A 56,885-nucleotide genomic window follows, 5' to 3' on the forward strand; every position below is an offset into this window, starting at 1 on the left:
GCCAAGAACCTCATGCCCCGCAACACCTAGCGGCTCATGATGTGGAGGTCGTGGAGTTCCGCACCGAGGCCGACGCCGAAGAGTTCCACCTCTCCGAGGAAATCCGCACTTCTGAAGCTGCCGATTTCACTCCGGTGAGCGCCTAGTTGTACCCGGGAGACCGGCTAGGAACGCTTGGACGGCCCGGGCCCGCGGATTCCTCATGCTCTGGAGCTGATCGCAAACCCTTTGTACGTCCTCTGGGAGCAGCGGCCGGCCGGCTTTCTCGCCCTCGGCGATAGCGAGGACGACACCGGCCGTGTACCTCTCACAGAGCAATTCCTCGTGCTCCGCGCAGCAGTGCCATGCCGGGGACGCCGCAATTTCCGGGAGCGTCTCCGCCCCGTAGTTCGCCACGGGCAACAGGGTCACGGATTCGTTGCCGCAACCGGCCACTTCACACATCATTTCTTCGCTCATGCCTCCAGCGTGACTGTGCTGGGAGACCCGTGGGGGGATCAGAGCCCGTGTCGCCGGCTTCCCCGGCCCTGACCGCCGGGAGGCCCCGCCCGAGCTCTAGGGTTGGTTCACGTCGCCCCAAGAGAGGAACCCCCGATGGACTCCGCCGCTGATTTCCTAGGGAAGGGCCCGATCCCGCACACGTTGCGCGTGATCCAGACACGGCCGAACACTGACGGCCACGGCGGCTGGGAGGTTGTCCTGTCCCTGGACGGTTTCTACTGGCGCCGGGAGGACGCTGTCCGCGCGGCCGAGCAGTGGAACGCCTGGGCGCGGGAGGCCAGCCTGGACGTCGTGCGCGGCGAGGACGCCCCGGATTGCTGACCCTGGCCCCGGTCTACTAACCCTTAAAATGCGAAACATTTTATGGGGAATCTCCGGCTGTTAGATTCCGAATTCCTCTGCTCTGGCCGTCAATGCGGTTGCCCGTTAAAGATGCCGATACGTGTTCGCCTCGCCGATCAACTGTTGGTCCAACAATCCAGTAATCGACAATCACCTCCACGCCGAAGGCCTTCCCTGCCATCAATGAGCCGTAGACGGCTGGCCCCATCGGCTCCAGCGCCGATGAAAGAGTTGCCCATGCGCCGGTCCGAATGTCCCCCTGAGTGGCACGGGTGAGAGCAGTTTCGATACCAGGGCGGTACTTGATCACGCCGCCGAGGTCCGGGGGTACACCCATTGGATGTGTGATCAGGACGAGTGCGAAGACCGGGGCCGAGTGTCCATCGAGGAGTTTGAAGGCCTTCGCCATATCGGCTTCGACCATGCGGGTGTACTTGCGGACGTTGGCGCGGTCTGGGGTAACTACGTCGAATGAGTACAGGGCTTTGGCTTCCACCAATGCAATCGGTGTAGCCCCTCGGTTGAGGAGTGCCAGGTCGATGCGTTTCCCTTTACGATGCCATTCGCGAGCGATCACTAAGTCGGGCCTGCTCGTATACAGACTCCAGGCAAGGCGGTCGCGCAGCGGCAGTTCCACTTTCGACGTCAACGCCAAGTAGGCGAGTTCCCCAGGGGCGAACGATGATGCTGCGCCCTCCAAAGCTCGTGCTAGATCATCGGCGGTGATCTCAACCATGACCCTATGGTTACATTTCCGGTCGCTCGTCCGTAAGCCGGTGCTTTCTGGTGTGGCGAATTAGGACCCATGTCACGGTGGTAGCAGTAAAAATGGTCTCTGCCATAGCGGCGACTTCCCCTGATGTCTCCGTACCTCTACATAAGTTTATTCCGATTGATTCCACAGTCCTCGGTAGTCCACGGCGAAGTACCTCCCTGATCAGTAACGCATGCACTCCAAAGTTGGGTAGGGATCGGAAGGGTAACTAGTGAAATGCCTTGTAAGGCAAGGGTTATAGGACACAGCAGGTTGTGAGACAGGTGCGTGCTGTGATCGGAGGTCAATTTGTTGTGAATGTACGGGCTGTCAGGGCCACCCGTCAGCCCGCGAGATGACCGTACTGGTGGCGTGTTTAGCGGAGGAGCGGCATCGCCACATGCTTGCGCGACTACCGGAGGATGGGCCGGCGCTGTTCCTGCTCGCTAGCCCGCTGTCCCGAGTCCGATTTCGCTTGTTGCTATCGGTGGCAGTGTGGATGTGCCCGATTCTTCGGGGTTTGCCGCGGGTGGACGCGCTTGCAGATCACGGCCATCGACTCGGTCGGCTTGTGCGTCTCAGCGGCGCATCACATGAGAGGGCGGCGGGGACCCGAAGATTTCTCGGGGCCCCGCCGCCCTGCTGGTCAGGGGGTTGAGTTCAGCCGCGGGTGACGGGGATTTTTTTGGTCCCGGGCAGCTCGTAGGACTGCTTCACCGGGGCCCGTACCTCCAGCACCCCGTCCTTGTAAGTGGCGGTGATGTCCTCTTCCTTGGTCCCGGCCGGCAACGGCAAGGTGCGCATGAAGGACCCGTAGCGGAACTCCGAGCGGTAGGTGGCCTTGTCCTTGTGCTCGGACTTCTGGCGGCGTTCAGCCCGTAGGCGCAACGTGTCGTTGACCACGGTGAGCTCCACGTCCTGCTCCGGGTCGATGTCGGGCAGCTCCGCCCGGATCACCATGGCCTCCCCGTCCTGGAACTCCTCGACCTTGGGCCAGGACACTGGCAGGTCGGGCTGCAGGTCGCCTTCCAGGAGCCGTCGGAACGGCTCCAGCACGTCGAAGGTGTCCCTGCGCATCAATCCAGCCATCACTTGCCTCCTCTCCTGGGTACCGGCCCCGGCAACGTCGGGGCGGCCGTCAACCGGAGGCCGTGGACCCGTCGAGGGGGGCCGGAGGTGCTCTTGTTGGGACATCTCCAGGATAAGCACCGCAGACGGGCAACAAAAGGTCTGTTCTCAGGGTGGGTGCAACATCATCCAGGCCGATCGTGGATCCGCGCTCATTGAAATAGAAGCGGTCGCCGGGGGAATAGCCGGCCCTGGGCTCGCTCTGTCCTCGACCCATGGTCGAGGACAGAACAGCTGGCCGGGCCGGCCCGTAACCGCACCTTGTGCGGTAGCAGGGCCGTGCTGCCTGCCCAGGATTCGAACCTGGAACCCCCGGTACCAGAAACCGGTGCAACTACCAGTTGTGCTAGCAGGCACCGCCCACACGGTGGGCACTGGTCTTAACGCAAGCCTGCGGTCCCCCCATTCCCGGGCTCCGGCGCCCACGCTGGGCCGAGGCAGATTCGAGGCCCCGAACGTCGTGGCGGGGTTGCCGTGCCCTCAGAAATGATCCCGGAGCGTGGCTTGGTTCGACCCCGTGCTGGTGCCTGGCCATGGGCCGGGGCGGCGAGTGAGCAGCCCGGTGCCGGTGCGGTTCTTCCGCGCAAGAATCTTCAGCTGTTGGAAGGGGCGGCCGCCATGTCAGTGCCGGCGGTGAGGATGGCCAGCGAGGCGGCCACGGAGTGGTCGGGTTCTGCCGGCGGGGCAGTGTAGGCGCGCAGAATGAGCATGGACTTACCGACCACCTCCAAGGGCGTGTCGGCGGCCACGAGCCGGGTGCCCGCGCTCTTGCCGGCGGTGTCCAGGACCACTTCCCACTGCGGGGCGTATTCGACAGGTGGGAGCGTGAAGGTCACGGGGCCGTCGTGGGAGTTGAAGCACAGCAGGAAGTTCACGTCCGTGATGGTGCGTCCGCGCCAGTCCTTGCCGATGGCCGCCCCGTTGTAGAAGACGCCCAGGGCGCGGGCCAGCGGCTGCCCCCAGTCGGCGGGCACCATGGGTGATGCATCAGGGTTCAGCCACACGATGTCGGGCAAGGGCTGGCCCTTCTCGCGTTCCACGGGTCGGCCGCTGAAGAACCGGTTGCGCCGGAAGGTGGGGTGCTGGTGGCGCAGCCGGGACAGCGCGGCGACGAATTCGGTCAGCGGCTTGTCGGCCTGCTCCCAGTGCACCCAGGTCAGCTGGTTGTCTTGGCAGTAGGCGTTGTTGTTGCCGCCCTGGGTGCGGCCCAGCTCGTCCCCGTGGACCAGCATCGGCACCCCTTGGGAGAGCAGGAGGGTGGCCAGGAAGTTGCGCTGCTGGCGGGCGCGCAGGGCCAGGACCTGGGGGTCGTCGGTGGGGCCCTCCACCCCGCAGTTCCAGGAGCGGTTGTGGGATTCCCCGTCGTTGTTGTCCTCGCCGTTGGCCTGGTTGTGCTTGTCGTTGTAGGAGACCAGATCGCGCAGCGTGAAGCCGTCGTGGGCGGTGACGAAGTTGATGGAGGCGAAGGGGCGGCGCCCGGAGGACTCGTAGAGATCGGCCGAGCCGGCCAATCGGGAGGCGAACTGTCCCAGGGTGGCCGGTGCTCCGCGCCAGAAGTCGCGCACCGCGTCGCGGTACTTGCCGTTCCATTCGGTCCACTGCGGCGGGAAGTTGCCCACCTGGTAGCCGCCCGGACCCACGTCCCAGGGCTCGGCGATGAGCTTGACCTGGGAGACCACCGGGTCCTGCTGGACCAGGTCGAAGAAACTGGCCAGGCGGTCCACGTCGTAGAACTCCCGGGCCAGGGCGGAGGCGAGGTCGAAGCGGAAGCCGTCCACGTGCATCTCGGTCACCCAGTAGCGCAGAGAGTCCATGATCAGCTGCAGGGCGTGGGGGTGGCGGACGTTCACGGTGTTGCCGGTGCCGGTGTAGTCCATGTAGTACTGCGGATCGCCCTCCACCAGCCGGTAATAGGCGGCGTTGTCGATGCCCTTGAAGGCCAGGGTGGGGCCCAGGTGGTTGCCCTCGGCCGTGTGGTTGTAGACCACATCGAGGATCACCTCGATCCCGGCCTGGTGCAGGGACCGGACCATGGCCTTGAACTCCTGCACCTGCTGTCCCGGCTCAGCGGTGGAGCTGTAGCCGTTGTGCGGGGCGAAGAACCCGATGGTGTTGTAACCCCAGTAGTTGGACAGGCCCCTCTCCAGCAGCAATCCGTCGTGGACGAACTGGTGCACCGGCATCAGCTCGATCGCCGTGACCCCCAGTTTCTTGAGGTGGGCGATGACCGCCGGATGGGCCACCCCGGCAAAGGTTCCTCGTTCCTCAGCCGGGACCTCGGGGTGGCGCATGGTCAGGCCCTTCACGTGCGCCTCGTAGATCACCGAGTCGTGGTACGGGATCCGCGGGGGCCGGTCGCCCTGCCAGTCGAAGAACGGGCTGATCACCACCGACCGCATCGTGGAGGGCGCCGAGTCCTCGGCGTTGAACGAGCCCGGATCACCCGGGTGGTGGGAGAACACCGCCGGCCCCCAGCTGACCTCCCCGGCGATAGCCTTGGCATAGGGGTCCAGCAACAGCTTGGCCGGGTTGCACCGCGCCCCCCGGGACGGGTCATAGGGACCCTGCACCCGGTACCCGTACTTCTGGCCCGGGATCACGTGCGGCAGGTAGCAGTGCCACACGAAGGCGTCCACGGCCTCCAACTCGATCCGGTGCTCGGTGCCGTCCTCGTCGAACAAGCACAGCTGCACGGCGGTGGCCGCCTCGCTGAACAGGGCGAAGTTCGTGCCATTGCCGTCATAGGTCGCCCCCAACGGATAGGGACTGCCCGTCCAAACCTCCATCAATGCCCTTCCCTGCTCACTATCCCTGCCCACCACCACGGCCCGGATCCGCACCCCTTGGCGCCGCCGAACCCGGCCACATCGCACCACGGAAGCACAAGCCTGTCCTCCCTCGCTGACCTCACCATATTCTGGCCTCCGCTGTGGGAAGGCGAAGACCGCGGCGACGCACCGTTTCCGGGGTCTTGTGGCGGGGACGGCCTTTGGCCTCATCATGGCGTGACGGCCCTTATGGTCACCGGTCTGGCGGTAATTGGCGTCGCAGTGCTGCTGCCGATGGACCCTCTAAGCCACCGCTGGGTAGTCACGGCGATCAGCTGGGCCTCGCAAGCAGCGGTGCAAAGGTCCGACGAACCCAAGAGTTGCCTTGTCAGTACGTGTTCACCGTTCCTACTGTGGGGCTGCGGTCATGCATCGGTCACTGCCAGAGTGCGCACGAGGAGGGGCACTATGGAAGTACCACGGTGGGGCACCGGGGGCACGAGTCGGCGTCGTGAGCGGGTGTCACGGAGGGATCTGCGTCATGTCCGGGGGCGCATCTCCGGGTGGGAGGCGCAGCGGCCGGTCGTGGTGTTTTCGGGGCCACGGAGAGGGTGCGTTCTCATGGGCCAGAAATGGCATCTCCTCGCTCGTGCTGGTAGAGCCCTCTCGGGGACGACACCGATCAGCGCGAGCGTGCCGGCCTGCACCGTTTCAGAGGGCGGTGACCGCCGGCGCCAGGCTGCGTTCGTCTGGATACTATCTGTGCTGTTGCGTTCTCCTTTCCCCGGCACGGGCGCGGTGGAGCAGCGGCAGATCAACAGTCCTGTCTCTTCGGCACGACCGGCGGGCACCTGTCGTACGGTGGCTCGTGCCGTGGCCAGCGCGTTGGCAGACACCCCTGGGGTGGTGGGGTTGCAACATACTGCGGCTACTGCGTTGCTGACCCTGATCGGTGCGGTGATGGATGCGCCCAGCCGGGTTGGACGACCTTCCCGTGCCCGGGTCGCGGCGTGCTGCGGGGTGCGTGTGCGCGCCGTGGGCGACCGCGCGGACGTGGCCCTGGAGTTGCGCATCGACCCGTCCGTGGTGGCGTCCCTGGATCGTTTGCAGGCCGCATCAGCCATCGCCTCCGAGGTGGAGGACCGTGTTGCTTCGGTATTGAGGAGGGCGGGATGGCAGTGCGGGGACGTTGAGATCACTATTCACGCCCTCCGGGAGGCCGCCACCGGGCACAGGCGTGCACCTGCTTCGTCCGGGCCGGCAGTGAGCATAGCGAGCGGGCAGTGACTGGCCTCCACCGGAGGCAGATGGCTGGTACTGGACTCACGGTCTCCGACGGATCCAGTAGTATCTGGCCAGGTGGGACCGCATGTTGGCGGCCAGGAAGAGGCAGGGAGTCGGGGTGCCGACGGCGGCGATCCGGCGCGGCGCCAGGAGCTGGTAGCAGCTGAGCTCCGCCGCTGTGGGACCTCCAGGAGCTTGCGATCCCGCCGATCCTTACCGTTCTCAGCCATCGCGCCCGTGAGTGGCGACCATGCTGCTGCCGGAGTCCACCGAGGCCGGGGAGCCGGGGGCGGCGCCGAGGAGCTGCGGGGCGGCGGGCCGGCGTTCGATCCCGGCGACGGCGTAGACCTCGGTCTCCTCCAGGCTCTCGCGCTCCATGAGCGCGGCGACGATCGCCTCGAGCCGGTCGCGGTTGTCTGCCAGCAGGCGACGGGCCTCGGCGTAGCAGTCGGCGATGAGGGCGCGCACCTCCTCGTCGACCGCCTCCAGCAGCGCCTCCGATGCCCCGGTCTGGCGCGGGTCGCCCTCGAGCGGGTAGACCTGCACCGGGCCGACCCGGGGCGACATCCCCCACCGGCCGACCATCTGTCGGGCGAGGCCGGTGGCGGTCTGCAGGTCGGACTCCGCCCCGGTGGTGATGACGCCGAAGACGTGCTCCTCGGCCGCCATGCCGCCGAGTGCTCCGATGATCCGGCCCTTGAGGTAGTCCCTGTCGTAGCCGTACCGGTCCGTGTCCGGGGTGGAGAGGGTCACCCCGAGGGCGCGGCCGCGCGGGACGATGGAGATCTTGCGCACCGGATCCGCCCCGGGCTGAAGCATGCCCAGCAGGGCGTGACCGGCCTCGTGGTAGGCGGTGCGCAGCCGCTCCTCCCGGGGCAGGACCACGGACCGCTCGGCACCGAGCTGCACCTTCTCCAGGGCGTCGGTGAAGTCCCGGATCGTCAGCTGTTCGTGGCCGCGCCGGGCCGCCAGCAGCGCCGCCTCGTTGACGAGGTTGGCCAGGTCGGCGCCGGTCATGCCGGGCGTAGTGCGGGCCACGTGCGCGAGGTCGACGTCGGGGGCCAGGGGGACCTTGCGGGTGTGGACGGCCAGGATCTCCTGGCGCCCGTGCTGGTCGGGGACCCCGACGGTGATCTTGCGGTCGAAGCGCCCGGCCCGGGTCAGAGCCGGGTCCAGGATGTCGGCGCGATTGGTGGCGGCGAGCACGACGACGCCCTCGGTGCCGGTGAAGCCGTCCATCTCGGTGAGGATCTGGTTGAGGGTCTGCTCGCGTTCGTCGTGGCCGCCCACCGAACCGGTCGCGGAGCGGGTGCGGCCGATGGTGTCGATCTCGTCGATGAAGACGATGGCCGGCGCGGCCTTGCGGGCCTCGGCGAACAGCTCGCGCACGCGGGAGGCGCCCACGCCCACGATCATCTCGATGAACTCCGAGGCGCTGGCCGAGAAGAACGGCACCCCTGCTTCCCCGGCCGTGGCCCGGGCGATGAGGGTCTTGCCGGTGCCGGGCGGGCCCTCCAGCAGCACGCCCTTGGGCATCCGGGCGCCGAGGCGGCGGTACTTGTCGGGGTTCTTCAGGAAGTCGACGATCTCGACGACCTGATCCTCGACCTCGTCGATGCCGGCGACGTCGTCGAAGGTGACCCGGACCTCGGACGGGTCCACCCGGCGGGGCTTCTTGCTGCCGAGCATCCCGCCCATGGCGCCGGTCTGGCGGCGCAGTGCCCACAGCCAGAACCCGACCAGCACCGCGACCGGCAGCAGGGAGATGAGCAGGTTCGCGAAGAAGCCGCGCTCGGTGGTCACCGGCGTCGCGCTGACCTGGGTGCCGCCGCTCTGCAGGGCGGTGAGCAGGTCGTCCTCGGCGAAGACCGGCCGCTCGGTGGTGAACTCGGTGTACGCGCCCTCGCCCTCGGGGCGATCGGCCGCCTCCTTCAGTACCCCCTCAATGGTGTTGCCGCGGGCGAAGACCTCCTTGACGTTGCCGTCCTGCACCTGAGCAGTGAACTCGGTGTACGGCACGGACGCCACCCGGGCGCTGCCCACGTCCTGGACGGTGGTCAGCGCGAAGACGAACAGCCACCACGCCAGCAACCACCCCCAGGTCCGCCACCAGCTCCGCTTCTGCGGCGCGCCCCCGTCCTTCGGCAGGCCCTCGGTGCGCCAGGGACGCGGCGGCGAGGCCTCCCTGTGCCAGCGGGCCCAGCGCGCCCGGCGCCCGGACCCCTTGTTGTCTGTGCTCTCCGTCCGTTCGGCCATGACGTCTCCTCCGACGACAGTCACTGCAGGATCACTATCGCCTATCCGGGGCCCGTGCGCACGGGGAGCGGGGACGCCAGGACCCTGTGCCGGTACGGGCGCCCCCGCCCCGGAAGTACACGGGGGCGCCCCGAACCCCTGCTTGAAGGCCCGGGAAAGAGCCGGGATCGGGAAGCCCCCGGCCGCACCGACGCCAGACACCAGGAGTCAGCGGCGGGTGCCCACCGGCAGCGCGCGGTGGCACTGTTCCGGTCGTGCCCGGTGAGGGCCCTGCCGCACGCAGCCGGCAGGGAGGCACGACGGAGCGCACGTCACGCAAGGCAAGAGCAGGAAGACCGGCACCCCTTGCCCAACATCATCGAGTAGCTATACGGGCTGCCGTGCCGCATGAACGCGGCGCGGCGAGCAGGTGCGGTGCCTTAGGGTTGGCCTCCGGCGGCGGCGTGGTAGGCCTCCCGGACGGTGGCGGGGATGCGGCCGCGGGTCGAGACCTGGTGGCCGTGCTTTCTGGCCCAGGCCCGAATCGCCGCGGTCTTCGCCGCATCACCGCCGGAGGTGCGGGTGCTGCGGGCGCCAGCCGAGCGGCGGCCCTGGTCGGTGGCCTTGCGGGCGGCGGCCACGAAGGGGCGCAAGGCCTCGCGCAGCCGTTCGGCGTGGGCGGCCGAGAGGTCGATCTCGTAGTCGCGCCCGTCCAGGGCGAAGGTGACGGTCTCCTCGGCGGGACCGCCTTCGAGGTCGTCCTCGAGCAGGACCTGGACTCTTTGGACCATGGGGGTGTTCCTTTCGTGGTCGCCGTGAGGGGTGCCGCTCCCAGGGGTGGGGGGGGCGACGCGCAGGTGACGGTTGGGGTGGCCGGTTCGGTGGTCAGCCGGTCGTGGTGGTCTCGTCGTCGGGGGCCGGGGGCACCTCCGGGGCCTCTGTGACTTCCTCGGCCGTGGCGGGGGTGTCGGTGGTCTTGGTGCGGTTGCCGGTGATGACGGTGCCCTCCTCGGTGAGGTCCACGCAGAGCATGCCGTTCTCGACGAAGGGCTTCCACCGCCTCGTGGCGGTGGTGTCGATGCCGTAGTGGGCGGTGAAGGCGGTGGCGGAGACGATGGCCTGCCCGGGCCCGCGCGCGGAGCCGGACCGGACCGCGTAGGCGTGCGGGGAGGAGTCATCGGCGCCGCGCAGGGCCATGACCTTCCGGTCGCGGTCGTAGAGCAGTTCCACCGTCTCGGCGTTGCCGATGAGCTCGTGGGCGGCCTTGTTCAGCGAGATCACCCCGCGCTTCTGGATCGTCACACTGGGCGCCTTGGCCAGCGGGGTCATCCTCTTGTCGAACACCTCAAAACCCACCACGGCCTCCGATCTTTATCCTATGCCCAGCGTTGAGAACAAGCGTATCCATAGACGCCGACATTGGGGTGACCAATGGGCTTTTTTACCACCTGCAGATAGGTGAACAGCGACTATCCATGAACGCACTGTCCATTGTCTGCATTGTTTCTAGAGCAGACGAGGGTGATGCGGGGAGATCTATGGCGGCTGACGCCGCGCGAGAATGAGTCGAATTGTCTTTCAAAGCAAGGGATGCGAGACGTCTCATCCCAGAAATTTTCACCCGCATGTTTCCGCGGTTCGGGGTGTCTCGCATCCTTGTGCTTTTTCTGTGCCCCTAGAATCGGATACTCAACGTTAGTTGCGAGACAGATGGGGTGGACGTGGGGAAGCTGATCGGGTACGCGAGGGTGTCGACGCAGCAGCAGGATGCGGACCGCCAAGTGTCTGACCTCCTTGCCGCTGGCGTGCGGCGCGATGACGTGTATGTGGACAGTGGAGTGTCTGGAGGGCGTGCGTCCCGTCCCGCCTTCGACAAAGCGGTGGCCGCGCTCGAGTCAGGGGACACGTTGGTGATCACCACGCTGGACCGTCTGGGGCGGTCGACGCAAAACATGCTGACCTTGGCCGAAGCGCTGCGGCGGAGAGGTGCTGGTTTGCGGGTGCTGAACCTTGGTGGAGGAGACGTGGACACCGCCACCCCGATGGGATCGATGGTCTTCACCGTGATGGCCGCCCTCGCCCAGATGGAACTGGAGATCAAACGGGAGCGGATCACCGACTCGGTGGCCAAGCGCCGGGCCGCCGGCAAGGACCTCGGCGGCCGGCGCCAGACCTTCACGGACTCCCAGATCCGCAACGCCCTGCGGCTCATCGAGTCCGGGGAGCCGGCCACCCAGGTCGCCCGCGACCTCGGCATGTCCAGGGCGACCCTCTACCGGCGAATCCGGGAGCTGCCGCAAGCGACGAGTATCTGAGGCCGTCGTTGGCTGTGGACATCGCGATGCAGTTGACGCACCTGAGCGGGCTTTTCATCGAGCCGACTCACGCCCCGGATGAGGGGTCAGACAGGTGGTGTGCCCTCGTGCCAGGATGCCGATACCGCAGGCCATGGCTGGGGGAGGGGGACGATGCTGACCAGGGTCGACAAGGTGCTACTGATGCTGTGGCTGGTGCCTCTGGCCGTCGGTGCAGGCGCTGCTGTGAACACCGGCGGGGACGAGCGGATGGTCATCCTCTTCGTCACCGGGCTCATTGCTCTGATGTACGTGATCACGGTGATCAGCATGTTCCGCTACGCCCGCCGTCGGCGTGCCTGGGCCGAGCAGATGGCGCACGGGGAAGCTGACCCTGACCACGTGGAAGGGCGGATATTCTACCCCGGGCACGGCTACATCGATACCCCGCGCGCCCGTGGACGATCCATGATCACCAGCGACGCGATGAAACTGTTCATCGTCATCTCGGTCGCGGTCTTCTTCGGCGTCACCCAGGGGGAGTGGACCTTCGCTGTGCTCGCACTCGAGTTCATCACCATGCTCACCATGGGTGTCTACCTCCACGAGCGGGAAACGGAGCTCGACCCGGCCAAGTGACGGGAAGCACGAAGCGGCCGGGTCGAGAGCCCGGGCGGGTCAAGACTCTTCGTTGCAGTAGGGGTTCCTTGGCGGTCGCTGCTAGCTACTGCGTTCGCATCGGGACGTACCGGTCCGAGCCATCCTGACTGGCCTCCAAATGGAAGCCGCGCCGGCTGAGGACACGGGCCGAGGCGGCTTTGGCCCGGTCGACGCGGACGATGAGCCGGGCTCGGCCTTATCTCCGGGACCGTGGCCACAGCCAGGTCGACCATGGTCCGGCCACCTCTGGACCCCAGTGCTCGGGTACACCCAGTAATCGATCTCCACACCCTCGTCCCATCGGGTGGAGATGACCAGACCAACCTCATCGCCGAACTCCTCGGCGATGAGCCACCGGACAGCCCCTGGCCTTCGGGGGTTCGGTGCGGTAACTGCGGAGCGGGTCGATGCCGGAGGGCATCGACCCGCTCCTGAGGGCGTCGACAACAGATGGGGTTCTTGGTTGAGGCCGTTGCGGTTGTGGCGCTTCGCCTATGGCGTGCCTGACCTCGTGCTTACCGGCACTTTTTCGGGCGTCTGCTCCGTGTTGGCGGGTGCATCGGAACTGTTGGTCGGGCGTGGTTGCTCCGGCCCCTCGGCCGGGTTCGGCGCTATGGCGGTTGCCGGATCTTCCCCGTCAGCGTGGGCCTCGGTGGTGGCTGGGCGGGACTGCCGTGTCTTGAGACGGCCGCCGAACAGCTTGGCGAGGATCATCACTGCGATGGCGGCGAAGATGACGGCTGAGGCGGGATCGGTGACGAAGATCTCGAGGCTGCCGCCGGAGACGAGCATGGACTGGCGGAAGGATTTCTCAAGGATCGGGCCCAGGACGAAGGCCAGGACCAGGGGGCCGGGCTCAAAGCCGGTCTTCGACATGATCCAGCCGAGGATGCCGAAGCCCAGGACGACCCACATGTCGAATGCGCTGTTGTTGATCGAGTACACGCCGATCATCACGATGAGCAAGGAGAAGGCCACGAGGATGCCCTGGCGGACCTTGAGCATCTGGATGAAGACTCCGACCAGCGGGATGTTCAGGACCAGCAGCATGAGATTGCCGATGTACATCGAGGCGATGACGCCCCAGAACAGGTCGGAGTGTTCGGTCATCAGCTGCGGGCCCGGCGTGATGCCCTGCATGAGCAGGGCGCCGAAGATCATGGCCAGGACCACATTGGCCGGGATGCCCAGGACCAGCAGCGGGATGAAAGCGGAGGAGGAAGAGGCGTTGTTGGCGGTCTCGGGCCCGGCCACGCCTTCGATGGCGCCTTTGCCGAAGCGGCTGGGGTCCTTGGCGCGTCTTTTCTCCATGGCGTAGGAGGCCAGGGAGGAGATAACTCCGCCTCCTCCGGGGAGGATGCCGATGAAGAATCCGAGCACTGATCCCCGGCCCATGGCCCCGGCGGAGTCGCGCATGTCCTTGCGTGAGGGCCAGATGTTCTTGATCTTGGTCTTGACGATCTGGGCCTTCTCGGTCTGCTCCAATGAACGGAGCAGCTCGGCGACGCCGAACAGGCCCATGGCGACCGCGACGAAGTCGAATCCGCTGAGCAGAGGGGCCTGGCCGAAGGTGAAGCGGGCCGAGCCGTCGATCGGGTCCTGTCCGACGGTGGAGAGCAGAAGGCCCACACCGGCCATGCACAGGCTCTTGAAAGTCGATCCCGTTCCCAGAGAGGTGACGAGGAACAGTCCCAGGACCATGAGCGCAACATAGGCCGCCGGTCCCATGGCCAGGGCGAGCTGGGCGAGCATCGGGGCCAGGAAGGTCAGGCCGATGATGGCGACCGTTCCTCCGATAAAGGAGCCGATGGCCGAGATGCCCAGGGCTGTACCTGCCCGGCCCTGTTTGGTCATCTGGTAGCCGTCGAAGGTGGTGACCACGGAGGCTGCCTCGCCGGGCAGGCGCAGCAGGACCGAGGTGATGGTGCCGCCGTACATCGAGCCGTAGTAGATGCCGGCGAGCATGATGATGGAGCTGGTGGGGTCCATCGTGTAGGTGATGGGCAGCAGCAGAGCGATGGTGGCGGTCGGTCCCAGGCCGGGCAGTACGCCGATGGCGGTGCCTACGACGACACCGATGAAGACGAAGAGCAGGTTCATCGGGTCGAATGCCACGGAGAACCCCTGGCCGAGGTTGCTGATGGTATCCATGTCAGAGTCCGATCAGGAGAAGGCACGGAGCAGGACGTCGTCCGGCAGCGGGACGCCCAGCAGGTTGTTGAAGATCACGTACAGGACGGCGGGTCCGGCAATCGCAAGGACCAGCGTGGATCGCCAGGACTCGCCCCCGAACACGCGCAGCCACACTCCCAACGTCAGTGCTGCCGGGAGCAGGAACCCGACCGCGCCGAAGAGAAGGATGAAGGCGGCCAGGATGCCGATGCCGGCGCCGATGGACCAGCTCTTCCGGGTCCACTGCTCGACTGGATCGTCTCCGGGGCGGATCAGCAGGATCAGAGCGCTGAAGGCCACCAGCAAGGAGATGGCGAAGGGCCACAGCCCCGGTTCGGGGTGCTGCAGGGAGCCCAGCCGCAGCTGCCATGAGCCAATGCCGGCCCCCACGCCCAGTACGAGGAGCGCAGCCGGGGCGATGGACCGCTTCTTCCTGGCCGTGCCCGTGGGCACTGCAGGTGTGACCGGCGCGGATGCTGCCGTGTCGGTAGTTGCAGACGGCATGGGAGCGTCCACCTTTCCGTCGATGACCCCGGTCGACATAGTGCTCAAGCCTCGCTACTTTCCGAGCAGCGGCTCGTAGCGGGTGTGCATCTCCTGGAACACGGCGGCAGTTTCCTCCCCGGTGGAGAAGGTGTCCGGGACGAAGCGGTCGCCGATCTGCTCGATGACCTTCGGGTCCTGGTTGCAGGTCTCCAGGGCGCCCTCGAGCCCGGTGGCGATCTCGTCGGGCAGGTCCTTGGGCGCGAAGAGCCCGTAGACGGAGGTGGTGACGAGGTCGTAGCCGGCCTCCTGGGCGGTGGGGATCTCGGGGTACGCCTCGGAGCGCTCCTCCCCGGCGGCGGCCAGGGGGACGATCTTGCCGGCCTTCACCTGTGCTTCCACGTCGACGTGGTCGTTGACGAAGGCGGCATCGATGTGGCCGCCGAGAAGGTTGGTGATGATCTCCGCGCTGCCGGAGGTGGGGACCATGGAGAACTCGATGCCGGTCTCCTTCTGCAGCCGCTGCAGCTCGATGGCCAGGGAGCTGGTGGCCCCGGGCACCCCGATAGTGATCTCTCCCGGCTTGTCCTTGGCCGCTTCGAAGAGAGCTTCGGCGTCGGTGTAGGGCGAGCCGGCGGGGACCGCGATCATGGTCGGGATCTCGGCCATGGTCCCCAGGGCCCGGAAGTCGTCCTTGGAGTAGGCCAGCTCATTGGACATCGGGTTGAGCACGAGAGGCCCGTTGGTGCTCAGGCCCACGGTGTAGCCGTCGGGCTTGGCGCTGGCCAGATCCTGCATGGCCACCGCACCGGCACCGCTGTCCTTGTTCTCCACCACGAAGCTGCCGCCCAGGGACTCGCCCAAGCAGGCACCGTACGCGCGGGCCGTGGTGTCGGAGGGGCCCCCTGCGGCGTAGGGCATCAAGAAGGTGACCGGCTTGGTGGGGTAGTCCTCCCCGGAGGCAGAGGAAGATGCGCAACCGGTGGCGACCAGGGCCAGACCGGTGATGCCGAAGGTGGCAGTGAGAGCGCGCAGGTGATGCTTTTTCACGGGAACCTCATGACGTCGAAAATTTGTTGAGAGTTCACTCCGTCCGGAGTGTGGTCTCAGTTAACCGGGTTGTGATGGGTGACACAAGTGCATTTCGTGATCTGTCTCACGCCGATATCGGGGAGGTGGTCTGTTCCAGGGCCATGGTGGTGGCGGCGGCGTGGGCGCGCATCCGGCGGTCCCACAGGGGGCCGGTGGAGAGCCAGCGCAGGACGTCCATCGCGGCGAGGCTGCGGGGGATGAAGACCTTGCGGTGGCGTTGCTCGATGGCGTCCGTGAGGCGGTCGGCGCAGGCTTCGGCGGTGGAGACGACGTTGAAGGGCCACGGCAGGGTCTTGCTGTCGCCGGTGCGGGTGCCGGAGCCGGTGATCATGCCGGTGGCCACCCAGGCTGGGTGTGCGACTCCCACGGAGACGCCCTTGTGGGCGAGCTCCAGTCGCAGAGCGCCACCGAAGGCTTCGACGCCTGCTTTGGAGGCGGCGTAGGCGTTGGCGCGGGGCATGTGCTTCAGTGCGGCCGCGGAACTCATCAGCAGGTAGTGCCCGCGTTGTTTGGTGATCTCGGGCAGGGTCGCCTTGACGGTGCGGATGACGCCGTTGAGGTTGACGTCGATGATCCGCAGCAGGGCTTCCACCTCGGAGGCGGCGACCGTGGAGGCGCTGCCGATGCCGGCGCAGGCGAAGACGCTATCGATTCTGCCGAAGCGGTCGATGGTGCTTTGTACGGCGTGGTCCAGCGATGGGCTGTCGGTGACGTCGGCGATGACGCCGTGGTGCTCAGGGCCCAGGCCTAAGAGTGTTGAGCGGAGGGCTTCGGGGTCGCGGTCCACGAGCGAGACGAGTGCGCCGCGGGCGGCCAGGGTGGTCGCTGTGGCCGCGGCGATGCCCTGGCCGCCGCCGGTGATGAGCACCACCTTGCCGGGTATGTCTGAGCTGGTCATGGGGTGCCGGTCCTTTCGTGGGGGTCGTGCTTCGAGGAAGGTGATGGGTGGACAGGTGCTACCCCATGTAGGAGCCCCCGTTGACGTCGAGGGTCACGCCGGTGACGAAGCTGTTGTCGAGGCGGGCGAAGTAGTGGACTGCCTGTGCGACGTCGTCGGCGGAGCCGAGACGGCCGACCGGTATGCGGCTGAGGTAGTTTTGGTTCACCTCCTCCGGAACGGAGGAGGCCATGCCGGCGGCGATCCGCCCCGGGGCGATGGCGTTGACGGTGATGCCGAAGGGGGCCAGTTCCCGGGCGAAGCTGCGCGTGAGACCCAGGAGCCCTGTCTTGGTCGCCGCGTAGTGGACCCCGCCGAGACGGCCACCGTCACGGCCGGCGAGGGAGGACATGTTGATGATCCGTCCCACCCCGGTGCGTTTCATGTGCGGGACCAGGGCTTGGATGCCCAGGAAGGGACCGGTGAGGTTGATGTCCAGCACCTTCTGCCATTCCGCTGCGGGGATCTGGTCACCGGGAATTTTCTGACCATTGCGCTTGGGCGAGATGCCGGCGTTGTTGACCAGTACGGCAGCCGGGTGCGGGGAGTCGTGGACGGCCTCGGCGATGCGTTCCCAGTCGGAGGGGTCGGTGACGTCGCCGTGCAGGGTCTGCAGGTCTGCCGCCTTTCCCGCCGTGCTGCTGTGCAGTTCGCTCAGGGCGGCCTCGGAGGCGTCCACGGCGATGACACGGTCGCCGGTGGCCAGGAAGGTCTCGACGATGCCGCGTCCGATGCCGCCGGCGGCCCCGGTGACGACCACGGTCTTGTGGTGCTCGATGGTGTCCATAGGTCCTTCTCTCGGGTGGGGCATGCCTCTCAGGGGAGGCATGCCCCAGAGGTTCTTTTAGTCAGCGGGCTCCGGTCAGGGTCTTGCTTCCGACGGTGGAACCGGTTAGGTACGGTTCCGGGTCGAATGCGGCGTTGACCTGGCGGAAGGTGTAGGCCGGTTCGGGCCACAGCGTGGTCAAGCGCCCGTTGCGGTGGTCCACGTACCAGCTCTTGCACCCACCCTCCAACCACACCGTGCCCTGGGCCAGGTGATCCACCCGCTCCATGTAGGCGTCCTCGGCCTCCTGGGAGACCTCGAGCACCTCCAGGTCGGATTCCTCCTGGAAGCTCAGGGCGGCCAGGATGTAGTCAATCTGCGCCTCGGCGATGTACACCGCGGAATTGTGCCCCAGGCCGGTGTTGGGCCCGTTGATCACCCACAGGTTCGGGAAACCGTGCACCGAGGTCGTGGCGTAGGCCTGCATCCCGTTGGCCCACTGCTCGCTCAGGGCCATGCCGTCCCGGCCGAAGACCCGGTAGGCGATCGGCAGGTCCGTGGCCTCGAAGCCGGTGCAGGCGATGATCACGTCCAGCTCATGGACCGCGCCCTGCCCGGTGACCACGCGATTGCCCTCGACCCGGTCGGCGCCGCCGGTCTCCAGCTGGACATGGTCCAGGTTGAAGGTGGGGTAGTAGTCGTTGGACTTGAGCACGCGCTTGCACCCGAAGGTGTAGTCGGGGGTGAGCTTCTCCCGCAGAACAGGGTCCTGGACCTGGGCATGGAGATGGTCCAGGGCCACCTGGGCAGCGGCGCTGACCAGCGACGGCGTGCCTCGCCGCTGCGCGTAGCGCTCTTCGTTGGACCAGAACATCTCCTCCCGCAGCTGTTGCATGGTCTCGGGCATCTTCCGGAAAAGGCCCTTCTCCGCATCGGTGTAAGCCCGATCCGGACGCGGGGTGATGTAGGGGGCCGAGCGCTGGAACACCACGACCTGCCCCGCGATCTTGGCGACCTCAGGCAGGACCTGGATAGCGGTCGCGCCGGAGCCGATGATGCCCACCCGCTTGCCCTCCAGCGGGACCGAGTCATCCCACTGTGCGGAGTGGAACACGGAGCCGGAGAAGTCGGACAAGCCGGTGATGCTGGGCAGCTTCGGTTCCGAGAGATGGCCCACGGCGGTGACCAGGGACCTGCCGGTGAACGTTCCCTTGGGTGTGGTGACGCTCCATGCCGCGGCTTCCTCGTCCCACCGGGCTTCGGTGACCTCTGCGCCGAAGACGATGCGCTCGAGCAGGTTCTCCTCTTCGGCGACCTGACGGAGGTAGCCGAGGATTTCGTTCTGCGGGGCGAACATGCGCGACCATTCCGGGTTGGAGCGGAAGGAAAAGGAGTAGAGGTGCGACGGGACGTCACAGGCCGCTCCGGGGTAGTGGTTGTCACGCCAGGTGCCCCCCACCTCGTGGGCGCGCTCCAGGATCAGGAAAGACCGCCGGCCCTCCCTGGCCAGTCGGGTTCCCATGCCCAGCCCGCCGAAGCCGGCCCCGATGACGAGGACGTCGACCGGTTCGTGGGTCCGAAAGTTCATCGGTGCAGCGGTTGCCATTCTTTCCTCCAGGTGTGTCGAGTACGTGGGGTGGTCCATGGATCAGACCGCCAGGGGCTTGAGCAGTTCGCCGGCCGGCACGAGCGAGGGGCTCCGGACGAACTCGGCGACAATCTGGAACAGCTGCGCCGGTCGTTCCGTCGGAATCGCATGGCCGGCGTCGATGACGGCGTAGCGTGCATCGACGATGCCGCCGTAGAGCAGCTGGGTCTGCCGAGAAGGAACCATCTGATCGTGGGTTCCTGCGATAACCAGGGTGGGGGCGATGACGCCCGCCAACCTGTCGCTGATGTCGGCCTCGCGGTTGAGTCTCATCTGCTCCGCGATGCCCGGCGGGAAGACCCGCGACCGGACGAGTGCCTGGATCTCGGACTCCGTCTTCGCGGCCAGGAAGGGAGGACCGAAGGAGGTCCAGGTGGCGAACTCCCGCAGGGTGTCCCGGTCCGTGTCGTACAGACGCGCCCAGATGCGGTTGCGGAGCTTCTGATGGGCGTCCGCCTTGACCCACCCGGCCACCAAAGTCAGGGTCGAGACCATCTCCGGGTGGGCGGCTGCGATATCCACGGCGACCAGAGCCCCCAGCGAGTAGCCGAGCAGATGCACAGGGCGGCCCGGGCAACGCTCCTCAAGCACGCGCCCCACCTGGAAGGACAAGTCCTCCACGCTCAGCTCAGCTCCACGGGGCTGCAGATCAAGGGCAAGGACCCGGAAGCCGGTCGTGAACATGGGAAACAGCGTGCGGAAATGGCTCGAAGCAGTCCCACCGGTGCCGTGCACGAGGACGACCGTGGGCCGGCCATCACCTGCGGAGCCGGTGTCGTAGAAGGGGATGGCCAGCTCGCCATCCCTAACCAGCCCTTCGAGCGCATCTGGATGAATCTTCAATTCCATTCCCTTCGACGTGGAGCACACACCCCTGCTGGGGGTGCCGGAGGTGCCGCAACGAACCACCAGGTTGCTTTATTGAAAGTGCACTCCGTACGGATTACGCTCTCATAGAAGCACAGCGTGACCTGTGCCACAATCACCTGGAGGAAAATTATGAAGATTCGAGGGGCTGTTCTGGAGACCATCGGCGCGCCACGGCCGTACGCCCGCTCGCTTCCGATCTCGGTGAGTGAGCTGGAGCTCGACGACCCCGGACCCGGCGAGGTCCTAATCCGCGTGGAGGCGGCAGGGGTGTGCCACTCCGACCTGTCGGTGGTCAACGGCGACCGGGTCCGCCCCGTACCGATGCTGCTGGGCCACGAGGCGGCCGGCATCGTCGAGAAGGTGGGCGCCGACGTCCACGACATCACCCCCGGGCAGCGGGTGGTGACCGTCTTCCTGCCCCGGTGTGAGGACTGCGCCAACTGCCGCACGGGCGGGAAACTGCCCTGCAGCGTGGGCAGCGCATCCAACGGTGTCGGGCTGCTGCCGGGAGGCCACAGCCGAATCCGGCGCGGTGAGGAGATCAAGCACCATCTCGGAGTGTCCGGATTCGCCACCCACGCGGTCCTGAGCCGGCGGTCCGTGGTGCCTGTGGGCGAAGATGTTCCGCCGGCGGTCGCCGCGGTGCTCGGATGCGCGGTGCTGACCGGTGGAGGGGCGGTCCTCAATGCGGCCCGGCCCGTCGAGGGCCAGGACATCCTGGTGGTCGGTCTGGGAGGAGTCGGTATGGCTGCCCTGCTCACCGCGATGGCAGTCTCTTCCTCCTGGCCCACCCCCGGACGTGTCATCGGGGTCGACGCGAACCCGGGGAAGCTGAAGGCGGCCCGTCAGCTCGGGGTCCTGGAGACCTACACTCCCGAGGAGATCGAAGACCTCCAGATCAAGGCCCATGCGGTCGTGGAGGCCGCGGGGCACCCCCGTGCTTTCGAGACTGCGGTTCGCGCCACGGCCCCAGGTGGGATCACCGTGACCGTCGGGCTTCCGGCGCCCGGGGCCATGTCGGCGATCGAGCCGCTGGGGATGACCGCCGAAGCGCGCACTATCGTTGGGTCCTATCTTGGGTCCGCCATCCCTGCCCGCGACATTCCCGTGTACGCACAGATGTGGCGGGAAGGCAGGCTCCCCGTAGAAAAGCTGGCCTCATCCGTGATCCAGCTGGAACAGATCAACGAAGCGATGGATGAACTGGCAGATGGAAACGCGGTGCGACAGATCGTCACCTTCGGCTGAGCAGCCCTGGGACAGAGTGCACCCCTGAGCCGGACCTGCGGTTCCACGTCTGACCTCACGGCACGCATTCCCCAATGGATGGAGTAAGGATTCGAGTGAAAAACACGATGACCGTCCCGCCGCAAGGGCTGCGGGACAAGGCAAAGACAGAACGCCTGCGAAGAATCCGTGCGGCCGCCGAAGAGCTCTTCAGCGAACGCGGCTATGAGCACACCACGACCAAGGAAATAGCGGAGGCGGCAGAAGTCGGGGAAGCCACGCTCTTCCGGTACGTCACCAGCAAGCACGAGCTGCTGCTGTTGGTCCTGGGTGAACGCATGGACAAGGTGATCCAGGTCATCAAGAGCGAGGACCTCCGACGGGCCCCGACGTCCTGCGCGCCCGCTGACTACGTCGACCGCATTTATGCCATCTTCAAGGCGCGGGCCGAGTTCTACACGACGGATCCCGAGAACGTCCTGAAGTACCTGCAATACGGACTCACAGCAGGAAGCCAGCTGGGTGCTGAAAGCATCAGACAAGGCGATGAAATCATCGCGCTGACCAAGTCCGTCCTCGACCAAGCGCGCGAAGCCGGACTACTTCTTCCCTTCGTGGACACCTGGGCCGTGGCACAAAATTGCAACGGCATCTACATCCACGAAGTCCTACGAACTCCTGTGCGGAAATTTGGTCCCCATGCCATGTGGGATCGAATTCATGAGCGCGTTGCCGCGCAAATTGAACCCTTGTTCCCCGGGATCTATCCCCCAACATGCTGAAGGAGAGGGTCTGCCTGCCGCGACGAGCCGCTCCGCTCGTGCAGACGCCATCCCCTGAACGGAACACCCGCAAGGGAGCTCACAAGGTGGCGTAGTAGGCATTCTTGATGGATTGATGGATCCGCCCACGGTCGGAGACCTGCTGGCCGTTCCCCTTGGTCCAGGCACGGATTCTCGTAGTCTCCGGTGATGAAAAGGGGACGGCCCTGAGTTTACCGGCCTTTCACAGACGAGCATGGTTAGCGTGTTGACCGACAACTGACGCCGAGTCCATCAGGTGACCTTGCGATTAGGAGGCTGGTGGCCGGCAAGCTGCATCAACAACTGCAACCACCGTCTGTCTGATGCGCTTGGCGGCGGTCTCAGGATCGGGCTGACCGGCGTCGGGCCAGGCTGTGATGGCGGCGATGGTGATGGTGGGTGCCAGGTGCGCAGCCCACTGCATCCAGGACCGGTCCGGGACCATCGCAGCGATCTCTTGCCGTGCGGTGGCGACCATCTCGTCCCGGTACGCCTCATCGCCAAGCAGATCACCCGCCTGAACGTGAAGCTGGCGGCCGGGGACCCGCACCACGAGGTGACCCTGGCCTGGCACTGTTACCAGAAGCTGCGAGCCGTCTACCACGCCCGTTCCGAGCGGGGACGCCCGCTCGTCGCCGAGGTCCTCGCCGCATTCCACACCTCCCGATCCCAGAGACCGTAAGGCTCGGCAGGACCCTGCGCCGCTGGAGGGCCGCGATCCTGGCCTACTTCGACACCGCTGGCGCCTCGAACGGCCCCACGGAAGCAATCAACGGCGTCATCGAGACGATGTGCAGAGTCGCCCGCGGCTTCCGGAACTTCGACAACTACCGGCTACGCGTGCTGCTCACCTCCGGTGGCCACCGGCCGCGGCGGAAGGCGCCGACGCATGCTCATCCGCGAAGGGCCGTTTTATCTGACTTCTTCAGTAGTCCCTCATTGATGAACCCACCGCCATAAATTACTACGACACCTTTCCGGTGTGCGTAATAGTATGGCTGGATGGAGGTTCACAAAGCTAGTGCTTTTCTCACCGTCGCGGAGGAGTTGCACTTCGGTCGCGCCGCCAAGCGGTTGCATATGGCTCAGCCGCCGCTCAGCCGTCTCATCCGACAGTTGGAGGCGGAACTGGAAGCCACGCTGTTCGAGCGCAATACGCGCCATGTCGCGCTCACTCCCTCGGGTGAGGCCCTCCTGGAGCCTGCCCGTGAGTTGGTCATGCTCTCCCAACGGATGAAGGACGTGGTCCGCAGGTCCCAGGAAGGTGAGGTCGGGCAAGCTCGATTGGGTTTTGCCGGGGCATCTGTCAATCAGGCCGTCGGAGAGCTCGCACGCCAGATTCGTCAGCAGCGCCCCGGAATTTCCCTCGAACTCTATAGTTCTCAGTTCTCCCATGTAGGACTGGAACGCATTTTGGACGGTTCTCTTGACCTAGTGATCGGCCGGTGGGACTTCTTGCCAGCGGAGGTCGATTCTCACCTCGTGACGCACGAGGAGCTGTTGATTGCCTTGCCGGAGAACCACCGGTTGGCTGGACAAGGCGCCGTATCCGCAGAGGATCTGGCTGAGGAAGCATGGATCGTCTTGCCTGGTGGAGCCAGCGCCACACTGCCCAACCGACTCAACATGCTGGCGATGTGGTCAGGTTTCGTTCCACGGATCGTCCAGGTTGCCCCGGACGCCTGGACGCTTGTGGTTCTTGTGGGCGCGGAAATGGGCATTTCCCTTACTCTCTCCAGCGTCCGTGACAATGTCCCTTCTCGCGGAGTCGTCTACAGGCCTCTGGTACAGGAACAGAAGCCGGTAGAGGTACGCCTTATCTGGCGGCACGGCAATCTTAGTCCGGCGTTGCGGTCAGTTATAGAAATTTCGGAAACCGTATTCGCAGCTCCTGCTGGGACGACTGCGCGACCAGCTCACCCGCACCCTCCCAACGCCGCCGAAAGGTAATCGAGGGACACGACGGCGCCGGGCCGGACCGCCTTCCATGCGAAGGTTCGGGCCCGGCACCGTCGTGGGCCGGTAGGGCTTATCGGTCGGTGTCAGCGGTTGTAGTGGAAGAAGCCCCGGCCGGTCTTGCGGCCCAGCTCGCCGCGGGCGACCATGTCCCGCATCAGCTGCGGGGGCGCGAAGCGCTCGCCCAGCTCGGACTCGAGGTACTCGGCGATGCCCAGGCGCACGTCCAGGCCCACGATGTCCGTGAGCGCCAGCGGACCCACCGGGAACCGGTAGCCCAGCACCATGGCGTTGTCGATGTCCTCGGGGGAGGCCACGCCCTCCTCGACCATGCGGATGGCCTCGAGCGCGATCGCCACGCCCAGCCGGGAGGAGGCGAAGCCGGGGGCGTCGTTGACCACCACCGGGGTCTTCCCGAGGCCCTCGACCCACTGCACGGACAGCGCCCGCAGCTCCTCGCCGGTGTGCTTCGAGAGCACCACCTCCACGAGCTTCGACGCCGGCACCGGGTTGAAGAAGTGCAGACCGCAGAACCGCTCGGGGCGGGCCAGCTGCCCGGCCAGCCCGTCCACCGACAGCGAGGACGTGTTCGTGGCCAGCCACGCGCTCTCGGCCAGGTGCCGCTCGACCTGCTGCAGCGCCGAGACCTTCAGGTCCCAGGACTCCGGCACGGCCTCGACAACGAGCTCGCACCCGGCGAAGTCCGCGTGGTCCACGGACAGGCTCAGCTTCTGCGACCACTCGTCGAGGTTGCCGTCCACGGCCCCGCGCTCCAGGGACCTGCTCAGGTCCCGCTCGATCCGTTCCTGCGCGGCCTCGGCGGCCTGGCCGTCGCGCTCCACGACGGTCACCTGCGCCCCGGCGAGCAGGAAGGCGTGGGCGATGCCCGCGCCCATGCGGCCTCCGCCCAGGACGCCGACGGCGGCGGGGACTGTGGCGGGCATCAGATTTTCTCCACGAGCATCGCGGTGCCCTGGCCCACGCCCACGCACATGGTCGCGAGGCCGCGCTCCGCGCCCTCGCGCTCCATCCGGCCCAGCAGGGTCACGACCAGCCGGGAGCCGGAGGAGCCCAGGGCGTGGCCCAGGGCGATGGCCCCGCCGTCGTTGTTCACGATCCCCTCGTCGAGGCCCAGGCGGCGGATGCAGGCCAGGGACTGGCTGGCGAAGGCCTCGTTGAGCTCGACCGCGCCGAGGTCGCCGATGCCCCACCCGGTGCGCTCGAGGACCTTCTGCGTGGCGGGGACGGGGCCGAGGCCCATGATCTCCGGGGCCACCCCGGCCGAGGCGCCGTCGACGATCCGGGCCCGAGCCGTCAGTCCGTACTTCTCCGCGGCCCGCTCCGAGACCACGAGGATCGCCGAGGCCCCGTCGTTGAGGGAGGAGGAGTTGCCGGCGGTGACGACCGAACCGTGCGTCACCACGGGGCGCAGCTTGGCCAGCACGTCCATGGTGGTGCCCGGACGGGGTCCCTCGTCGGTGTCCACGACGGTCTCGGCGCCCTTGCGGCCCTTGACGGTGACGGGCACGATCTCGTCGGCGAAGCGCCCGGCGTCGATCGCAGCGATCGCCTTCTCGTGGGAGGCCACGGCGAAGGCGTCGGCGTCCTCGCGGGTGATGCCGTCCACGGCGGCGACCTCCTCGGCCGTCTCGGGCATCGAGTAGGTCATCTTGTCGTGCTTCTTGAACTCGGGGTTCGTGAAGCGCCAGCCGATCGAGGTGTCGAAGACCTCCCCGGGCTTGGCGAACGCGGTGGCCGGCTTCTCCATGACCCACGGGGCGCGGGACATGGACTCCACGCCGCCGGCGACGACGACGTCCGCGGCCCCGGCCTTGATCATGTGCGAGGCCATGATGATCGCCGACAGGCTCGAGGCGCACAGCCGGTTGACCGTGATGCCGGGGACGGTGTCGGGGAAGCCGGCCAGCAGCCAGGCCATGCGGGCCACGTTGCGGTTCTCCTCGCCGGCGCCGTTGGCGTTGCCCAGGATCACCTCGTCGACGTCGTGCGGGTCGATCCCGGCGTCGGTGACCGCGTGCTTGACCACCAGGGCCGCGAGGTCGTCCGGGCGCACGCTCGAGAGCGCGCCGCCGTACCGGCCCACCGGCGTGCGCGCGCCCCCGACCAAAAATGCTTCCGTCATTGTCTGTTCCAATCTTTTATCTCATTAGGTTGTTGTAGATGCTCAGTTGAAGGCCGAGATCCCGGTGATGTCCCGGCCCACGAGCAGGGCCTGGATGAAGTCGGTGCCCTCGTAGGTGGAGACGACCTCCATGTCCGTCATGTGCCGGATGATGTGGTTCTCCAGCAGCAGCCCGTTGCCTGCCAGGAGGTCGCGGGCCTCGTTGCAGATCCACTTCCCCTTCTGCGCGGTGGCCATCTTCACCATCGAGGCCTGCGCGTTGGACAGCTGCCCCCGGTCGGCGAGCTCGGCCATCCGGTCGCACAGCAGCTGCATGGCGGTGAGCTCGCTGAGCATGTTCGCCAGCCGGGACTGCACGAGCTGGTAGCTGCCGATCGCGTGGCCGAACTGCTTCCGGCGGGAGGCGTAGTCGGCGGCGATCTCGAACGCGGCCATCGCGTGGCCCACGGCCTCCCACGCGGCCCCGCCCCGGGTGGCCTGCAGCACGCGGGAGACGTCCTTGAAGGACCGGCAGTGCTCCAGCCGGTTGGCCGCGGGCACCCGCAGGCCCTCCAGCACGATGTCGGCCTGCTGGATCGCCCGCTTGCCGACCTTGCCGGTGATGACCTCGGGCCGGTAGCCGGCCGGGTGCTCGCCGGCGTCGGTCTTCTCGACGACGAAGGCGTTGACCTTCCCGTCCTCGGTGTTGCGCGCGAACAGCACGACGACGTCGGCCGCGTGCCCGTTGCCGATCCAGCGCTTGTGCCCGTCGATCACCCAGCAGTCCCCGTCCCGGCGGGCGGTGGTCTCCAGGGCCACCGAGTCGGAGCCGTGCTCGGGCTCGGTGAGGGCGAACGCCCCGGTCTTCTCCAGCCGGGCCATGGCCGGCAGCCAGCGGTCCTTCTGCTCCTCGGACCCGAGCATGTTCAGCGCGCCCATGCACAGGTTGCCGTGCACGCCCAGGAACGTGTTGATGCTGCCGTCCACCCGCGCCATCTCGCGGGCGACCATCCCGGCGGCCTTCCGGCTCATCCCCGGGCAGCCGTGGCCCTGGATGGTGGTGCCGATGATGCCCAGCTCGGCCAGGCCGGGCAGCAGCTCCCAGGGGAACTCGGCGCGCTCCCAGTAGTCGTTGATCAGGGGCAGCACCTGCTGCTCGGCGAAGGCGCGCACGCGGTCGCGCACGGCGATCTCCTCGGGGCTGAGGTCGTCGTCGAGCCGGAAGTAGTCGGAGGTCGCGGCGCCGGCGGGAACGGCCTCCGGGGACGCGGTCGAGGGAGCGCTGGAGGTGGTGGTCATGGTTAGTCCTTTCGTCGGCGGGTCGCAGGACCCGCGGTGGAGACAATGGTTAGGGATGTCGGGGCTTGCCCCGGTTGGCCCTCAATGCGGTGAACATGGCCAGACCTGTCAGCGAAACTGCGGGGAAAATCAGCAAGGATGCGTTGGTCGCGTATGCCAGGGAGACCCCGGAGTAGCCGAGTGCCATGGCGAGGAAGCGGAGCATGTTATGGATGCCAATCGCGGTTCCCGCGCGCCCGGCTGGGGAGAGGACGAGCTCCGTGGCCGCCGCGCTCTGGGTGAAGGCGATGCCGGTCCCGGCGAGCAGGAGCCCTAAGATCACCAGGGACACGATCACCCAGCGAGCCACGCCGAGATCGGACGAGACCAAGGCCAGTGTGATCACCGGGGCGGCGACTACGAGTATCAGGACGCCGCTGCTCAGTTGTGTACTGGTGCCACGCTGGCGGCCTAATCGCCCGGCTACAGGTCCTGCCACGATCATGGCCAGCGCCAGGGTGAAGACCACAACTCCGATCTGTGCCGGCCCTAGATCCAGTTTCGAGGCCAGGAACAACGGCACGGCCACGATGGAGACCGCCATCGAACCCATAGCCAGCCCGGCACCGGCCGCGGCAGTCAGGTATCCCGGGTCGCGCAGAAGAGCGGGATCCAGCAATGGGCCCGGCGTTCCAGCGTGCTCGGCGGCGAATCTCGCGCGCCGTCGGCAGAGATGACCGAACATGGTCCAGCTGCCAATCGCGCAAATCGTCAGCAATGTCACGCCCACCCAGGGCCCACCCTGTCCGGCCAGCAGTATGGCGGTCGCTGTCGATCCGCCCCCGGCGACGAGCCAGAACATCGCAGAAGCGTGCGTGGGCGGGCGCCGCCGGGCCACGGTCGGCATGGAGACCGCGAGCAACACCATCATGACGAGCACCAGTGTCGCGTGCGTGATGAAGACATACCGCCAGCCGAGGACCTCGGTGACAACCCCGCCGAAGGGCGGACCGACTGCCTGGCCCAAGCCGATGGCCGAGGCCCAGGCGCCCATGGTCTGCGCGGTCCGTTCCGGCCACAGACTCATCAGGGCGGCCTGCACACACGGAGGAATCGCGCTGCATGCGGCGCCCTGAACTGCACGGGCGGCGATCAGCGTCTCCATCCCGGGAGCCAGAGCCGCCGCTATTTCGGCCAACACCATAATCCCGAGGGCTGAAACGAGGAAAATCTTGGTCCCGAAGCGGTCGCCTGACCACCCGGCTAACGGCACAACCGTAGCCATGGCGATCGTGAAGGCGCTCACGGCCATAACCGACTGCTGGGATGTCATGCCCAGTTCCGTCTGGATCACATACAGCGGCGCATTGATCACGTTCGCCGACAGGGTACCCAGCGCGGTCGTCCCGAGCAGCGCCGGATATGCGATCCGCCCTCCACTGTTGCCGGAGCGCCCCAGCGATGCGGCACTCATGCACGGTTGTCCCTGACAGCTGCCGGCTCCGAGGCAACGATTTCGTCCGTAACGACGATGTCCTCCAGCGCCGCCCGCACGGTGTCTGGTAAGGGGACAGACCGGCCCGTGGCCGGGTCCATCTGCACGAGCACCGTCCGGGCTCGCGCCGCCACCTGACCGTACTGCAGAAGCTCGTAGGCCACTGTGTAAGACGACCGACCCAACCGGGACACCCAGACGCGGGCCGTGAGCTCGGGCCCATGGTCAATGGGCCGCAGATAGTCCAGGTTGAGTGACACCACCACGCGCGGTCTAATTGGGTCAGGAATGCCGTCCGCGCCCATCCAATGGGCGATCGCAGCCAGCCGCGCCTCCTCGATCAGCGTGACGACTCGGGCGTTGTTGACGTGGCGGTTGATGTCCTGGTCAGACCACCGGACGGGTAGGACCGTGGTGAACACTGAACTCATGACGCCTGCCGGGCGGCGGGCTGGGCGTTGCGCAACCAGGTCAAGATCGTGTCCCGGTCGCCGTCGAGCCGCGGCGGGGCCTGCGTGTAGTCGACCGGGGTGCGGCTGAACTCCACCGGGTGGCGGACCGTGGGGATCTCGCGGTCCCCCGACCCGGCGAGGACCACCGGGTCCAGGCCGAGCCCCTCGGCGAACCGGACGCCCTCGTCCACCCCGAGGATCGGGGCGCAGGGCACCTGCACGGCCTTGAGCCGCTCGAACCAGTCCTCGGCGTCCCGGGCGGCGAGCCGCTCGATCATCAGCCGGCGCAGCTCCACCCGGTTCGCGTTGCGCGCGGACACCGTGCGGAACCGCTCGTCCTCGGCCAGCTCCGGGGCCCCGAGGCACCGGCAGAGCCGGGCGAACTGCCCGTTGTTGCCCACGGCGATGACGATGTCCTTGTCCCGGGCGGGGAACGGCTCGTAGGGGTAGAGGCTGGGGTGCTCGTTGCCCATCCGGGTGGGCACGCTGCCGCCGGCCACGTAGGCGGCGGACTGGTTGACCAGCCCGGACAGGGCCGAGGTGAGCAGGTTCAGCTCCACGTGCTGGCCCGCCCCGGAGGCCTGGCGCTCGTGGAAGGCGCCGAGGATGCCGGTGGCCGCGTGCAGGCCCGTGATGACGTCGAAGAGGGCCACCCCGGCCCGGTACGGCTCGCCGTCCTGGCTGCCGGTGAGGCTCATCATCCCGGAGAGGGCTTGGGCCAGCAGGTCGTAGCCGGGCAGGTCGGCGCCGCCGGCGGTGCCGAAGCCGGTGATCGAGGCGTAGACGAGGTCCGGGCGCCACGCGCTGACGCTCTCGTAGTCGAGGCCGTAGCGGGCCAGTCCGCCGGGCTTGAAGTTCTCCACGAGGATGTCCGCCCGGGCGATGATCTGCTCCACGACCTCCAGCTGCTCGGGGTCGGCGAAGTCCAGGGCGATCGAGTGCTTGTTCCGGTTGACCGAGAGGAAGAAGGTGCTCTCGCCGTCCCGGTGGGGCGGAACCCACGCGCGGGCGTCGTCCCCGGCGGTGGACTCCACCTTGATCACGGTGGCGCCCATGTCCGCCAGGAGCATGGTGCAGTAGGGCCCGGCGAGCACGCGGCTGAGGTCCGCGACCACCACCCCGGCGAGCGGGCCGGTGCCGGGGCGGCCGAAGATCTCCTGCAGGACGCGCAGGTCCTCGAACTGGCTCATGTCGTCTCTCCTCGTGGTTCGGTGGGTGCGGCGCGCGGGTGGCGCTCAGCCGGCGTACTCGTACCAGCCGCGGCCGGTCTTGCGGCCGTAGCGGCCCTGCTCGTAGAGCTTCTGCACGGAGGGGTGCGGCAGGTCCGCGGGGTCCCCGCTCTGCTCGTGCTCGGACAGCCGGATCAGGTAGGACACGTCGATGCCCACCAGGTCCATGAGCTCGAAGGGGCCCATCGGGTGGCCCAGGGCCGTTCGGGCGGCCACGTCGATGTCCTGGAAGCTGGCCACGCCGTCGGCCTCCAGGCGCAGCGCCTCGTCCCGCAGGGCCCCGAGGAGGCGGTTGGCCACGAAGCCGGGCACCTCCCGGTTCAGCCGCACCGGCTGCTTGCCGAGCCGGCGGGCCAGCTCGAGGGTGGTCTCCACGGTCGCGTCCGAGGTCTGCGGGTTGCGCACCACCTCGACGCAGGCCATGACCAGCGCCGGGTTGAAGAAGTGCATGTTGCACACGCGGTCCCCGCGCCCGGTGGCGTCCGTCAGCAGGGAGGAGGGGATGGTGGAGGAGTTGGTCGCCAGGATCGCGTGCTCGGGGGCGGCCTCGTCCAGGTCGGCGAACAGCTGCCGCTTGATGTCCAGCCGCTCCACGGCGGCCTCGAGCACGAAGTCGGCGGTGCGGGCGGCCTCCAGCGAGTCGGTGGTGTACGCCATCCGGGCCAGGGCGGCGTCGACCTCCTCCCGGCTGCGGGCGCCCTTCTCGGCGAGCCGGCCGAGGCGGCGGTGCACCTCGTCGCGGGACCGGTCGAGGGCGGCGGGGTCGAGGTCGCTGATGGTGACGGGATAGCCGGCCAGGGCGAAGACCGCCCCGATCTGGGTGCCCATGGCCCCAGATCCCACGACGAGGACGGTCCGGACGGCGTCGATGCTCGGCTGGGGATTCATGTTCGCTCCTTCGCAAGGCTGCGAAGCCTCGGTTTGGGGGATGTCTCGGTCATGTTCGTGTTCCGGATGTCTGGGGATCAGCCGTCGTCGCGGAAGCGGGCGGGTCGTTTCTCGAGGAAAGCACTGGCACCTTCGGCCTTCTCATCGGCGGCGTAGAGCAGCGACTGGGCCAGCCGCTCGAGCAGCAGCCCGGTGCGCTGGTCTGTCTCGGCTCCGTTGCGCACCACGAGCTTGGCCAGGCGCACGGCTAGCGGGCCTTTGGCAAGGATGGTTCGTGCGGTCGCGTGTGCGGTATCCATCAGCTCCTCGGCCGGGACCACGCTGGTCACCAGCCCGATGCGTAGGGCCTCTTCGGCGTCGATGATCCGGCCGGTGAGGATCATCTCCTGGGCTCGGCCCAGGCCGACGAGCCGGGACAACCGTTGGGTGCCGCCGGCTCCGGGGAGGATGCCGAGGTTGGTCTCGGGCAGGCCGAAGCGGGCGTTGGCGGCGGCAATGCGGATGTCGCAGGACATCGCCAGCTCATTGCCTCCGCCCAGCGCGAAGCCGTTGACTGCGGCGATCGTGGGCAGCTCGAGGTCCTGGATCCGGTCGTAGAGGCGCTGCATCCGGGCCCGCAGCCCGTCCTGCAACGTGTAGCCGATCAGCTGGGAGATGTCTGCACCGGCCACGAAGGCCTTCTCTCCCGCGCCCGTGAACACGACGGCGTCGACGTCCTCTCGCCGCTCGAACGCGTCGAGGGCTGCTTCGATCCCATCCAGCACCCCGAAGTTCAGGGCGTTGCGGACTTCGGGCCTGTTCACCGTGACGACGGCGATCCGGTCTCGGACTGTGGTGGTGACCGTCGTCGCGCTGTCCGTGGTGTCCTTCATGGCTGGTCCTTTCCGATCAGACGGTGGTGGTGACGGGTGCGTCGGCCCGATCGGCGGAAGTGCCGTCGTCGCCCTTGGGCCCTGCTTTCACCGTGAGGAAGGTGAGCAGCACGCTCCCGGCCACAAGGACCAGGCCGGCGATCGCGCTGAGCGGGGCGGGCAGGAACAGCAGGAACCCGCCGAGGGCCGCCGCGGCCCGGGACATGGCGGGCATCCGGCGGTCGAAGCCGACCGTCCAGCCCTCGATGGCCGACGCCAGGGCATAGACCCCCACGATGCTCAGCACGAAGGCCAGCAGGATCCGCCCGGGCGAGTCCTGAGCGACCAATGCGGGGTTGAGAGCGAAGCCGAACGGCACGATGTACTTCACCGCGCCCAGCTTCATGGCCGCCACGCTGGTGGCCATGGCGGGGGCCTTGGCTAGGCCCGCCGCGGCGAACGCGGCCAGACCCACGGGCGGGGTGATGTAGGAGACGGACGCCCAGTAGATGACGAACAGGTGCGCCGCGAGCGGGTTGACCCCCAGGTCGATGACCGCCGGGACCATGACAATCGCCAGGAACACGTAGGCGGCGGAGATGGTCATGCCCATGCCGAGGATGAAGCAGGTGACGGCGCCGGCGATGAGGATGAGGACCACGTTGTCGCCGACCAGCGAGACCAGCTCGCGGGCCAGGGACAGGCTCACGCCGGTGGCGGTCAGGCCGCCGACGATCAGGCCCACGCCGGCGATGATTCCGATGATGTTGCTCAGTGTCCGGCCGGAGTCCACGAGGAAGTCGGTGAACTCTCGCAGGCCGAATTTCTGGCCTGGGCGCAGGACGGCCACGATCAGCAGCACGAGGATCACCCAATAGGGCACCTGCGTCTCGGAGTTCGTGAGGAACAGCAGACCGGTGAGCAGCGCCAGAGCCAGGACATAGGGCCAGCCCTGCACCAGGGTGGCGAGCATCCGGGGCAGCTGGGCGACGGGTACTCCCTTCAGTCCCTTGCGAGCGGCGTAGCCATCCACCTGCAGGTAGATGCCGAGGAAGTAGAGAACCGCGGGGATGGTCGCGGCCACCAGGATCTCCGTGTAGGGCACTCCCACGAAGGAGACCATGAGGAACGCCGCGGTGCCCATGATCGGCGGGGTGATGGACCCTCCGGAGGAGGCCGTGGCCTCGATGCCGCCCGCGTAGGTGGGGCTGAACCCGGAGCGCTTCATGGCTGGAATGGTCATGGGCCCGGTGGTCAGCACGTTGGAGACCGCGCTGCCGCTCATCATGCCCATCGCGGCGCTGCTGGCCACGGAGACCTTTGCCGCGCCGCCGCGGTAGCGGCCGAAGATCGACATGGAGAGGCTGTGGAAGAAGTCCGCGCCGCCGGTGTGCTGGAGGGCCACCCCGAAGACCAGGAAGCCGATGAGGATGGTGGCCGCGGTCTGGATGGGCAGGCCCAGCACGCCCTCGGCGCCCATGATGTGCACCTGCGCCAGAGTCGGGAGGTCGTATGTGACGCCCTGCAGGACACCGATCGGCAGGTTCTCGGCGACTAGCGGGTACAGGGAGAACAGCAACGCGATGATCGTCACCGTCAGCCCGCCGGTGCGGCGCAGGGCCTCGAGGACCACGAGCCACAGCACGAACGCGGCGATCGTGGCGCTGGTGGGCGCCATGAACTCCCAGCCGTAGTTTTTGATCCGGGTGCCGTTGACCGCGAAGTACACGCACACCGCTGCGGAGACGACCATGAGCAGGACGTCGAACCACTGGACCCGGCGCTCCCGACCCGGACCAGCGGCGGTGCTGCCGGCCCGGTCATCCTGCTGGGCCTCCACCTGTTGGGCGAGCGGGATCTTACGCAGGGGGTTGACAATGAACACGACCGGCAGGAAGGCCGCCAGGATCAAGTAGAGGTAGGAGTTGGTGAGCAGGGACAATCCGCCCACGTTCCAGAAGAAGACCTGGTTCATGGCCAGCAGCACGCCCAGCACGGTCAGCACGATCACGGCGGCTCGCCACGGGGCCGTCACCCGGGTGTCAGTTCTCATCGTCGGTTCCCTCGTCCTCCAGCTCGGTCTTCTTCCAGTCCGCCCAGTTCTGCGCGAGCGTCTCCGCCGAGGAGGACTCGACGACGCCGGGCCATCCCTCCCGCATCCGCTCGCCACGCTCGATGAGCTCCTGGTTCTTCCGCTCGAGCTCCTCGGTCCACACGCCACGCTCCTCGAAGTAGCGGACGGTGCCCTCGTGGAACGGGACCACCAACGGTTCCTTCAGCACGGCGTCGAAGGAAAACTGTTTCGTGTCCGGGGTGGTGCCCTCGTAGTGCTCGTAGTTCTCCACGATTGCCTTTACAAGGTGGTAGACCTCATCGGCGTCGCGGGAGGCCGTCGTAGTGATGGGAATGGTGTACTCGAGGACGCGGGCGCTCTCGCCCTTCTCCATCCCGGCGCCATTCGTGATTTCACCCACCGTGACCATCGGCATGAGTTCCTCCCAGGTCTCGTAGCGAGCAGGATCCGGGTCGTCGAAGCTCAACCACTTCACATCAATCTTCGAGGCAAGCTCGTCGATGTTGGACCCGGCAACGTTGTGGTAGAGAGCGTCGATCTGACCCGCCTCGAGACCGGCGATCTGCTCGCCATAGGAGATGGGGACCTTCTGCACATCGTCCCCGGTCAGGCCGCCGTAGTTGAGGAAGCCCTCCATCTTGTTGTTGATCGAGGTGTTGGCGGTCAGCTCCGGGAACCGCTTGCCCTCGAGGTCCGCGAAGGAGTCGATGCCGCTGTCCTCGCGCACCAGCAGGCCGTAGTTGCCCAGCGGGGCCCACACCATGCGAATGTCCTGGGGCCCCCACTCCTCGCTGGCGTACTCGTAGTCGCCCTCGAAGGCGTAGTAGTACTCGTCCCCGGCCCGGGCATAGTCCACAGTGCCGTTCACGAGCGGTGCCAGTCGACCGATGCCGGTGTCGGCGGTCATCAGGCGCACCTGCACGCCCTCCTCGTTGGTGAGCGTGTTCGCGATCGCGGCGAGATCGTTGTACGTGCCGGTGCCCACGTTGTAGGTGGACCACACCAGCTGCTGCGGCAAGCCGTTGGCGCCCACCGGCTCGCTCCCCTCGACGCTCGCGCAGCCGGTCACTCCCAGCAGGGCGACGGCGCCCAGGGCGGCGAACCGTGACTTCGTTGTCCTCATGATGACCTTTCGACGTGCGGTGGAGGTGCTCAGCACCCGGAGAAGGAAGGGACTCGCCTGTCAAAAAAAGACTGCTTGCCCTCCAGGAAATCGGACGTGCCGAAGAGCGCGGGCTGGTGCTCCCGCTCGAAAGCCAGAGCGTCCTCGAGGGAGCCGGAGGCCTCGCGGATCCCCCGCTTCACGGCGGCGACGGCGAGCGGGGCCCGCCCGGCGAGCTCCCCGGCGCGGGCTACCGCGGCGTCAAGCACCTCCCGGTCCGGCACCACGTGGTCGGCCAGCCCCGTCTCCAGGGCGGTGGCGGCGTCCACCGGGGCGGCCTCCAGCAGGATCCGCCGGGCGCGGGCCGCGCCCGTCCGCTGGGTCAGCGAATGCACCAGTCCCCCGTCCGGGGCCAGGCCCAGGCGGGTGAACGGGAACAGGAACCGGGCGCTCTCACCGGCCACCACCACGTCGCAGCAGCACACCAAGCCGACTGCCACCCCGGCGGCGGGCCCGGTCACCGCGGCCACGACCGGCTTCTCCAGCGACGCGAGCTCCAGCACGAGCCCGGCCACCTCGGCCATCCGGGCGGCGGACTCGGCGGGACCGGCGGGCGGCATGGAGGCGAGGTCACCGCCGCCGCTGAAGCAGCCCCCCGCACCGGTGAGCACCACGGCGCCCACCGCGGGGTCCACCGCGAGCTCCGCCAGGACGGCGCGCAGCCGGGTGCGCAGCTCGGCGCCGAGCACGTTGCGGCGTCGTTCGTCGTCGAGCGTCACCACGGCCACGGCACCGGTGCGCTCGATGCGCACCCGGGGCGGGACGTCGACGGCGCGGGGGGACGATCGGGTCACAGAAGTCCTCCGAGGGGTGGATGGATGTCGTGCAGATCACATTCCCACGACCCACTGTGAAACCTCAAATACCTAATATGCAGTTCAGTAATACCCAATATGGAAATATCGGGACGTGGGTGTTGCTCCGGTCACACCTGCGCCATCCTCGACAGAGGCACCCGCCGCACACCCGCACCCCAGGAGGACCCATGACCGCCGCCGCGACCGATCTGCTCAACGTCGACGCGGACCTCGGCCCCGAGGAGCTCGAGACCCGCGACGGCGTCCGCGAGTTCGTGGACCGCCGGATCCGCCCGAACATCGCCGGGTGGTACGCCGACGCCGTCTTCCCGCAGGAGATCGTGCCCGAGATGGCGCAGCTGGGCCTGCTGGGCATGCACATCCAGGGCTACGGGTGCGCGGGGAAGTCCGCGGTGCAGTACGGCATCGCGATGCAGGAGCTCGAGGCCGGGGACTCCGGGCTGCGCACGTTCGTCTCCGTGCAGGGCTCGCTCGCGATGTCCGCGATCGCCAAGCACGGCTCCGAGGAGCAGAAGCAGCGCTGGCTGCCGGGCATGGCCGCCGGCGAGATCATCGGCTGCTTCGGGCTCACCGAGCCCACCGCCGGCTCCGACCCCTCCACGATGGCGACCACCGCGGTGCGCGAGGGCGACGAGTGGGTGCTCAACGGCGCCAAGCGCTGGATCGGCCTGGCCTCCATCGCCCACGTGGCCGTGATCTGGGCCAAGGCCGTGGACGAGAGCGGAAAGGCGCGGGTCCGGGGCTTCCTGGTGCCCACCGGCACCCCCGGGTTCACGGCCGTCCCCATCGAGCCGAAGCTGTCGATGCGCGCCTCCGTCCAGTGCGACATCACCCTCGAGGACGTGCGGCTCCCGGCCGACGCGCTCCTGCCGGAGAACCCCGGGCTGCGGGGCCCGTTCTCCTGTCTCAACGAGGCCCGCTACGGCATCGTGTGGGGCGCCCTGGGCGCCGCGCGCGACAGCTTCGAGGCCGCCCTCGCCTACGCGCAGCAGCGCATCCAGTTCGACAAGCCCCTGGCGGCCTACCAGCTGTCCCAGCAGAAGCTGGTGAACATGGCCCTGGAGATCCAGAAGGGACAGCTGCTGGCCCTCCGCATCGGGCGGCTCAAGGACGAGGACCGGCTGGAGAACCACATGATCTCCGCGGGCAAGCTCAACAACTGCCGGGTGGCGATCGAGGTGTGCCGGGAGGCCCGGACGATGCTGGGCGGCAACGGGGTCACCCTCGACCACTCCCCGCTGCGGCACGCCAACAACCTGGAGTCCGTGCGCACCTACGAGGGCACCGACGAGGTGCACACGCTGATCCTGGGCCAGCACCTGACCGGGCACGCGGCCTTCCGCTGAGCACGACACGGACGTTGCATTAGGAGTGCTCCGGGTTCTTGGGAGCTGACGTCGCCCCAGGCCTTCGCCTCCAGGTGGTCGGGCAGGTGCCGGTTGGCATGTGCATTAGAGAGCGCAGAAATAGCTCGATGCGATCCGCTTTACATATGGCCGGTTAGCGGCGGACCGTCCCGCGGCAGAGGCTGCCTTGTAGGCCGAGGAAGTTCGTAGCCCTACGACGTATCGAGACCAATTCTCTCGCCTTCGCACGTCTACTCCCGATGCTCGAGAGTTGAGCCCCCGATAGTGGTGTAGCGCGGTGGCCCTGCTCGTCGTCCCGGACGAGAGCGCGGCCACCGTGAGATCTTTCGAGTTCACCTCTCACAGCACCCTCGAAAGGACATCATCACGATGACCGCTCCTCATATTGTCGACCCTGCCGGCCTGCTCGGCGAAGCCCTGACCGAAGCCTCCCCGGACTTGATGCGGACCCTGCTGCAGACAGTGATCAACGCGCTGCTCTCCGCCGACGCGGACGCGGTGGTCGGCGCCGAGTGGGGCAGACCCGCTCCCGAGCGGGTGACCCAGCGCAACGGGTACCGGCACCGCGACCTCGACACCCGGATGGGTACGATCGACGTGGCCGTCCCGAAGCTGCGCGCTGGCACCTACTTCCCGGAATGGCTGCTCGAGCGCCGCAAGCGGGCCGAATCCGCCCTGATCACCGTGGTCGCCGACTGCTACCTCGCCGGGGTCTCGACCCGCCGGATGGACAAGCTGGTGAAGACCCTGGGCATCAACTCCCTGTCGAAGTCCCAGGTCTCCCGAATGGCCACCGACCTCGACGAGCACGTGGAGTCCTTCCGCCACCGGCCCCTGGGCGAGGCCGGGCCGTTCACCTTCGTGGCCGCCGACGCACTGACCATGAAGGTCCGCGAGGGCGGGCGGGTGGTCAACGCGGTCGTGCTGCTGGCCACCGGGGTCAACGGCGACGGCCACCGGGAGGTCCTCGGGATGCGGGTGGCCACGGCCGAGACCGGGGCGGCCTGGAACGAGTTCTTCGCCGACCTCGTCGCCCGGGGACTGGGCGGGGTCCGGCTGGTCACCTCTGATGCCCATGCCGGGCTCAAGGACGCGATCGCCGCGAACCTGCCCGGTGCCGCCTGGCAACGGTGCCGCACCCACTACGCGGCCAATCTCATGTCGATCTGCCCGAAGAGCATGTGGCCGGCCGTCAAAGCCATGCTGCACAGCGTCTACGACCAGCCCGACGCCACCGCCGTGAACGCCCAGTTCGACCGCCTCATCGACTACGTCACCGAGAAGCTCCCGGCGGTGGCCGAGCACCTGGCCAATGCCCGGGAGGACATCCTCGCCTTCACGAGCTTCCCCAAGGACGTCTGGGCGCAGATCTGGTCCAACAACCCTGCCGAGAGGTTGAACAAGGAGATCCGGCGCCGCACCGACGCGGTCGGGATCTTCCCCAACCGCGCAGCCATCGTCCGCCTCGTCGGCGCGGTGCTGGCCGAGCAGACCGACGAATGGGCCGAGGGCCGCCGCTACCTCGGCCTGGAGGTCCTCACCCGCTGCCGGCTCACCACCGTCGCCGACACCGGAAGCGAGGTGAGCCCCGACCCCCTGACCGCCCTCACCGCCTGATCCCCGCACGAAGGATCGCTACACCACTCCCGGGGGCTTGACCTGCTCGAGCGCGTCGTTGCTTAAGCACGCGTCGGTCCGAAGACTGTCGGCGGGCTCACATAACCTCGGAACATGCCCCAATGCACAGCTCCTGTACAAGGTCACCGCACCTCGAGTGCTGCCGCCAACTGCCCTGCGTGCGGCGGCCGGTCCTCGTACCGGTCCTACCCCTCCTACAGTCCGCCCCCGCGGTACTCGACTGGCGGGGGAGGTTCGTACGGCGCCGGGTCGGCCAGGGGTGGGGCGTCGGGTGGCGGCAGGTCGCGTCGCCTGCGCGGAGGGGGGTATGTGTCGTACAACTCCACCGAGTGGCGCACGATTGAGCCCCTCGCCCGAAACGCCGAGGCGCAGGCGCGAAGCCACCCCGAGCGTCGCGATCTCTTCCTCTGCCACGCTTGGGACGACCGGAACGGCGCAGCGAGAGAGTTGTGCGACCTGCTGATCTCCTTCGGTGCGTCGGTTTGGTTCAGCGAGAACGAGGTTAGCCTCGGAAAGTCGCTCTTGCGCGAGATTGACCGTGGCTTGGCGACCTCCCGGATTGGCATCGTGCTCGTGACGCCGGCGTTGCTCAAGGCCTTGGAAGCTCAAGGGGTCGCCGACAAGGAACTCTCCGTTTTGCTCGCAACCGACCGGGTGATCCCCGTCGCCCACGGAACGACCTTTGACGCGCTCCGGGACGTGAGTCCTCTGCTTGCTGCGCGGTCTGGTTTGACCACCGGCGACGACCTTTCGATGGAGGAAGTCGCCACGAAGGTCGCTGCCGCGGCGGCGGCTGAGGGTAATGGCTGACAGGAGCGACGACGCCCCATCTAACACTCATCCGGCGCCCCGCAGCGTCGTGTTATGGGTGTACAGCCCGCATCGATTGGCGCGCTCAGGCGGGCCTGACCATCTTTGGTGAACATGGAGGACCATCACAGTCCCGAACGACGAACGGTGCCCGCTCCCCGATGGGGGGAGCGGGCACCGTTTCTATGAGGTGACCACAGGTTCGGGAAGCCGTCCACAGCCGGCGGTTATGGAAGTGGAACGCTCGTGCGTGAGGTGACCTGCCGGTTGTGGGCGGGTGGTCGGCTGGGGCCCCCGTGTCCACATGGGTGCGGGAAAAGCCGCGGAGCGATAGAGCTTTTGCCGTGCCCATGTGGGCACGGGGCCAGCGCCCGGTCGCGGCAGACATGGTAGGTCCTGTGGCGAAGCAATCCGTCAGAGAATCACGAGAGTCTGAGGTGGAGCCCCAGTGGTGTCCCACTGTTGAGTCAAAGATGGGATGTGGTTCTTGGTCGCTCGCACAATCCGCTGGGCCTCACCGCGTAGATCGGGTATATGAACCACGTCGTCCCAGATGACGAAGTTGGCCTCGTCCGCGATGTAACAGCGAACTTCGACGTATGGACGCTTGTCCGGTCCCCATGCTCCTCTGGATTTCACCACGGAGTCGAAGACGGCCGGCAAGCGTTCATCTGCTGGGCGGCTCAACGAGTCGTACACCATGCGGTCGATACGTTCGTCGAAATGCTCGAGCGAGTTCCGCGCATCGACACTCTCAATCGTTGGGAACTCATGCTCCCCAACGAACCCCTTCAGCCATTCGATGCGCGCATTGCCAAGCTCGTATAGGTCCTCGGGCTTCTTCCTCCTAGCGTTGCTGCCGAACAGAAGGTTGCGAATACTCGCCGCGGCAGAGATGGCCTGGTCGACACGTTCCTGTAGCTCACGAAGTTCAGGATGGTTGGGCCTGAGGCCGGCGCGTAGATGCTCGCCTAGTTCTAAGGTGCGGTCGCATGCGGTTAGGCACGTGCGTGCTTGCCGATGGAGCTCGATGAAGTACATCCGCTCTATGCCGAGTTGCTGAGCCTCTTCCCAAGTGCTCATGAGTCGCCTTCAGGCACATTAACGTCTCCGCTCGCTTGGTTAGAAGGAGAGGAGTCAGCCGTCTGCTTCGTCGCCCTGCGACGGCGTTGTACACGCTGAATCTTGTCGGGGGCCGTGAGTCCGATCTTGCGGAGTTCATCGGCGCTCCAGCCGCCGTTGTTGACGGCGGCCTGGAACGCCTGGGCGTCGTTCTTCTCGGCTTCTTTGAGGGCCTCGCGGGCGTCGTCGAGGGCGCCGCGGGCGGTGATGGCACGGCGGACGTAGTCCATCCGGTCGTTGAGCAGCCGCTGCGCGGCTTCTTCTGCCTGCTGGGGGTCAGTGAGCTTCGCCATGCCTTCACCTTAACGGACGCACACTGTGCGTTCCAGAGTCCACGGGCGCTCCGCTACCGCTTCACACCCGTGCTGCCCCGGCGGAGCAAAGCTATCTTTTATGTGCCATAAAAGGGCACCGCTGCTGGCCTCGCGGCCTTTGCGGTGGCACACTGGTCGTGTGGGGCCCACCAGAGTGGGGGCGCTGCGCTGGGCCGAGACGAGAGGAGGTGCTGTGGTGGAGCAGGAGAATTCGCGTCGGGTGTGGACGTCGAGGCGCAAGCGGATTGAGGGCAAGACCCAGTACGTCCGGGTGTCCATGTCGGAGTCGGAGCGTGCTCAGTTGATGGTGCTGGAGCAGCAGACCGGGCTCTCGCCCTCGGCGCTGATGGTCGAGGCGGTGTTCGGCTCGGCGGATCCGGTGGCGGTGCAGTTGCGGCGGAATCAGCTGGCCGAGCTGATCCAGATGCGGCACCTGATGGCCACGATCGCGAACAACGTGAACCAGATCGCCCGGCACGCCAACAGCACCGGGGAGGTGCTGCCCGAGACGGTGGAGACCTTGCAGGAAGCTCGCCGTTTTGGGGCGGACGTGTTGGCCAAGATCGAAGAGTTGATCCCGTGATTCCGAACATCACCAAGGGGGACAAGCCGGTCGGGTTGATGAAGTACCTCGTGGGTCCGGGCCGGGCCAACGAGCACACCGATCCGCACCTGATTAACGGCTCCCCGCTCATCATGGCGTGGTACGACGATGTGCAGCTCAACGAGGAAGCCGCGGTGTCCATTGCCCGCGAGGTCGACCTGAACCGGCGGTCCTTTGGGGTGGACGCTGACGCCAAGCACATTTGGCACTGCTCGTTGTCGATCCCGTACCAGGACCGGGAGGTCACTGATCAGGAATGGTCGGACATTGCCCAGCGGTTCATGGACGAGATGGACTTCACCGACGCCGGGGCTAAGGCCCCGTGCCAGTGGGTAGCGGTGCATCATGGGCGCTCCACCAAGGGCAACGACCACATCCACATCGTGGCCTCCACCATTCGTGGGGACGGCACCAAGTGGAACTGGGGTAACGACTTCTCCCGGGCGCAGAAAGCTGCGCGTGGGATCGAAAAGGACTTCAATCTCATCCAGCTCGGCAACCACTCCGAACGCTGGCTGCAGCAAGGCGAGGTGCGACGGGACAGCACCCGGGAGCCGGCCCGGTTCGCGCTGGAGCGCACCGTGCGGGCGTGCGCGGTGGCTGCTGACACCGAGGCGCAGTTCGTGCGGCAGATGCGCCGGGCAAACATGCTCGTGCACCCGCGCTACGCCGCCAGCACCGACTCGGTGGTGACCGGATACTCCGTGGCGGAGCGTCCGCCGAAGGGGATGCGGCCGCTGTGGTTCGGGGGCGGCAAGCTCGCCCAGGACCTCACGCTCCCGTCCCTGCGAACCCGCTGGCCCGACACCCCCGAGTCCGCCCAAGAGGCGTCGGAGGAGTGGATGGCGGCCAAGCGGCACCGCCGCATCGTTCACCCCGACGCCCCCGGTGCGGCCCTGGACGAGGTGACCGCCCGACGGTTGGCGGATGAACTGAAAGAGGTTCGCCGGCGCCTGGTCAAGCTCGCACCGGACGATCACCAGTCCTGGGCGCACGCGGCCCGGGAAGCCTCCGGGGTGTTCGCGGCGTGGTCGCACGCGACCGAGGACGGGCAAGGACCCTTGGGGCGCACTGCGAGGACGCTGGCACGCTCGGCGCACCGGTCGGGGCTGAAGATCACCACCCCGTTGGAAGCCCCACTGCGTACCAGTGGCACCACGGCGTTCCTGCTGGCGGTCACGAAAGCGCCCTCCCCGATGGCCCAGGCATTGATCATGAACCAGATGCTGCGGATGACCCGGGCGTTCCAGGACATGCATCAGGCCAACAAAGAACTGCGCGAGACTCAGTTGATCGTGGACACCTTCCGGCAGCACCTCTCGGTGGTGGCGGAGCCGCTACCGGAAGTCGAGCCTTTTTCTCCTAAGCGCAGTGCCGCCCACGCCGGACCCGCCCGTGCCCGTGGTGCGCTGCGGGAGACCCAGGGGCCCACGGTTGAGCACCCTTACGTGGATCACACCCCCCGCACGGACTACGGAATGGAGCTGTAGAGATGAGCACACAACCCGATGGCGTGAACGATTTGATCGGCCGTGACCTTCAGGCAGCGATGGCCGTCGCCGGGCGCTGGGGTGAGATGATGGCCCGTCAGCGCGCCGAGCAAGTGCGTCAACGCCTGATGGAGCAGCAGCAGCGGCGACGGGAGCTGGAAGACCGGTTCGAAGCCGAACGAGCAGTGATGCGCACCGAGCTCGCCCCGGTGGAGCAGGACCGTTTCTGGGAGTCCGCCAAGCCGGAAGACATCGCTGCCCGCTACGGGCTGGCCCGGCAGTGGGAGCAGCACGACGAGGTCGCCCGCACCGCGCGAGGACGGATCGAGTCGGAGGTGAAGGACCGCTACGGGCTGGCCGTGGAGGACTACCTGGAAGAGCGCGTCCCGCAGCAACAGCGCACTGAGACAGTCGAGCAGGGGACTGCGGCCCGCGAAGCCGTGGACGCCCAACGTGACCACGCTGAGGCCGCCCTCAACGCCGCAGAGGCCAGCCGGGGGGATCTGCAAAACGACGCCGACACCCGTCACTCGGCTGCCGAAGCCGAGGAACTTTGGGACTCCGGAGACCGGCGGGCGAACCTGGCCAAAAAGCTCATGGCGGCCTTTGGTGGCACCGAGGAGGGCCGCGATGGGGTACGGGCACGTCTGGCCGCCGACCGGGACCAGGGCACGCCTCCCATCGAGGCTGTGCGCTCCACCAAGCGTGGCCCCAAGGCCCGCAAGAACACCGGGCGCCCAGCAGGACGAGAAAGAGGCTTGGAACTGGGCTGATGCCATGAGGGCAACAGCGAGAGGGGCGCAACCCGTGACGGGTTGCGCCCCTCTCGCTGTGAGGTTCAGTCGAACAGGCCCTCTGGAGGTGGCTCCAAAGTCAGTGGAACTCCCTTGGGGCGGTGCTCCCTGGGAGTGCAGCCGTGGAAAGGACCCTTCTCCTCAAAGAGGACCCGCATGGTCGGGTCGGCGTAGTTCTGCCACCACACCGCCAGCCCGGTAGTGGGATCTAGGCGCAGGTTTTCCCACGCCCTCCACAGCCCTGTCAGACGGCTCACCGCTTCATCATGCCGCCACCACTGGGCGCACCAGGTGAACGTGTTCGAGCGACCGGCTGGGTCCAGCTGACGCCGGTACATCGGCGCCAACATCTCGGTGACGAACTCCACCACGTTCGCGTAGACCAGCTCCACGGGAGGCTGCTCTTCCACGTCCTCGTTGCCCTCACTGGACGATTTTTCTTCCCAGTCCATGACCTACTCCTTCACCAGCGCCGCCCACCGGTTCCCGGCAGGCTCAGGGGGACTATCGCAGTAACGGTGTAAGAGGCCCAATCACCCCGTTCGGGGTTGGAGGGTCGACATGAGCGAGAAGATCGAGACACTGGTGGACGTGAGCCCACCACCACCCGGCGAGCAGCCGGATCAGACACCGGAGCTGTCCCCGGCCGAGCAGGACACGGTCCGGGAACTGGTCCGTGCCGCCCGCGCCAGCGGGACGGCGTTGACCGGCCCGGGCGGGCTGTTGAAGCAGCTGACCAAGATGGTCGTCGAGGCCGCCCTGGACGAGGAGATGAACGAACACCTCGGCTACGAACCCGGCGAGCCCGAGGGGCGCAACCGCGGCAACTCGCGCAACGGGAGGCGGGCCAAGACGGTGATCACCGACAACGCCGGCCCCGTGGAGATCGAGGTCCCCCGGGACCGGCAGGCCAGTTTCGAGCCGGTGATCGTCAAGAAGCGCCAGCGGCGGCTGACGGACCTGGACCAGGTCGTCCTCTCGCTCTCGGCCAAGGGACTGACCACCGGAGAGATCAGCGCCCATCTAGGCGAGGTCTACGGCGCGGAAGTCTCCAAGGACACCGTCACCCGCATCACCGACCGGGTCATCGAGGAGATGCAGGCGTGGTGGGCCAGGCCCCTGGAGCAGGTCTACGCGGCGGTGTTCATCGACGCGATCATGGTCAAAGTCAGGGACGGGCAGGTCCGCAACCGGCCGGTGTACGCCGCGATCGGGGTGGACCTGGGCGGGCACAAGGACATCCTGGGCATGTGGGCCGGGGACGGCGACGGGGAGTCGGCGAAGTTCTGGTACGCGGTCCTCAACGACCTGAAGTCACGCGGGGTGCGCGACGTGTTCTTCGTGGTCTGCGACGGACTCAAGGGCCTGCCCGACTCCGTGAACGCCGTGTTCCCACTGGCCACGGTGCAGACCTGCATCATCCACCTGATCCGCGGGACCTTCCGCTACGCCTCAAGGAAGTACTGGGACGAGCTCGCCAAGGACCTCAAGCCCGTCTACACCGCCCCGACCGCCGCGGCAGCCGAGGCCGCCCTGGAGGAGGTGGAGGACAAGTGGGGCGCCCGGTACCCGGCGATCAGCCGGCTGTGGCGCAATGCCTGGACCGAGTTCGTGCCGTTCCTGGACTACGACGTGGAGATCCGCCGGGTGATCTGCTCGACGAATGCCATCGAGTCCCTCAACGCCCGGTTCCGGAGGGCGGTGCGGGCCCGTGGGCACTTCCCGAACGAGCAGTCCGCGATGAAGACCCTGTACCTCGTCGTGCGATCCCTGGACCCGAAAGGCACCGGGCAGACACGATGGGTCACACGGTGGAAGCCGGCGCTGAACGCCTTTGCCATCACCTTCGCCGATCGCATGCCGGCGGCGGAGAACCACTAACCATGGAAACGCCTCTTACACCGTTAGAGCGACAGTCCCGGCTCAGGCGCCACTGGCTCGGCAGCCGGTGCTGTGGGCTCGTGATCGACGGTGTCTACTGTGGGGCGGTTGTGGGCCTCTTCGGAGGCCTTGGACGCTTCCGCGTAGGGGCGGTGGTCAATCGGGATGGTGCGCAGCAGCACGGCCCTCGCCCCGGAGCCGAACATTACGGCCCTCCCCTTGGGCAGGGCGGAGAGGTCAGCCACCGACATGATGTCGTCGGTGGCGTCCTGGCGGGAGGTGGACCCGCTGTCCTTCTGCCTCGAGGAGGACACGGAGGTGTAGGTGTACTTGCCGATCAGCTCGGAGAGCATCTTCAGGTAGCCCTCTTCCTTGACGTTGCCGCCGTAGGTGACGACGTTGGCGGTGGAGAACAGCTTGCGCATCCCGGATTCGCCCCACACGTCCACGCCCTGGGACCAGGACTGCAGGAACGTGGAGACCACGATGCCGCGGGACCCGTAGTGGCTGTAGAGGTTGGGCAGGTTCATCCAGCGGCAGACGTTGGCGGCCTCATCGAGCACGCAGAGCATGGGGTTGGCCAGCCGCCCCCCGGTCTGGGTGACGGCGTGTTCCTCGGCGGCGGTCACGGTGGCCACGGTCAGCGCGGTGACCAGGGGACCGGCGGTGCCGGCCCCTTCCTTCGACAGCGCGTAGAGGGTGTGCTTGCCGCGCACGAACGCCTGGGGATCGAACTGCGGGCGATCGTCGTTGGGGCCTGTGGGGTTGACCCAGGCGGCGATCTTCTCGTTCTTGAGGCATGCGGCCATCTGCAGGGCGGTGGAGTAGACGCTGCCCCGGTACTTCTCCGGTTGCTGGATCGTGCTGGCCACCGAGTCGGCTTCCTTGGTCAACCCGTGCTCATCGAGCAGTAGTGCCGGGGTCTCATCGGTGGAGCGGGTCAGCCAGTAGTGCACCCGCTCGATGGGCTCCCCGCCCACGGCGGCCGCGAGCAGCAGTCCGGCCAGGAGGTCCTTGCCGGCGGAGTCGAAGTGACCATCGCCCTTGGCGCCGACGTCTCGGGAGCCAGCGGCGAAGTTGTTCGCTATCTCGGCGGCGCGTTCACTGTCGGTGACGTAGGTCAGCGGGTTCCACCACCAGGTCGGGGCCTCCCCCGCGACTCCCTGAGGGTCGAAGACCCACACGTCGCCGCCTTCGGCGCGCAGGTCGCGGGTCAGGTCGGAGAGGTCGCGTTTGTTGGAGGTGGCGATCACCGGGCCCGGGGCCTCGATGATGGACGGGGCCGCCTGGGAGGTGGTCTTGCCGGTACGGGTGCCCCAGATGTGCAGGAGGGTGTCCTCCCAAGAGGCGTAGAGGGTGTGGCCACCGCGGACCATCGTCCCGAGCATCACCCCTGGGGTGTCGACGCCGAAGCGCACGGCCTTGGCCATCGCCTGCTTCTGGGTGAAGGGGGCGACGTCGCGTACCGAGGCCATGCGCGGTGCGGCGCGGTCGTGCTTGACGACCTTCTGGGCCTTCTGGTGGCGTGTGAGACCCCACAGCACGACCAGTGCTGCCGCCACCAGCCCGAGGGCGGCGGCCAGGACGATCTCGGTGGTGCGCCACGGAAGGTCTCCGGTGACCACACCCAGGGACCGTTCCCAGTACCCGGTGGGCAGCGGGTTGGTGCGCGGGGTGAGGGCATGTCCGGCGGTGTTCACCACGTAGAGGATCGCGGGGATACCGACCAGAGCGAAGAGCAGGGTGAGCAGTAGGGCGACCTCGCCGCCGCCGGTCTTGTATTTGCGGTCCAGGGAGCTCATCGTTCGCCCCTCTCCTGGGCGGCGCGGGACTTGGCCTCGTGCCACTTCTTCTCGGTGTCGTGGACCTGGGAGCGGCGCTCGGTGGGGGTGAACTCCATCGAGAACGGGATCCCGGCCCTCGCGCCGACCTTGATGAAGAACTTCCCCTGGCCCGGCGGCGGGGAGGTGGTGCGGTCGTCGAAGTACCATTCCCGGTTGGCGGGGTCTTCCAGCCAGGCCCGCAGCTCGGCCTCGTTGATGGCCGATGCGTCGGTGGGGGTGTACACGTCGTCGTTGGTGTACTGGATCTCCTCATCACCCCGGCGGTTCCAGGCGGGCGGGTCCTGCCAGGCGGCGAGTTGTTCCTGCTCGCGCATCGACAGCGGCACGGACTCGGTCAGCAGCGACATCTCGGATTTGGCCAGCCCACCGAGGATCTTGATCCCGCAGCGGTCCATGATGCCCTTGGCCTTCGCCCGGTCCTCTTCACCACGCACGGCCAGAAGATCGGAGGGGGTGTGGGAGGCCATGATCTGTCCGACCCCCATCTCCCGGTTCAGTCGGGTCAGGGCGTTGACCTGATCGACGATGCCGGGTCCGGCCGCCAGGGTGTTCCACAGCTCATCGAGGATGAGCAGGAAGCGTTGGCGTTCGATCACGCGATCGTCGGCGAGCATGTTGGAGGTCCGCACCGTTCCGGTGCCGATGGACCAGCACGCCAGCAGGGTGGCTGCCCGCAGGTCGGACTCGGACTGGGAGATGCGCGAGAGGTCGAAGACCATCGGTCTTGAGGCGTCGATCTTGTTGGTGGAGGGGCGGGCGAACATCTGCCCGAAGGCCCCGGTCCCGCACAAGGAGTTCAGCGAGGACTCCAGGCCCTCGGTGATCTCGTCATAGCGGGCATCGTTGCCGCGATCCAGGGAGACCTCGCGCACCTCGACGGGCTTGTCTTTGAGCACCTGGCGCAGGTCCGCCATGACCGGGATCGTGCCGGAGACGGTGTGGCGGGCTTCCAGGACGGTGAGGCACCGGTCCAGGATCTGGTCCTCGCGCTCGTCCAGCGGCTTCTTGCGCAGGATCGCGATCAGGGACCGGATCAGGTCGAAGCGCCGGGTGTGCAGATCGGCCAGCAGCTCCTCCGCCTTGGCGGGCGAGAGCAGTTTGGCCGCCGCGACCGCGCCGGCGTCGTCGAGCGGGTTGATGTGGCCGACCCCGCGCCCCAAGGGCAGCACGGCCCCGCCGAGGGCTTCGATCATGGCGACGTGTTCGCCCTTGATGTCGCCGAGGACCATCGGCCACACCCCGAAGGCGGCCAGCCCGATGGCCATCCGGCGCAGCAGGGAGGACTTGCCCAGCCCCGGGTTGGCCATGATGAAGGCTGAGGGGTTGGCGATCACCCGCAGCTTCTGGAACCAGGAGATCGGGTCACAGCACACCGGCTCCCCGGAGAGCAGGTTGCGCCCCAGCGGGACGCCTTCCAGCGGGGAGCCTCCGCCCATGGGGAAGGGGAAGAGCCCGCAGACTTGGTAGTTGGTGCCGCGCATCTCCCGGATCGGGTGCAGCAGCTGCGCCTCGCCCAGTCCCCGGCCCTTGTGACCCCGCGGGCCCGGACGCCCCAGCGGCTTGGCGGTGACCGAGGTGCTGCCGGTGCGTCGGGGCTTGGCGAACACCTTGCCCAGCTTCGTGCGGGTCAACGCTCGGTCCAGGACGGTGGTTGAGGCGTTGCCCCGGCTTTCCGGGAGGATGATCTGGTTGCGTTTCGTGGTGGCCATCTACAGGGCGTTCCTCACGGTCGAAGGCAGGGCCAGGTGGTCCGGGATGACCACACCGAGGGGCAGGCCGGCGGCGAAGGTGGAGTCCTGGGCGCCGTAGGCCTCCTCCAGGCGGATCCTCGCCGAGGTGCCGAGGTTCTCGATGATGGCCTCGGCCTCGTCCAGCTCGCCCCGGGAGCGGACGGTGGCGGTGACGACGAGCCCGAAGTTCAGTAGCCCGGCCCCGTCGGCCTCTTCGGCGGCGGTGGCTTGGGCGGCGCGGGTTTCGCGGGTGTCCCGGGCGGTGGCGCGGTTGCGGGAGGAGGCGTTGAAGGTGGCGGTGTTGATGTCGTTCTCCACCATCTGGGCAGCCCTCGCGGGGTCGATGGGGCGGTAGAGCAGGGTGACGCGCTTGCGCACCAGCTCGGGGTTCGGGGCGATGAGGGCTTGGAGCACGTTGGCCTGGATGGTGGAGCGCGGGGGCACGGACATTGCCCAGGACTTCGACCAGGAGTTGTTGTGGTGGTAGGAGTCCCAGAAGGTGTCGGCGGCCTGGGGGCCGACCTCGCTCCAGTCCAGTTCCGGGGCCACGCCCTGGGCGTGGGCCCGGTCGAAGAGGATGGCCTCGGCCGGGTCGTAGGCCACCCGGATGACCTCGCACAGCTGCTGTGCGGTCAATGGTGCGGCTACGCCGGCCCCGGTGTCGTTCAGCGACAGGGTGAGGTTGGGCAGCCGGGCGGCCAGGTCATCGGCGACCTCTTGGGCGTTGCGGATGCGTCCGCCGGCCCGCACGGAGGCTTTGAAGGTCACCGCGATGTAGGCCCGGGTCACGGTGGCCCCGGTGGGCAGCATCTGCACGGTCTCGTTGATGACGTCGCGGGCAAAGGCCGGGGCGTTGTCGGCCATGCGCGCCTCGATCTTGCGGGCCAGGCGGTATCCGGAGTCCGGGGCGGTCTCGATCGTCACCGAGGCGGCGGTCAGGCCGGGCTCGTCGGTGAGCATGCCCAGCCAGTGCGCCCAGCGGTCCACCCACCGGTTGATGTGCTCTTGGTCGACCATGCCTCCGCCGTCGGGCTCGGAGGAGAAGACCACGGTGTAGTGGTGTTTCTGCGGGACCTCGAGCAGGGCGAAGGGGCGGCCGTAGCCGTCGACGTGCTCGGTGATCGTGGACCGGGCCGAGATCCCGGGCAGCTTCGTGGTCCCTGAAGGTACCCGGGACACCGGCCCGGCCCGGTAGACGTTGGCCCCGGCGTAGACGGTGTTGGCCCACCCGGCCCGACGGAGGATGCGTTCGATGAGGGTGCGTCCGTGCTTGTTCTTGCTCATGGACAGCGCGATCAGGACCAGGATCACTGCTTCGAAGCCCAGGGCGACCAGCCACAGGTTGAGCATCATCAGCAGGATCCCGCCGACCACCCCGCCGATCAGCAGCACGGTGCCGGCGGTGGAGAGCCCGGCCAGGCCCTTGGAGGTGGGCGTGCGGAAGTTGCCGTACACCCGCGGACGGTTCTCGGTTTTAGCTTCGGTCTGCGCCATCAGGGCGGGCCTCGTTTCCGGTCTCGTTGGCGATCTGCGCCTTGAACGCACGCGCCTGTTGCTGGACGGCCTTCGCCGCTTGTCCCGCGCCGATGGGTCCCGTGGGGCGGGCCCCGGAGCGCGGCGGTGCTGCACCAGCACCGGACCCCGGCGTGGAACGAGCCCCTGTCCTCGAAGCGGGCCCAGCTCCGGGACGGGGCGTTGCCCCTGCCGCCCCGGGGCCTGTGGCCGGTTGCGCCCCGGTCCCCGCAGCGGACTTCTGCGCACCGTCCTGGCCGGGGGTACTGCCCGTCGAAGCCGCGCCTGCCGCACCGGTGCCGCCGGTGCTTCCTCCGGTGCTGGAGGTGCCCGCCGTTGCGCTGGACTCGGTGGCCTGGGAGACGGCTTCCCCGGTTTTCTGCACGGCGGTGGCGGCCGCCATACCCGCCGCCACGGGCGCAGCTGCAGCGCCGGCCGCCGCAGCACCAGCGGAGCCCGCCGTGCCCGTGGCACTGGCCCCAACGGTGCCGCTGGCCCCACCTGCAGCTGGCGACGGACCAGCGGGCGCGGAACCTGATCCGCTCTTCGAGGCCGGTGTGGAGGAGGAGTCAGAGCCGAACCCGCGTCCCGAGCGAGCCAGGTGGGAGGCTCCCTGCGGGATCGCCGCGCCCATCGCCGCGATCCCCAGCGCCCCGCCGCTGCTACCTCCGGAGGAGGACATCGAGCCCAGCACGGGGCTGAGGAAGCCGATGAGCACGGGCAGGGCGAACACGGAGGCGACGATCATCATCAGCCCGGCGGCGAACTGGATCAGCCCGCTGCCGGAGTCCTCCCACACCCCGGTGGTGGACATCTTGATCGCCAACCCGTAGATCAACGCGGCGGCCGGCTTGTAGAAGGCGAAGGCCAGGGTCCAGGCGATGACCTTCTGGAAGAAGTTCTTCCCCGTCTCGGTGTTCAGGAACGCGGCCGAGAGCGGAAGGATCCCGGCCATCAAAAACAGCATCCCGGTGCGCAGCACCATCAGCATCAACTGGATGATGTTCACGATGATCGCCACCACCCCGCCGACGATGATCAGGATGACGTTGCCGCCCAACCACACCGGATCCGCCGCCCCAGTACTGGTGGCGTTGTCCAGGGCCAACAGCTTGAGCACATCGGTCTGGAAATCCTCCCCAATGGCGGAGTCGATGATCTGCACGGCCAGGGCGTCGGTGCCAGCCACCAGGACGTTGAGGATCGTCACCCCCGAGGCCGTCACCACGGCCAGGGTGAGCAGATTCTTCAGCAGGTCCCGGGCCGGTTCAGCGCGCTGGGTCCAGGCCATCTGAGCCCCGGCGATCATCACGCTGAGTGCGGCCACGGCCAGGGTGAGGTAGAAGGTCTGGTCCTGGATGAACCCCACGGACCCGGACAGGTTTGTCGCCCGGGCAGGGACGAGGAAACCGATCAAGCTGGTGGCCCCACCGATCAGCGCCGCCCCGGAGGCCAGCACGGTGGCCGTGTTGACCAGGCCGGCCCCGTCGCCGCGGCGGGCGTTGGTGGCCAGCACGATGCCCAGGAACAGCACCCCGAACACGCACACCCCCAGCCCGATCCAGCTCGCGTAGCTCAGCAGCAGATCGACCTGATCGTTGAACGCGCCCCGGACCGGCGCCTCGGCAGCGCCGCCGTTCTCGCTAGTGAGGCTGGCGCTACCAACCGTGGTCCACATCGACCCCAGGGAGGCGATCGTGTCGACCACGGCCGAGGTCACACCGTCCGCGATCTGATCCAGCGCATCCCCGGCCGCCCCGCTGAGCGTGCTGCTGATGCCCTCCTTGGTCTTACAGATGACGTCGATGGGGTTGCAGTTGTTTTTCTCAGCCATCGTGAGGACCCCACTCGATGTACCCGCTCAGGTCTGACACCTGACCGGACACCGGGCCGGGATCGCCGTTCTCCTGGAAGGAGACGTGCCAGTCACCCTCCGTCCATACGAGGTCAACGCCGGTGGTCATGTAGATGTCCTCGTTGCCGTCGTCGGCGGCAACGACGACCTCCACGGACGCTTTGTCTGCGGTGTAAGACAGCAGCCGGAAACCGCCGACTTCCAAGGGAACTGTCGCAGTGTCACCTGAGCTCAGTCGTTGCTGGACCTGGCCGATGGCCACGTCTCTGCCCGGGCCGTCCACGGCCTGCGCTTTGATGGTGTCCAGCAGTAGCTGCGGGTCATTGCCCGAAGTCAGGATGTTCGTGGTGGCAAGAAGTGCGCCCTCGGGGGTGTGGGAGTAGCAGGAGCGGACGCCGGTGGACTCATCCACGGTGCCAGGCCCGTGCTTCTCCGAGGACGGTGCGTAGATCGCCCCGAGAGCGGTCCATTCGACGTCCTCGGGCGCTTTCGTGAGCGTGGTGCCTCCGGTGGCGTCCAAACCGCACACCGACTCCTCGCCCGAGACCGGTTCGGCGGTCGTGGCCGGTGCCGGGGCGGCCTGGGTGGGCTCTTCACCGTCGGGCCACAGCCACAGGACGATTCCCAGCACGATCAGCAGCGCGACGAGGACGGCTGAGATGAGGAAGCGGGGGGCCTTCCACCAGGTGTTGTTGTCGTCGGTCTCGATCTGATCTGTCACCTGCTGCTCCTCTGATGCGGGGGGTTGGTCTTGCGGAGGCCAGAGGTCATGCCCCGGAGATGAAGGAGAGGATCGAGGCACCACCGGAGATCAGGGCCACGGCCAGGACGATCTTGATGATCCCGGAGACCTCTTCGGTGGTCTCCCCGCGCCGGGCGTCGAAGGCCATCTTTCCGCCGACGACCAGCAGCCCCAGCACAGCGATGCCCAGGGCGATCCATTTGCCAACACCGACCATGCGGTTCCAGGTGTCACCGATGCCGGGAGGAGCCAGGGGGCTGGAGTCGGGCAGGGCGGCCGGCAGGGCCATCACGGTGTCTTGGGTAGCCAGCACGAGATCGATCATTGGGGGGTCCTCTCGGAGATGAGTTCATCGACTGCCTCACCGAGGGCGGTGAGGACTTTTCTCGGCTCCGAGGCCATGGACTCCCAGTCCACGGCTCCGGTGAGCCGGAGCTCTTCGATCCACGGCACCACCCAGGTGGAGGGGACGCCGCCGGCGATCACCCGGGTCGCTGCTGCCAGGGACTTGGGGGTCCTGCCCGGGGTATCGGCCACGATCACCAGCCCCGCGAGCACTACTTCCCGGTGTTGTCCGGAGGCCCAATCCTGGGCGGCGCGTCGAGCTGCTTCCAGCCCTCGGTGCGTCTGCCGGGCGAGGAGGACAACAACGGGAGCAGGTGCTCCTGGGGCCGGAGACGGCCACCGGTGATGGCACTCGACACCGCCCAGCAGTTCCCGGAAGGTGGTCTCTCCCGCTCCGCCATGGGCGCCTAACTGTAAGAGGGCATGACGTTATTGGCAGGGGCCGGGCATGCCCCGCAACACCTAACCAGTACGCCTACCGAGGAGGCGAGGAATCGTTCGAGCCGGCTGTCATCGTCGAGTGCGGAAATGCCGAGCTGGGGAGTCTGTGCCCCCCGAAGTACGGGGGCCGGCTCAGCAGGGGCCTCCTGCAGGAGCGGAAGCGATGGGGTTCCCGCCCCCGGTGCGACGAGCTCCGTCCACCGATTGCCCATCTAGGCTCCTAAGTTGAATCCGATGCACTGACGCGCATCCCCGTGGTGCACCCACGAAATCGAATTGAACATGTTCAACTATAGGCAGATTGGAGCTAAGGTGTGCAACCGTAAGCGATTTTTTCCCACTCTGATGTACCGGAGCCGCTGTGATCGCTGGAGTGCTCTCCATGACTGAGTCGCTGGACCGACTCTTCAACGGGTTGCCCGAGCGACTCACCGTGGCCCAGCTGACCGAGGTTCTGGGGCTGTCCAGCACCACGGTGACCTACCGGTGGCTGAGGGATGGGCGGGTGCCGGCCATCCAGCTGGGCTCGCACTGGATCATCCTTCGGGACGATGTGAAGGAGCACCTGCGTGCTCACTACAACGTCTCCCCGCAGCCCAACCTCGGAGTGGGGGATACCGACTGAGACGAAAGGCACCCCCCATGGCCCAAGCCCTCGATCGTCCGCGATGCACCGCAACGATCACCGACGACGACACTGTCCAGGTCTCCATCGACGGCGTGGAGACCTCCTTAGGTTCCATGGACGGTGCCATTGCCTATCTGGCCGAAACCGCGCGCACCTTGGGCCGGCCCGTCAAGGTCGTGGCTGTCGACCCGTCTTCGGAGAACGATCTCGAGACCTATCTGGTCGTGGGGCCTGACGGGGATATCTCCACCGACGAGACGGCCACCCGCCCCTGTCGGACCGGGCGTCGAGGCGGGCGCGCGGTCAGCCTTCAGGAGCTTGTGCCCGCCGCCTTGGGCCCGGAACCAGGGCTGACCGAGCCCGAAAGTTCTCCCTTCGAGGAAGTCGACCCGCTGCCTTCCACCATCGTCGATGAGACTTCCGAGAACGCGTCGCAGCCCCGTTCCCTTCAGGCGACGCCGATGCCCTCCAGCACGCCTGCGCCACCACCGTCAGATACGACAGTCATGGGCATCGACTCCGCCCCCAGCTTCATCGCCACCGAAAGCTCCCTGGCCGAGGCACCCGCCATCCACGGCTGGCGGGGAATGCTCAACCGGATGGGACTGCATCTGACCCCTGGGCCGGCGGAAGTCGCCGAACGAGAAGACCTGGCCGCGGTCTCACGGCATTGGGTCGGATCCCGCACCATCGCGGTGGTCAACCAGAAGGGTGGGGCCAACAAAACCCCTACCGTAGCCCTGCTCGCCGCCCAGTTCGCCCGCCACGGCGGGGCCGGCGTGCTCGCCTGGGACAACAACGAGGCCATGGGATCCCTCGGGTGGCGCACCGAGGGCGCCGGCCACGACGCCACCGCACTAGACCTCCTCACCCACGCCGATCACTTCCTCACCGCCGAAGCCAAGGCGGCCGAGCTGGCAGCCTTCGTCCACCACCAAGCCCAGGACGCCTACGACGTCCTGCGCTCCGATGAATCACCGTCCAACACCCACGAGATCACCGGGGCCGAGGTGGACGCTCTGCACCGGGTGGCCGAGAAGTACTACCGGCTCGTCATCATGGACAGCGGCAACTCCACTCGGGGCGAGAACTGGGCACACATGATCGCCCACACTGACCAGATCGTCGTCGCCACCACCACCGAGTCCGACAAAGCCCAAGGCGGAGTGAACGCCCTCAAGGCGCTACACGCCGGAGGCGCCCATGCCGCCGACCTGGCCCGCAACGCCGTCGTGGTCATCTCCGAGCTACTGCCCTCACACAGCACCAAGGCCCACGCCATTGCTCAGGAGTACGCCCCGTTCGTGCGTGAGGTGGCCATCGTCCCCTTCGATCCACACCTGGTGCAGGGCCGTATCCACCACCGGCAACTCCGCCCGGCCACCCGCCGGGCCTGGCTTCGTGCCGCGGCTCTGGTCTCCCAGAGCTTCTGATGACCGGGCCCAGCCCCCGAACCCTCGGTGCGGCGGCGCTGCTCCT

Annotated in this window: 51 protein-coding genes, 1 tRNA gene and 2 pseudogenes (1 of these 54 running past the window's edge); 17 read left to right on the plus strand and 37 right to left on the minus strand. The window is 67.3% G+C overall.

Features of this window, described 5'->3' with window-relative positions; translation table 11 throughout:
* Positions 1-648: 648 nt before the first annotated feature.
* Positions 649-822: a hypothetical protein gene (locus AS188_RS15675; RefSeq protein ID WP_157570935.1), complete on the plus strand. Its 174-nt coding sequence runs from the start codon at positions 649-651 to the stop codon at positions 820-822.
* A 40-nt stretch (positions 823-862) separates the two neighbouring features.
* On the opposite strand, the gene AS188_RS17005 is transcribed toward AS188_RS15675, so the two are convergent.
* From AS188_RS17005 to AS188_RS15710, 7 genes are all read right to left on the minus strand, one after another.
* Entirely contained in the window at positions 863-1,579 is a 717-nt protein-coding gene (locus AS188_RS17005; RefSeq protein WP_147050706.1) for a hypothetical protein, read from the minus strand.
* A gap of 678 nt (positions 1,580-2,257) precedes the next feature.
* Positions 2,258-2,686 (minus strand): Hsp20/alpha crystallin family protein, encoded by a 429-nt coding sequence (locus tag AS188_RS15680; RefSeq protein WP_058860003.1) that lies wholly within the window; start codon positions 2,684-2,686, stop codon positions 2,258-2,260.
* A gap of 321 nt (positions 2,687-3,007) precedes the next feature.
* A tRNA-Gln gene (locus tag AS188_RS15685) sits at positions 3,008-3,081 on the minus strand.
* Between the two features lie 237 nt (positions 3,082-3,318).
* Positions 3,319-5,511 carry a glycogen debranching protein GlgX gene (gene glgX / locus AS188_RS15690; protein WP_058860004.1) on the minus strand — a complete coding sequence of 731 codons (2,193 nt, stop codon included), beginning with the start codon at positions 5,509-5,511 and terminating at the stop codon, positions 3,319-3,321.
* 1,488 nt (positions 5,512-6,999) lie between these two features.
* Positions 7,000-9,033, minus strand: coding sequence for an ATP-dependent zinc metalloprotease FtsH (ftsH, locus tag AS188_RS15700; RefSeq protein WP_083529613.1), 2,034 nt, complete (start codon positions 9,031-9,033; stop codon positions 7,000-7,002).
* Positions 9,034-9,452: 419 nt separating this feature from the next.
* Entirely contained in the window at positions 9,453-9,803 is a 351-nt protein-coding gene (locus AS188_RS15705; protein WP_058860006.1) for a histone-like nucleoid-structuring protein Lsr2, read from the minus strand.
* Positions 9,804-9,897: 94 nt separating this feature from the next.
* Positions 9,898-10,371 carry a hypothetical protein gene (locus AS188_RS15710; protein ID WP_147050751.1) on the minus strand — a complete coding sequence of 158 codons (474 nt, stop codon included), beginning with the start codon at positions 10,369-10,371 and terminating at the stop codon, positions 9,898-9,900.
* A 362-nt stretch (positions 10,372-10,733) separates the two neighbouring features.
* Between AS188_RS15710 and AS188_RS15715 the strand changes: the two genes are divergently transcribed.
* The gene (locus AS188_RS15715) at positions 10,734-11,327 is read left to right on the plus strand and encodes a recombinase family protein (RefSeq protein ID WP_058860088.1); all 594 of its coding nucleotides are present in this window, start codon (positions 10,734-10,736) and stop codon (positions 11,325-11,327) included.
* A gap of 153 nt (positions 11,328-11,480) precedes the next feature.
* Complete coding sequence (locus tag AS188_RS15720; protein ID WP_058860008.1) at positions 11,481-11,945, plus strand: hypothetical protein; 465 nt, start codon at positions 11,481-11,483, stop codon at positions 11,943-11,945.
* A gap of 513 nt (positions 11,946-12,458) precedes the next feature.
* Here the strand turns inward: AS188_RS15720 and AS188_RS15725 are convergent.
* The 7 genes from AS188_RS15725 to AS188_RS15755 form a co-directional block, all read right to left on the minus strand.
* Entirely contained in the window at positions 12,459-14,117 is a 1,659-nt protein-coding gene (locus AS188_RS15725; RefSeq protein WP_083529614.1) for a tripartite tricarboxylate transporter permease, read from the minus strand.
* A gap of 12 nt (positions 14,118-14,129) precedes the next feature.
* Positions 14,130-14,642, minus strand: a complete 513-nt coding sequence (locus tag AS188_RS15730) for a tripartite tricarboxylate transporter TctB family protein (protein ID WP_169798029.1) — start codon at positions 14,640-14,642, stop codon at positions 14,130-14,132.
* Between the two features lie 54 nt (positions 14,643-14,696).
* Positions 14,697-15,671 carry a tripartite tricarboxylate transporter substrate binding protein gene (locus AS188_RS15735; protein ID WP_147050632.1) on the minus strand — a complete coding sequence of 325 codons (975 nt, stop codon included), beginning with the start codon at positions 15,669-15,671 and terminating at the stop codon, positions 14,697-14,699.
* Between the two features lie 106 nt (positions 15,672-15,777).
* Positions 15,778-16,611: an SDR family NAD(P)-dependent oxidoreductase gene (locus tag AS188_RS15740; protein ID WP_058860011.1), complete on the minus strand. Its 834-nt coding sequence runs from the start codon at positions 16,609-16,611 to the stop codon at positions 15,778-15,780.
* Between the two features lie 58 nt (positions 16,612-16,669).
* Positions 16,670-17,437: an SDR family NAD(P)-dependent oxidoreductase gene (locus AS188_RS15745; protein WP_058860012.1), complete on the minus strand. Its 768-nt coding sequence runs from the start codon at positions 17,435-17,437 to the stop codon at positions 16,670-16,672.
* A 61-nt stretch (positions 17,438-17,498) separates the two neighbouring features.
* On the minus strand, positions 17,499-19,004 hold the full coding sequence (locus tag AS188_RS15750; protein WP_058860013.1) for a flavin-containing monooxygenase: 1,506 nt from the start codon (positions 19,002-19,004) through the stop codon (positions 17,499-17,501).
* A gap of 60 nt (positions 19,005-19,064) precedes the next feature.
* A complete protein-coding gene (locus tag AS188_RS15755) occupies positions 19,065-19,913 on the minus strand; it encodes an alpha/beta fold hydrolase (RefSeq protein WP_058860014.1) in 849 nt (282 codons plus the stop codon).
* A gap of 150 nt (positions 19,914-20,063) precedes the next feature.
* Between AS188_RS15755 and AS188_RS15760 the strand changes: the two genes are divergently transcribed.
* Positions 20,064-21,182 (plus strand): alcohol dehydrogenase catalytic domain-containing protein, encoded by a 1,119-nt coding sequence (locus AS188_RS15760; RefSeq protein WP_058860015.1) that lies wholly within the window; start codon positions 20,064-20,066, stop codon positions 21,180-21,182.
* 95 nt (positions 21,183-21,277) lie between these two features.
* Positions 21,278-21,943: a TetR/AcrR family transcriptional regulator gene (locus AS188_RS15765; RefSeq protein ID WP_058860016.1), complete on the plus strand. Its 666-nt coding sequence runs from the start codon at positions 21,278-21,280 to the stop codon at positions 21,941-21,943.
* Between the two features lie 79 nt (positions 21,944-22,022).
* On the opposite strand, the pseudogene AS188_RS16685 reads toward AS188_RS15765, so the two are convergent.
* A pseudogene (locus tag AS188_RS16685) lies at positions 22,023-22,121 on the minus strand (Lsr2 family DNA-binding protein); the annotation flags it as partial.
* A gap of 111 nt (positions 22,122-22,232) precedes the next feature.
* Complete coding sequence (locus AS188_RS17155; RefSeq protein ID WP_169798028.1) at positions 22,233-22,517, minus strand: hypothetical protein; 285 nt, start codon at positions 22,515-22,517, stop codon at positions 22,233-22,235.
* On the opposite strand from AS188_RS17155, the gene AS188_RS16690 reads away from it, so the two are divergent.
* The gene (locus AS188_RS16690; RefSeq protein WP_236945157.1) at positions 22,427-22,924 is read left to right on the plus strand and encodes a transposase; all 498 of its coding nucleotides are present in this window, start codon (positions 22,427-22,429) and stop codon (positions 22,922-22,924) included. The two genes, AS188_RS17155 and AS188_RS16690, sit on opposite strands and share 91 nt — an antisense overlap.
* A 42-nt stretch (positions 22,925-22,966) precedes the next feature.
* On the plus strand, positions 22,967-23,914 hold the full coding sequence (locus tag AS188_RS16695) for a LysR family transcriptional regulator (RefSeq protein ID WP_083529620.1): 948 nt from the start codon (positions 22,967-22,969) through the stop codon (positions 23,912-23,914).
* 92 nt (positions 23,915-24,006) lie between these two features.
* Here AS188_RS16695 and AS188_RS15775 read toward each other — a convergent pair whose 3' ends face one another.
* From AS188_RS15775 to AS188_RS15825, 11 genes are all read right to left on the minus strand, one after another.
* Positions 24,007-24,864 (minus strand): 3-hydroxyacyl-CoA dehydrogenase family protein, encoded by an 858-nt coding sequence (locus AS188_RS15775; protein ID WP_058860018.1) that lies wholly within the window; start codon positions 24,862-24,864, stop codon positions 24,007-24,009.
* Entirely contained in the window at positions 24,864-26,063 is a 1,200-nt protein-coding gene (locus AS188_RS15780; RefSeq protein WP_058860019.1) for a thiolase family protein, read from the minus strand. The genes AS188_RS15775 and AS188_RS15780 overlap by 1 nt, the downstream gene beginning before the upstream one ends.
* A gap of 42 nt (positions 26,064-26,105) precedes the next feature.
* Entirely contained in the window at positions 26,106-27,341 is a 1,236-nt protein-coding gene (locus AS188_RS15785) for an acyl-CoA dehydrogenase family protein (RefSeq protein WP_058860020.1), read from the minus strand.
* Positions 27,342-27,390: 49 nt separating this feature from the next.
* Positions 27,391-28,794, minus strand: a complete 1,404-nt coding sequence (locus tag AS188_RS15790; RefSeq protein WP_058860021.1) for an MFS transporter — start codon at positions 28,792-28,794, stop codon at positions 27,391-27,393.
* Positions 28,791-29,246, minus strand: a complete 456-nt coding sequence (locus AS188_RS15795; protein ID WP_083529621.1) for an acyl-CoA thioesterase — start codon at positions 29,244-29,246, stop codon at positions 28,791-28,793. The genes AS188_RS15790 and AS188_RS15795 overlap by 4 nt, the downstream gene beginning before the upstream one ends.
* Positions 29,243-30,457, minus strand: a complete 1,215-nt coding sequence (locus tag AS188_RS15800) for a CaiB/BaiF CoA transferase family protein (RefSeq protein WP_058860022.1) — start codon at positions 30,455-30,457, stop codon at positions 29,243-29,245. Before AS188_RS15800 ends, AS188_RS15795 begins: the two co-directional genes overlap by 4 nt.
* A gap of 45 nt (positions 30,458-30,502) precedes the next feature.
* Entirely contained in the window at positions 30,503-31,384 is an 882-nt protein-coding gene (locus AS188_RS15805; RefSeq protein ID WP_058860023.1) for a 3-hydroxyacyl-CoA dehydrogenase family protein, read from the minus strand.
* 77 nt (positions 31,385-31,461) lie between these two features.
* A complete protein-coding gene (locus tag AS188_RS15810; RefSeq protein WP_058860024.1) occupies positions 31,462-32,256 on the minus strand; it encodes an enoyl-CoA hydratase/isomerase family protein in 795 nt (264 codons plus the stop codon).
* Positions 32,257-32,272: 16 nt separating this feature from the next.
* Positions 32,273-34,288: a TRAP transporter permease gene (locus AS188_RS15815; RefSeq protein ID WP_236945159.1), complete on the minus strand. Its 2,016-nt coding sequence runs from the start codon at positions 34,286-34,288 to the stop codon at positions 32,273-32,275.
* A complete protein-coding gene (locus tag AS188_RS15820) occupies positions 34,278-35,432 on the minus strand; it encodes a TAXI family TRAP transporter solute-binding subunit (RefSeq protein ID WP_083529622.1) in 1,155 nt (384 codons plus the stop codon). Before AS188_RS15820 ends, AS188_RS15815 begins: the two co-directional genes overlap by 11 nt.
* 29 nt (positions 35,433-35,461) lie before the next feature.
* Positions 35,462-36,265, minus strand: a complete 804-nt coding sequence (locus AS188_RS15825) for an enoyl-CoA hydratase/isomerase family protein (protein WP_058860026.1) — start codon at positions 36,263-36,265, stop codon at positions 35,462-35,464.
* A 191-nt stretch (positions 36,266-36,456) separates the two neighbouring features.
* On the opposite strand from AS188_RS15825, the gene AS188_RS15830 reads away from it, so the two are divergent.
* The 3 genes from AS188_RS15830 (at position 36,457) to AS188_RS15840 (ending at position 40,104) form a co-directional block, all read left to right on the plus strand.
* Positions 36,457-37,635 carry an acyl-CoA dehydrogenase family protein gene (locus tag AS188_RS15830; protein ID WP_058860027.1) on the plus strand — a complete coding sequence of 393 codons (1,179 nt, stop codon included), beginning with the start codon at positions 36,457-36,459 and terminating at the stop codon, positions 37,633-37,635.
* A 390-nt stretch (positions 37,636-38,025) separates the two neighbouring features.
* Positions 38,026-39,273 (plus strand): IS256 family transposase, encoded by a 1,248-nt coding sequence (locus AS188_RS15835; protein WP_058857610.1) that lies wholly within the window; start codon positions 38,026-38,028, stop codon positions 39,271-39,273.
* A gap of 114 nt (positions 39,274-39,387) precedes the next feature.
* Entirely contained in the window at positions 39,388-40,104 is a 717-nt protein-coding gene (locus AS188_RS15840) for a toll/interleukin-1 receptor domain-containing protein (protein WP_083529623.1), read from the plus strand.
* Between the two features lie 414 nt (positions 40,105-40,518).
* On the opposite strand, the gene AS188_RS15845 is transcribed toward AS188_RS15840, so the two are convergent.
* Together AS188_RS15845 and AS188_RS17010 are read right to left on the minus strand one after the other, a co-directional pair.
* Positions 40,519-41,187 (minus strand): hypothetical protein, encoded by a 669-nt coding sequence (locus AS188_RS15845; protein WP_058860029.1) that lies wholly within the window; start codon positions 41,185-41,187, stop codon positions 40,519-40,521.
* Positions 41,184-41,519, minus strand: coding sequence for a hypothetical protein (locus tag AS188_RS17010; RefSeq protein WP_147050733.1), 336 nt, complete (start codon positions 41,517-41,519; stop codon positions 41,184-41,186). Before AS188_RS17010 ends, AS188_RS15845 begins: the two co-directional genes overlap by 4 nt.
* 214 nt (positions 41,520-41,733) lie before the next feature.
* Between AS188_RS17010 and mobC the strand changes: the two genes are divergently transcribed.
* Genes mobC through AS188_RS15865 form a run of 3 tightly spaced genes read left to right on the plus strand, consistent with a single transcriptional unit; the run spans position 41,734 to position 44,407 of the window.
* A complete protein-coding gene (gene mobC, locus AS188_RS15855) occupies positions 41,734-42,123 on the plus strand; it encodes a plasmid mobilization relaxosome protein MobC (RefSeq protein ID WP_058860031.1) in 390 nt (129 codons plus the stop codon).
* Positions 42,120-43,634 carry a relaxase/mobilization nuclease domain-containing protein gene (locus tag AS188_RS15860; protein ID WP_058860032.1) on the plus strand — a complete coding sequence of 505 codons (1,515 nt, stop codon included), beginning with the start codon at positions 42,120-42,122 and terminating at the stop codon, positions 43,632-43,634. Before mobC ends, AS188_RS15860 begins: the two co-directional genes overlap by 4 nt.
* A gap of 2 nt (positions 43,635-43,636) precedes the next feature.
* Entirely contained in the window at positions 43,637-44,407 is a 771-nt protein-coding gene (locus tag AS188_RS15865) for a hypothetical protein (RefSeq protein ID WP_058860033.1), read from the plus strand.
* Between the two features lie 65 nt (positions 44,408-44,472).
* Here AS188_RS15865 and AS188_RS15870 read toward each other — a convergent pair whose 3' ends face one another.
* Positions 44,473-44,880 (minus strand): DUF4913 domain-containing protein, encoded by a 408-nt coding sequence (locus AS188_RS15870; protein ID WP_058860034.1) that lies wholly within the window; start codon positions 44,878-44,880, stop codon positions 44,473-44,475.
* 109 nt (positions 44,881-44,989) lie between these two features.
* Here AS188_RS15870 and AS188_RS15875 point away from each other — a divergent pair, with 109 nt between their 5' ends.
* Positions 44,990-46,309 (plus strand): IS256 family transposase, encoded by a 1,320-nt coding sequence (locus AS188_RS15875; RefSeq protein WP_236945160.1) that lies wholly within the window; start codon positions 44,990-44,992, stop codon positions 46,307-46,309.
* Between the two features lie 23 nt (positions 46,310-46,332).
* On the opposite strand, the gene AS188_RS15880 is transcribed toward AS188_RS15875, so the two are convergent.
* From AS188_RS15880 to AS188_RS17795, 7 genes and pseudogenes are all read right to left on the minus strand, one after another.
* Positions 46,333-48,111, minus strand: coding sequence for a type IV secretory system conjugative DNA transfer family protein (locus AS188_RS15880; RefSeq protein ID WP_058860035.1), 1,779 nt, complete (start codon positions 48,109-48,111; stop codon positions 46,333-46,335).
* Complete coding sequence (locus AS188_RS15885; protein WP_058860036.1) at positions 48,108-49,862, minus strand: ATP/GTP-binding protein; 1,755 nt, start codon at positions 49,860-49,862, stop codon at positions 48,108-48,110. Before AS188_RS15885 ends, AS188_RS15880 begins: the two co-directional genes overlap by 4 nt.
* Positions 49,863-51,377, minus strand: a complete 1,515-nt coding sequence (locus AS188_RS15890) for an SCO6880 family protein (protein ID WP_083529624.1) — start codon at positions 51,375-51,377, stop codon at positions 49,863-49,865.
* Entirely contained in the window at positions 51,358-53,229 is a 1,872-nt protein-coding gene (locus tag AS188_RS15895) for a TrbL/VirB6 family protein (RefSeq protein WP_058860037.1), read from the minus strand. Before AS188_RS15895 ends, AS188_RS15890 begins: the two co-directional genes overlap by 20 nt.
* A complete protein-coding gene (locus tag AS188_RS15900; RefSeq protein WP_058860038.1) occupies positions 53,222-53,971 on the minus strand; it encodes a DUF8175 domain-containg protein in 750 nt (249 codons plus the stop codon). The genes AS188_RS15895 and AS188_RS15900 overlap by 8 nt, the downstream gene beginning before the upstream one ends.
* A 46-nt stretch (positions 53,972-54,017) precedes the next feature.
* Complete coding sequence (locus tag AS188_RS15905) at positions 54,018-54,317, minus strand: hypothetical protein (RefSeq protein WP_058860039.1); 300 nt, start codon at positions 54,315-54,317, stop codon at positions 54,018-54,020.
* Positions 54,314-54,739 (minus strand): annotated as a pseudogene (locus AS188_RS17795) (DUF6668 family protein); the annotation flags it as partial. The gene AS188_RS15905 and the pseudogene AS188_RS17795, both read right to left, overlap by 4 nt.
* A 421-nt stretch (positions 54,740-55,160) precedes the next feature.
* Between AS188_RS17795 and AS188_RS15915 the strand changes: the two are divergent.
* The 3 genes in view from AS188_RS15915 to AS188_RS15925 are tightly spaced (at most 17 nt apart) and all read left to right on the plus strand, a layout consistent with a single transcriptional unit that may run on beyond the window.
* Complete coding sequence (locus tag AS188_RS15915) at positions 55,161-55,403, plus strand: helix-turn-helix domain-containing protein (RefSeq protein WP_143709956.1); 243 nt, start codon at positions 55,161-55,163, stop codon at positions 55,401-55,403.
* A 17-nt stretch (positions 55,404-55,420) separates the two neighbouring features.
* Positions 55,421-56,839, plus strand: coding sequence for a MinD/ParA family ATP-binding protein (locus tag AS188_RS15920; RefSeq protein WP_058860042.1), 1,419 nt, complete (start codon positions 55,421-55,423; stop codon positions 56,837-56,839).
* Positions 56,839-56,885 carry the start of a transglycosylase SLT domain-containing protein gene (locus AS188_RS15925; protein ID WP_058860043.1) on the plus strand. 1,081 nt of this gene lie beyond the right edge of the window, so 47 of the gene's 1,128 nt are visible here — the first part of the coding sequence; its start codon is at positions 56,839-56,841; its stop codon lies beyond the right edge, outside the window. Before AS188_RS15920 ends, AS188_RS15925 begins: the two co-directional genes overlap by 1 nt.

It is taken from the genome of Kocuria flava, assembly GCF_001482365.1.
Lineage (GTDB): Bacteria > Actinomycetota > Actinomycetes > Actinomycetales > Micrococcaceae > Kocuria > Kocuria flava.

What these genes read in the sequence shown, in the direction of transcription:
- AS188_RS15890 (WP_083529624.1), bottom strand. Translation starts at nt 51,377, where the DNA reads ATGGCGCAGACCGAAGCTAAAACCGAGAACCGTCCGCGGGTGTACGGC.
- AS188_RS15875 (WP_236945160.1), top strand. Translation starts at nt 44,990, where the DNA reads ATGAGCGAGAAGATCGAGACACTGGTGGACGTGAGCCCACCACCACCC.
- AS188_RS15830 (WP_058860027.1), top strand. Translation starts at nt 36,457, where the DNA reads ATGACCGCCGCCGCGACCGATCTGCTCAACGTCGACGCGGACCTCGGC.
- AS188_RS15720 (WP_058860008.1), top strand. Translation starts at nt 11,481, where the DNA reads ATGCTGACCAGGGTCGACAAGGTGCTACTGATGCTGTGGCTGGTGCCT.
- AS188_RS15870 (WP_058860034.1), bottom strand. Translation starts at nt 44,880, where the DNA reads ATGGACTGGGAAGAAAAATCGTCCAGTGAGGGCAACGAGGACGTGGAA.
- AS188_RS15800 (WP_058860022.1), bottom strand. Translation starts at nt 30,457, where the DNA reads ATGAGCCAGTTCGAGGACCTGCGCGTCCTGCAGGAGATCTTCGGCCGC.
- AS188_RS15680 (WP_058860003.1), bottom strand. Translation starts at nt 2,686, where the DNA reads ATGGCTGGATTGATGCGCAGGGACACCTTCGACGTGCTGGAGCCGTTC.
- AS188_RS15760 (WP_058860015.1), top strand. Translation starts at nt 20,064, where the DNA reads ATGAAGATTCGAGGGGCTGTTCTGGAGACCATCGGCGCGCCACGGCCG.
- AS188_RS16695 (WP_083529620.1), top strand. Translation starts at nt 22,967, where the DNA reads ATGGAGGTTCACAAAGCTAGTGCTTTTCTCACCGTCGCGGAGGAGTTG.
- AS188_RS15880 (WP_058860035.1), bottom strand. Translation starts at nt 48,111, where the DNA reads ATGAGCTCCCTGGACCGCAAATACAAGACCGGCGGCGGCGAGGTCGCC.
- AS188_RS15845 (WP_058860029.1), bottom strand. Translation starts at nt 41,187, where the DNA reads ATGAGCACTTGGGAAGAGGCTCAGCAACTCGGCATAGAGCGGATGTAC.
- AS188_RS15885 (WP_058860036.1), bottom strand. Translation starts at nt 49,862, where the DNA reads ATGGCCACCACGAAACGCAACCAGATCATCCTCCCGGAAAGCCGGGGC.
- AS188_RS15750 (WP_058860013.1), bottom strand. Translation starts at nt 19,004, where the DNA reads ATGAACTTTCGGACCCACGAACCGGTCGACGTCCTCGTCATCGGGGCC.
- AS188_RS15740 (WP_058860011.1), bottom strand. Translation starts at nt 16,611, where the DNA reads ATGACCAGCTCAGACATACCCGGCAAGGTGGTGCTCATCACCGGCGGC.
- AS188_RS15865 (WP_058860033.1), top strand. Translation starts at nt 43,637, where the DNA reads ATGAGCACACAACCCGATGGCGTGAACGATTTGATCGGCCGTGACCTT.
- AS188_RS15725 (WP_083529614.1), bottom strand. Translation starts at nt 14,117, where the DNA reads ATGGATACCATCAGCAACCTCGGCCAGGGGTTCTCCGTGGCATTCGAC.
- AS188_RS15730 (WP_169798029.1), bottom strand. Translation starts at nt 14,642, where the DNA reads ATGCCGTCTGCAACTACCGACACGGCAGCATCCGCGCCGGTCACACCT.
- AS188_RS15915 (WP_143709956.1), top strand. Translation starts at nt 55,161, where the DNA reads ATGACTGAGTCGCTGGACCGACTCTTCAACGGGTTGCCCGAGCGACTC.
- AS188_RS15815 (WP_236945159.1), bottom strand. Translation starts at nt 34,288, where the DNA reads ATGAGAACTGACACCCGGGTGACGGCCCCGTGGCGAGCCGCCGTGATC.
- AS188_RS15805 (WP_058860023.1), bottom strand. Translation starts at nt 31,384, where the DNA reads ATGAATCCCCAGCCGAGCATCGACGCCGTCCGGACCGTCCTCGTCGTG.
- AS188_RS15795 (WP_083529621.1), bottom strand. Translation starts at nt 29,246, where the DNA reads ATGAGTTCAGTGTTCACCACGGTCCTACCCGTCCGGTGGTCTGACCAG.
- AS188_RS15920 (WP_058860042.1), top strand. Translation starts at nt 55,421, where the DNA reads ATGGCCCAAGCCCTCGATCGTCCGCGATGCACCGCAACGATCACCGAC.
- AS188_RS15785 (WP_058860020.1), bottom strand. Translation starts at nt 27,341, where the DNA reads ATGACCACCACCTCCAGCGCTCCCTCGACCGCGTCCCCGGAGGCCGTT.
- AS188_RS15835 (WP_058857610.1), top strand. Translation starts at nt 38,026, where the DNA reads ATGACCGCTCCTCATATTGTCGACCCTGCCGGCCTGCTCGGCGAAGCC.
- AS188_RS15705 (WP_058860006.1), bottom strand. Translation starts at nt 9,803, where the DNA reads ATGGTCCAAAGAGTCCAGGTCCTGCTCGAGGACGACCTCGAAGGCGGT.
- AS188_RS15820 (WP_083529622.1), bottom strand. Translation starts at nt 35,432, where the DNA reads ATGAGGACAACGAAGTCACGGTTCGCCGCCCTGGGCGCCGTCGCCCTG.
- AS188_RS15810 (WP_058860024.1), bottom strand. Translation starts at nt 32,256, where the DNA reads ATGAAGGACACCACGGACAGCGCGACGACGGTCACCACCACAGTCCGA.
- AS188_RS15755 (WP_058860014.1), bottom strand. Translation starts at nt 19,913, where the DNA reads ATGGAATTGAAGATTCATCCAGATGCGCTCGAAGGGCTGGTTAGGGAT.
- AS188_RS17005 (WP_147050706.1), bottom strand. Translation starts at nt 1,579, where the DNA reads ATGGTTGAGATCACCGCCGATGATCTAGCACGAGCTTTGGAGGGCGCA.
- ftsH (WP_083529613.1), bottom strand. Translation starts at nt 9,033, where the DNA reads ATGGCCGAACGGACGGAGAGCACAGACAACAAGGGGTCCGGGCGCCGG.
- AS188_RS15895 (WP_058860037.1), bottom strand. Translation starts at nt 53,229, where the DNA reads ATGGCTGAGAAAAACAACTGCAACCCCATCGACGTCATCTGTAAGACC.
- AS188_RS15840 (WP_083529623.1), top strand. Translation starts at nt 39,388, where the DNA reads ATGCCCCAATGCACAGCTCCTGTACAAGGTCACCGCACCTCGAGTGCT.
- AS188_RS15790 (WP_058860021.1), bottom strand. Translation starts at nt 28,794, where the DNA reads ATGAGTGCCGCATCGCTGGGGCGCTCCGGCAACAGTGGAGGGCGGATC.
- AS188_RS15780 (WP_058860019.1), bottom strand. Translation starts at nt 26,063, where the DNA reads ATGACGGAAGCATTTTTGGTCGGGGGCGCGCGCACGCCGGTGGGCCGG.
- AS188_RS15745 (WP_058860012.1), bottom strand. Translation starts at nt 17,437, where the DNA reads ATGGACACCATCGAGCACCACAAGACCGTGGTCGTCACCGGGGCCGCC.
- AS188_RS17010 (WP_147050733.1), bottom strand. Translation starts at nt 41,519, where the DNA reads ATGGCGAAGCTCACTGACCCCCAGCAGGCAGAAGAAGCCGCGCAGCGG.
- AS188_RS15775 (WP_058860018.1), bottom strand. Translation starts at nt 24,864, where the DNA reads ATGCCCGCCACAGTCCCCGCCGCCGTCGGCGTCCTGGGCGGAGGCCGC.
- glgX (WP_058860004.1), bottom strand. Translation starts at nt 5,511, where the DNA reads ATGGAGGTTTGGACGGGCAGTCCCTATCCGTTGGGGGCGACCTATGAC.
- AS188_RS15905 (WP_058860039.1), bottom strand. Translation starts at nt 54,317, where the DNA reads ATGATCGATCTCGTGCTGGCTACCCAAGACACCGTGATGGCCCTGCCG.